Source organism: Bacillus cereus group sp. BfR-BA-01492 (genome assembly GCF_022662815.1).
GTDB lineage: Bacteria > Bacillota > Bacilli > Bacillales > Bacillaceae_G > Bacillus_A > Bacillus_A cereus_BD.
In genome coordinates this window covers 57,672-115,342 of record NZ_JAKUEH010000008.1, presented here as the reverse complement: position 1 = coordinate 115,342, position 57,671 = coordinate 57,672, and the positions used below count along the sequence as shown (strand labels likewise).

Below are 57,671 nucleotides of genomic sequence, written 5' to 3'. Positions count from 1 at the left end.
CATATGTAACAAGCGTTGCACTAGCTTGCACTCCTGTCGCTAAAAGCAATACAATCCATTTATAAAAATGAGTACTCTCCGTCATTTTTTCTTGTTTTAACAAGTTCATCCCTCCTGTACACTCTTTATTGTATGAATGTTCAGATATCATGTAAAATAAGTATTAATGATAAAAATCATCAAAAAAATTGATATCTTTTAGGAGGTCTTCCATGGATATAAAAGATCTTACTGTTTTTTACGAAGTTGCGAAAGAAAAAAATATATCTCACGCTGCTCAAAACTTAAATTATGTGCAGTCAAATGTAACGATGCGCATTAAACAATTAGAAAATAAACTTGGGGTACCGCTATTTTACCGTAACGGAAAAGGTGTTTCCTTAACTTCAAATGGGGAAATTTTATTGTCTTATGCACAGCAAATCCTTTCCTTAATGGATCAATCTATACAAGCTGTCCAAAATAATGTATTGCATCCAACAGGGACATTAAAAATTGGAGCTACGGAATCAACAATGGCAGTGCGTCTTCCATCTATATTATCATCCTATTATGACATGTATCCCAAAGTTGATCTTATTTTAGAAACTCACTCAACAGAGCAATTAATTCAGCTCGTTCTTGAAAGAAAACTAGACGGAGCATGTATTGCTGGTCAAGTTCATCATGCTGACCTTGATTCCTTTTTCATTCAAGAAGAAGAGCTCGTTATCGTTAGTAAATCGCCTTTATCCTCTCTAAAAGAACTTGAGCAAATGAATCTACTCGCTTTTAGTCAAGGATGTTATTATCGAAATTTATTTGAGAAATGGGCTTATGAAAAGGGAATTATTCCAAAACGAGTATTAGAATTTGGAACGATTGAAGCAATTCTCGCTTGCGTCAAATCAGGTATGGGAGTTGCAATCATGATCAAATCCCTCATTCAAAATAATGAACATCCTTTTGAACTTACACTTTTACCAAAAAGTGTTTCGAAGGTCCCTACTATGTTTATCGTTCGCAAAGATACCTTTTATTCAAATGCTTTACGTAAATTTATTGATAAAATAAATGAAAATGTGTCATTCCATTAGGAGAATTTCCTGACAGTAAATGTATCTTTCTCTTTCGTTACAAAATCATTATTTGATTACTAATATTTCTATTTGCTTACCAGCGCTTTAAGCTCTAATAACATGTTGGAAAATTTGCTTTCATTCCCTCTAAAATAGATGTTGTAAATACAATTTGGGAGTGAAAACATGATAGATAAAAAACATGAATTGTGGCTTGATTCAGCAAAAGGGTTTGCGCTCATCCTTGTTGTTGCTGGGCATGCTTATAATCATAATAACTTTATAACTTATATCTATTGGTTTCATATGCCCGCCTTTTTTCTGTTTAGTGGTTATGTGTCTAAACCGGTAAAACAATGGTCACAAGTCGAACCTTATTTAAAGAAAAGAGCACATAGTCTACTCATCCCTTATATAACATATTTAGGCCTTTTTACAATGATTCGTTATGCAGAGGAGCTAATGCATGGAAATATTTCTTTCAGTTGGTATATAGAGGATATCGGAAAAGTACTGTTTGGTGGAAGATTTATTTCAAGCTATTACGGTGTCTTTTGGTTTATAACTTGTCTGTTCTTTACACAAGTATTATTCCTCATCATATTTCTTATTTTTAAAAGAACACAAACCCGCTTATTATTTATTGCTTTCTTATATATAGTATCGCATATTGAAGGGAGATATATTAGCACCTTGGGCGGTTTAGAGCCTTCTCTACACGTTTGGATTCCTTGGAATATAGATGTATCTATGCTTGCCCTCGTATATTATAGTATCGGATATTATGTAAAACCATATTTAAAACAAATTCCCCCTGTACTTACAGGACTTTGCACTCTATTGATTATGGGACTGATTACGATTCAAGAGCTAAATTGGCTGGATTATCATTTAAGTATGAAATATGTATCATATAATCATTATGGTTTAGATATAGTAATTCCGCTAATCATGACGATAGCATATTGCGGAATATTTCAACTTATAAAATCAAAAAAAATGCTATCACTTTGTTCTTTCATGAATAACAAAAGTATGGCAATTATGTATATGCACATAGGGGTTAATAAAATTCTTCTTGAATTTATAGATTATGGAAATATAATTTATACGATTGTAGGAGTAACAGTCCCCCTCTTCATCGCCATATTTATTCTCGAAAAGAAAGATACAATTAGACATTTTTTCTTAGGTATTCAAAGGCATAGTGAATTAAGGAGTTCTAAAGAAATGAAAATAGAATAAAAGGTATACCTAGATGAAGTGCACCCCAATTGTTAGACACGGTCTAACAATTGGAGGTGCATGTTTTATGGCTAAATTTTCTTCAAAAGAAAAAATCCAAGCGGTGAAACGATATTTAGATGGTTCAGAAAGTGGAAAAACAATTGCTAAATCTATAGGAGTTACTCCTAGCTTACTTCGTGGGTGGATTAGAAGATATGAATCTTCAGGTGAAAATGCTTTTGAAAAACGCTATACATCCTACTCTACCCAGTATAAACTAGATGTACTTAATTATATGAATGAACAAGGGACATCTATCGGAGAAACAGCGGGACTTTTCAATATTCCGTCTTATGAAACAGGAGGATTGGATGCTCTAAAATCAAAGAAAAAGGGGCATCCAGCCATGAAAGATAAAAAATAAAACCAGTAATAGAAGGCTCAATAGAAGCACTACAAGCGGAAAATGAGCGTTTACGTATGGAAAATGCATATTTAAAAAAGTTGAATGCCTTAGTTCAAAACAAGGAAAAATCAAGAAGCAAGACAAAGCGCAAGTAATCTATGAGTTAAGGCATGAATTTCCTATCAAGGAGTTACTTCAACTCGCAAACATTCCACGTAGTACATACTATTACTGGATGAAACAGTTCAATCGTCCTGATCCAAATGCTGAGATAAAAGAATTGATTCAAGATATTTATAATGAACACAATGGGTGTTATGGATATCGTCGTATTCGTGATGAGCGGATGAATCGTGGACACAAAATAAATCATAAAAAGGTGTATCGCCTTATGAAAGAATTAGGGTTAAAGTGTCTTGTTCGTATGAAAAAATATCGCTCTTACAAAGGGACAGTTGGGGAAATTGCACCGAATATTTTAAATCGCAACTTCCAATCTGAAAAACCAAATGAGAAGTGGGTTACAGGTATTACGGAGTTTAAGTTATTTGGGGAGAAATTATATCTATCACCAATGTTGGATTTATTTAATGGTGAAATGATTACGTATACAATTGGTTCCAGACCGACCTATTCCCTTGTTTCAACGATGTTAGACCAAGCCTTTGAACGTGTAACAGATCAAGATAAACTCCTCATTCATTCTGATCAAGGATGGCACTATCAAATGAAAAAATATCGTCATTTTCTTAAGAAATGTGGCATAACACAAAGTATGTCTCGCAAAGGAAACTGTTATGACAATGCCGTTATTGAAAATTTTTTCGGTATCATGAAATCAGAATTTCTATATCGAAAAGAATTTGAAAGTATAACACATTTCAAACAAGAATTAGCAAAGTACATAGACTACTATAATCATAAAAGAATTAAGACAAAATTAAAGGGTATGAGCCCGGTACACTACCGGGCTCATACCCTAGAGGTTGCCTAATGAAACGACCTGTCTAACTTTCGGGGGTCACTTCAAGATAAATGGTATACCTTTTATTCTATTTCTCTTTATTTTTCTTTTAAAACACTATGTAATCGGTCCGGGTAATTTGTAAACATACCTGTTGCTCCCCATCCGATTAACAGTCTCATATCTTCTTTCTCATTAATTGTATAAGGATGAATGAGTAGTCCATTCTCTCTAGCCATTTTCATATATAGTTTATTAATGATTAACTCTCCATTATCATTGCGTAAGTTCGGTCCAATACCAACAGCATATTTTTTAATTTCTTGGAATTCTTTATTTGTTACATGCCCTGGAGCAGATGTAATTTTTGACTCTTCAACAATTTCATTCTTTTCATTTGGATAGTACCAAAGCAATTGAACTAACGGAATGTTTTGATTCATACTATGAATCTTTTTTAAACTTTCTTGGCTAAATGATTGAATCATAACACGACTTGAGGACATATTTTGTCCAACTAAATTATATTTTTCTAACAATCCTAATAATTTCTCTTCCATTCCTGGGTATACATCAGGAGATTTTGTTTCAATGTAATATTTCATACTTCTGCCGTATTTTTGAAAGATCTCTTCAAGTGTAGGCACTTTTTGTCCCACATATTCTTGTTTTGCTTTTTCTGGATAAGCTTTATTAAACCAAGAACCCGCATCTAAACTTTTTATTTCACTTAATGTTTTATCTCGCACTTCACCTGTTCCATTTGTGGTACGATCAACAGCAGTATCATGCATCGCAATCAATTGACCATCTTTTGTCAATTGAATATCTAACTCTAAATAATCCGCTTTCATTTTTTTGACTAAATCATATGAAGCAAAAGTATGTTCAGGAGCATGTCCACTTGCGCCTCGATGAGCAATATTTAAAAATTTATTTGAATGCACCTTATTTTTCATATTTGTTTTCGCATCAACGGTTCCCCCGTAAACAAAACTCCCAATTAACAAGAAAATAACTAGAAAACTTATTATCTTTTTCATTTTTTTCTTTCCTTCCATATTGCAAATTTCAACAAGTTAATGAGATTTGCACGAAATAGAAGAAATACCCCATATATGTTTTTATAAACCTATCCTAACATTGCACCCTTGCTAAAGCATTTCAATCTACTACTCTATGTAACTAAAAACCTTCTTATCGTCACTCCTTTCTTTATCGTAATCGTATTCCCTATTGTGCTTATTTTCCTAAACAAAAAGCCATAAAACGCTTTAGAGCGCACTACTAGCACCCAAAAACTGTTTTATGGCTTGTCTCAAAATCTCCGGCCTCTATTAACTTGTCGTACTTAATCATACCAAATCTATGAAAATTTGTGAATATTTTTTAACAACTCATGATATTTTTTGTTATATATAAATAAAGAGCTTTTCTATATTTACTTATTCTTTAGAGAAGCTTTATACATTACTTCCGCAAGCCTCAGGTTTTTTATTTGAATTTATTTTGAATTTTAGTTTCTACCAAAATACTCTCTTTCCAAAATAGAAAAATAATATTGATCAACCCATTTATTTTGCCAAAAAAGCTCTTCCTTAAAAATAGCTTCTCTTCTCATACCAACACGCTCCATTAAAATTGCCGAGCTTATATTATACTCATTGCACATCCCTACCACTTTATGTGCGTCTAACTTTTCAAAAGCAAACTGTAATAAAAGTTGAATTGCCTCAGTTCCATACCCTTTTCTCTGGTAGCTTGGAAGTATTGCAAAGCCTATTTCCCAACTCTTTCTATATTCACTATTGTTCCATATTTGCGCTAAACCAATTGGAATTTTATTCTTATCCACAACTATACTTACAATAAAATCATAACTTGTTGGTTGTTCCGTATCCTTAATTTTCCTTATATACTCTTCATATATTACATTTTTATCTGATTCTACGTATTCTTCAAAATACCATAAATTCGAATCACACTCTATCCTACAAATAAAATCTACATCGTGACTTGCTACTTTAGATAGCAATACTTTTTTTCCGAATAGTTCCATAATGACCTCCTCTCTTAACATGTGCATTCATTCTTTCTTGTAGTATTATCATTATATTTCGTTTATCCTGCTATTTATAAGCAGTAAAACTCTATCTCATTATTAGGAGATAGATGACAAACAAAGAAGGGGAAGTTTTGAAAACGATGATTCAAAACTTATCCTTAAGCTAATTCATTTTATTTACATCTCTAAAATATAAAATAATGATTCTTCTAGTCGCTATTAAATAAAGAAGAAGTTAAGACTCCATTTCTGTAATGAGTTGCGTACGTTCTTTATCTCTATAAAATTTAATTTCATGTTTGAATACATAATTCCCATCTTGCATTCTTACCCATTCCTTACTTGTCCAATATACAACTTTCACTTGTGTGTCTAAAATGGTAGAACATACTGTAAGCAACTCGTCCGCATAAAATGGTGCTTCTTTCGCTAATTCAGCAGCTAAAATCTCTGGATCATTGGTGTTGATGTGAAGTTCTCTTGAAGTTTGACCTAAATACTGCCATGGCGAAGAAATGGCATATAAACCGCTGTGATCTAAAGATTTTACTTCTGATGTTGAATGTATTTTAGCTGCCGATACTGGATTACAATGAATCCCAATCATTCCTCCAAATAATAAAGTCCCCATAACAATTTTTTTAAACATATTCTCATCTCCTCTAATGATTTTGTACACCTTCAATTGTTAGATAGTTTCTATCTATCTGTAAATGAATATAATTAGACGACAATCTACATTTTTTTCAAAAAGTGTATATTCATTAACCTCTACATTTTTCCGAATAGAAAAAATCTTTCCTTAAGGAAAGATTTTCGGTGAAATATACATTGCTTTTTATAATAATTAATTCTCTAAACATTCGGTTATTAATTGATAAAAATTTGCCTATTTAACATTTCACAACTTTATTTCATATCAATAAGAAAATAATCATTAGACAGAAAAAGAAGCCAGAAAGCTGAGGAAAACAGCGTTTCTAGCTTCTTTGGATAAAAAGTAGATTGAATTACATTTCTCCACTTAATTTAACTAAAATTTTAGCTTGTGATTTATCATTTGTTAATGCTTCAAAACCTTTTTCTACTATATCATCTAGCTCAATTTGTGAAGTTACAATACCTTGAGGTTTTAATTGTCCTGTTCCCATTAAATCAACTGTTTGTTGGAATGAAGTTGGTGTATAAGCAATTGTTGAAGTTACTTTAACACCTGTATTCGTTAATTGCATTGGGTTCCAATCAATTGAATGAGCAAAGATTGAAACGATAACAACTGTACCACGAGGTCTTGTAACATCGATAGCAGATTTAAATGTTGGTGCAACACCTGCTACTTCAAATGTAACATCTACACCATTTTGAGTATGTTGTTTTACTGCTTCAACAGGATCAATTTTTCCAGAGTTAAATACTTCAGTTGCTCCAAGTTCTTTCGCTTTTTCAAGACGTGTTTCAGATAAATCAAATACAAGGATTTTGCTTGCACCTGCTGCTTTTGCTGCGATCACTGTTAATAAACCAATTGGACCAGCACCAAAAATAGCTACAGTATCACCAAATTGCATGCCGCCTTCTTTAACAGCTTGAACTGCTACAGCAGTTGGCTCTACTAATGCACCATCTTGTAAAGTTAAAGTATCAGGTAATTTATAAATATTATGTTCAGGAGCATTTGCAAAAGTTGTAAAACCGCCATCACCATGTAAACCAATAAAGCTGAAACCGTCATAACAATCAACGTCTTCTGGTTTGTTACCATGTGTAATAGTAGGGTTCACAACTACGCGGTCTCCAACTTTATATTTTGTTACTGCTGGACCAACTTTTTCTACTACACCTGCAAATTCATGTCCCATAATGATTGGAGCAACTTCTCCTGTTAACTCATCTGGAGCATCTACAGGTACAAAAACTGGTCCTTCTTGATATTCATGTAAGTCAGAGCCACAAATTCCTGCCCATGCTACACGAACAGTTACTTCATTGTCTTTTAAAGGCTTTAATTCTTTCTCCTCAATACGAATATCTTTTTGTCCATACCATACTGCTGCTTTCATCATTACTACCTCCATTTTCGCAGGATAAATATAATATGAAATATATAGAAAAACAAATATATTTTTCTATCATTCCACTTTAAGCAACCTTATATAAAACATTAAATTTTTATATAAGGAAAAATAGTTTTAATTGCTTACTTTTGTCTTTATCCTGTTATTATTTTGTGGTTTATAAATATGTAATATATAAAACCTGAAACTTACAATTAATAAGTTTACAACTTTATTATATCGACAAACTTACGCAAATTCAAATATCCAGCTCATATTTTTGAATTTTATTTTATATTTATAAACATGAGATAAATAATTTGTGTTAACGCTTCTTTACGTTTCTGCATACTTATTCATCACCCGTACATAAGCTGTACTTATAGAAACAGAAAGTGTCTTTTTCATTTCACATAAATAGGACACGGACCACTTCTATACATGATTCCTCATACGCTTACTCTCATTTTATGTTCTTATATAAAGTGAAACTTTGGGCTATTACGTACAGAAAGTCTTACTGCTCTAAAATAGCAAGATAAACAAAAAAACCTACGGAAAATGATTGATATTTTCCGTAGGTTTTTGATTGCAAGAAGATTTGGAGAATACGCTACCACCTTTTATAGCGTATTCTCCAAATCTTGATACCACTCAGCTGCTTTTTCTACTTCACTTACAGTCAACTGATGCCCTCTATTTTCCCAATGTACTGTTACATTCGCATTCGCTTTTTCTAACAATGTTTGTAGTTCTTCTGATTCCTCTGGTGAACAAATCGGATCATTTGTTCCAGCTGCAATAAATACAGATTTACCTAATAAATTAGGAAGCTCAATTCCTCTTCTTGGTACCATAGGATGATGAAGAATCGCTCCTTTTAACGCATCTTGATAATGGAATAACAAACTTGCTGCTATATTTGCCCCATTCGAATAACCAATTGCGATTACGTTGTCTCGATCAAAACCATATGTTACAGCCGCTTCATCAAGAAATTCATTTAACTCTTTTGTGCGCAAAATAAGATCCTCTTCATCAAAAATCCCTTCTGCTAATCTACGGAAGAAACGTGGCATTCCATTTTCTAATACATTCCCGCGTACACTTAATACAGAAGCTTCCTCATCAATTCTGCCCGCAAGCGGTAACAAATCTAATTCATTTCCTCCTGTACCATGCAGTAATAATAATGTTGGTTTTGTTAAATCTTTTCCTTTATGAAAAATATGTTTCATCATTAATCCCCTTCCAAAGTTCGAACCTCAATAGGAGGTAAGAGTTCTTTTAATTCGTCTCGTTTTTCCTCTAACCAAGATGGTAGCATAAGCTTTTCACCCAACGCATCTATCGATTCATCGACTGTAAAACCTGGTGGATCCGTCGCGATTTCAAATAAAATGCCACCTTCTTCATGAAAATAAAGAGCCTTAAAATAATTTCGATCAAGAATTTCAGTTGGATAATATCCTTTTTCTTTCAGCATAGACCACCATTGTTGATGTTCTTCTTCATCTCTTGCTCGCCATGCAATATGATGCACGGTTCCCGCTCCCATAAGCCCTCGAATAGAAGCGGTTAATTTAATATCAATCATATTTCCAATGTCCGCTTCTGCTTGAAATCGTAAAAAACCATCGTCTTCTCCAATGCATTCTAGTCCAAATATGTGTTCAAGTAGTTCTGATGTTTTATTCGGCTTTGCAGAATATAAAGTAGCGCCGCTAAACCCTCGAATCGCATTTTCTACTCCGATTCCTCCAAAACTCCAAGCATTTTGTGAGTTACCACCATCACGTTCTACAAGTTCAATTTGCAAACCATCTGGATCTTGAAACTGTAAATATGTTTCTTCAAACCGAGTTGATTTTTGAAACTCTACATGAAATTTTTGTAGACGCTCTTCCCAAAATGACATCGATCCAGTTGGTATCATATAACCAGTTACGCCAACTTGCCCCATTCCAATACGTCCTTTTAATTGTTTAGGCCACGGAAAGAAAGTAATAACCGTTCCTGGTTCGCCAGGTTGATTCCCAAAATACAGATGATACACTTCTGGGCGATCAAAATTAATTGTTCTTTTTATAAGTCGTAACCCTAAAACTCCTGCATAAAAATCAATTGTCCGTTGTGCGTCATTTACCATTGAAGAAATGTGATGAATACCTGCTATCTTATTGGACATTGTTTTCTCTCCATTTCGTTATGAATCTTTCTTCCCATTTACTGAGGTCTTTCAATCGAGAAGATATCACCTATTTTAGCATAATTATGACCTGCCAATCGGCTCACTGCTGCCAATCCTTTTGGATCGATTCTTCCATTTGCATAGATTTCATTATCAATATGAAATTGAACCACTTTCCCTATAATGAAATCACACCCTGGCGAATCTGTGTCTCCTAATTGTACAGAATGCTCTAATACACACTCCATACGAATTTTACTCTCTTTCACTCCTGGCACCGAAATTTTTGTACTTTCTACCGGTGTAAAACGGGCTAATTCAATCTCACTTTGGTTTGGTGGCAGATTAGCAGCTGTCTGATTGACCATTTCTACATTTTGTTCATCAACAATATGGACTACAAATTCCTTGCTATCGAAAATATTTTTTGCTGTATCTTTCTGTCTTCCATCCGGCCGCTGAATGGCTAATGAAATCATTGGCGGATTAGAAGAAACGATATTAAAGTAACTAAAAGGTGCACCATTCAAAACATGGTCTTTTGAACGTGTTGTAACGAAAGCAATCGGTCTTGGAATAATACTCCCTATGAGAAATTTATAATTTTCTCTTTCTGTATTTTGAGATGGATCTATCGATAGCAAAGAAATCATTCCCTTCATGAAATTAGTCTAGTTCTTTTACTTCAAATGGTAATAACATTTGTTCCAGTTGTTTTCTATGTGGCTCATATTGCTCCGGCAACATTAATTTTTCTCCCATTGTTTCTTGTGATTCATCGTGTGCAAATCCTGGAGGATCTGTTGCAATTTCAAATAAAATTTCTCCATGCTCTCTAAAGTAAATCGCGTTAAAATAGTTTCTATCTCGCACAGGTGTTACACCGTATCCATAGCGTGAAACATGTTCGCTCCAATCCAATTGATCTTGATCATCGCTAGCGCGCCATGCAATATGGTGCACGGTACCGACTCCCATTTGTCCGCGTCCAATCGATGTTAATTTTAGATCAATAATATTTCCAATATCAGCTGAAGAACGGAATCGAACGAAATCTCCTTCTTCTCCAACTTTTTCTAGTCCCATAACATGTTCTAATAACTCAGCTGTTTTATTTGGTTGAGAGGAAAGAAGAGTTGCTCCACCAAATCCTTTAATAGCAACTTCTGGTTTCACTTCACCAAAGCTCCAATTGTTTAAATCGCCTTCTTCTCTTTCCACAATCTCTAAATGTAGTCCATGTGGATCATCAAATTCTAAGTATTCTTCTCCAAAGCGAGTTATTTTTGTATAAGGAATATCGAATTTTTCCAATCTCTTTTCCCAAAATGCCATTGCACCTTTTGGAACTACGTAAGAAGTTACTCCTACTTGACCATCTCCAATGATTCCTTGACGAGCACCTGCCCATGGGAAGAAAGTAATAATCGTTCCTGGTTTTCCACCTTCATCACCAAAGTAAAGATGATACGTTCCTGGGTCATCAAAGTTAACCGTTTGTTTCACTAAACGTAATCCTAAAACTCCTGCATAAAAATCAACATTTTCTTGAGGGTGACCTACAATTGCTGTAATATGATGAATTCCCATCGTTTTCTTATTCATTGTATACTCTCCTTTTTTATTTCATTATTTAAAACGTAACGATTGTCTTATTCTTTTTACATTCATATTTAATCTTATCTATAAGGGATCGTTGCATTCATACTTATGTATTTTATCTCGAATATTTTTATCTTTAATTCGAGATATTAGTTATAAAAATACAAATGACCTCTTCCCTACACGCTCATAACAATTTGGGCATGCTATAAAAAGAACACTCGTTTTTATAGCTTCAACCAAATCTATTTTATCTCGAAATCGAGATAAAACCTAAAAAATTATAGACTTTGTGCATAATATCCTAATTTCTTTAACTGTTCCATCATCATTTTTTGTTCTTCATGACTTAAACCATCAAATATTTGTTGAATTGCCTTTTTATGCTTAGGGAATATCATTTTCATAAATTCAATTCCTTCTAACGTAATCGCAGCATAAGTCACACGGCGATCGTTAGAACATGGCCTTCTTACTAAAAGCTGCTTTTTTTCCAACTTATCAATAACGTACGTAATACTGCTACTTGCAAGTAATATTTTGTCACCAATTTTTTGTATAGGTTGATCCCCTTTATTAAATAGCAACTCAAGAACTGCAAATTCAGTAGGATGAATTCCATATCCCTTTATATCTTCTTCAATACGCTTCGTTATTGACTGCCCTGCACGAGAAAAAATAACGAATAACTTTAAAGACAAATCTTCATTATTCATCCTATCCATAGCATCCATTCCTTTTTAATTATCTTGAATTCGAGATAATTGTATAACAATAAATATTGGTTGTCAATATCTTTTCCTAATCATGTTCTTTTAAAAAAGTGTGATAGCCTCCTCTAACAGTTCATACAAAAAAACGAAAAACGAAAGATTCAACTCATATTCCATATTTTTATATTTATTACCAATCCTATATTTCATATAAAAAAGAGTTTAAATTCCTTATAATTTCTTATACTATGGTAGGCATAGAAAGAGGTGCAAACATGGAAGAAAAAAAGTTACATGGCTAGAACTATTTTATGACTTACTATTTGTTGCAGCCGTTGCAACCGCTACTGAAGTATTACATCATGTTGAAAAAGGGGAGATTCATTCAGAGTACATATTAAAATTTGTTCTTATTTTCATCCCTATATGGTGGGCTTGGACTGGACAAACAATGTTTATTAATCGGTTTGGACAAGATTTTTTTCATCAACGCATTTTTATGATCTTTCAAATGGTGTTTGTCCTTATTATGATATCGAGTTTATCGGTTGATTTTGATGCATACTACCTTTCTTTTCTTATTGGCTATATTGGACTTAGGGCACTAACAGCAATCCAATATCTTGTTGTTCAAAATATAGAAACAAGTTATAAAAAAAAGGTAGCCTCATTTTTAGGGACACGCTTTTGGATTGGAATTATAATCTCGTGTTGTTCTATGTTTTTTGATTCATGGATTCGATATGTTCTACTCTATGCAGGAATTATTTTTGACATGATGATACCATTTTTAGGACGGAAGTATTTAGTAAAGGCTCCAACTAATACAGCTCATTTATTAGAACGTTTTGCCTTATTGACGCTGATTTTATTTGGAGAATCAGTAATTAGTACACTTTCTGTATTACAACCACAACAGGATGACTGGGAATCCATTTTATTTTCTATCATTTCATTTATTCTCATTATCTCCATGTGGTGGCAATATTTCGATAACATCGAAAAAAAAGTGAATAAATCAATCCAAACCGCTGGCCAAACGATTATATACGGTCATCTTTTTATTTTAATGGCACTAAGTATGATTGCCGCATCCATTAAGTTATTATTTTTACAAGAGGTGCAATATTCATTTCTCTTATATTTTACATTTGGTTCCGTATTGCTCTATTTTATTGCGACTACTATCGTTTTTCATCAATATAGATATGAACAACAACGTTTGAAAGTTTACCATCTAGGGTTATTTTTGGGCATTTTAGCCTTCTTTTTCATTTTTAATGTATTAATAATCGTTCCAAACATAATAATAATAGGAGAATTAGCTGTATTTTTTATTATCTATGCTAAATTAACTACCGCTTAAAAATGCATTCACTCGGTTAGAAGTAGCTTATTATAGTAAAGGGATCCAAATAAGTTCTCACATGACTACTATATAACCTACTTCTGTTGCCTAAAATAAGAGCAATCCGCTTTTTTTGCTAGTTGCTCTTATTTTAGATATAGACAAAATTGCAAATAAGTGTATGTATACTTCTAATCATAATAGAAAAACTTCATTTTATGTTTTCGTCACATTATCCTCATAGAAAAGTTCTACCTACTCATTCTATGATTGGGGCTCTTTTTCCAGCTAATAATTGATACAACGTAGTTTATTCTTCAATCATCAATTTACAATTTTTTCGAACTTGTCCATCGTTTTACTTATTTTCTCTTGATTATCAATCACTTCTTCTTGTAATTTTTTATTCACATCGTTAACAGTAGCTACTCCCTTTACGATACTTTCTACATTTGAATTTATTTTTTTTATTGCATCCTCCACATTGTTAGCTAATCTTCTCACTTCCTCCGCTACTACTGCAAATCCCCGTCCATGTTCTCCTACTCTTGCTGCTTCAATCGCTGCATTTAAAGATAAAATATTTGTTTGGGAAGAAATATCTTTAATGATTTGAGCAATATCACTTACTAAAGTAACTTTTTCCCCCAACGAATAAAGCGCTTCCATATTTTCCTTAGAATTAACATTTACTCTATTTCCTAAGTCTATTGATAAATCTTTCAGCTGAGAAACAACTTCTCTTGTTTGATTTTCACGTTGTGTAATGTCTGTTGCAATTTTTAGTACTGCCTCTACTGCTCCCTGCTCATTCAAGATTGGAATGTATGTAGCTTCAAACCAAACTAACTCCCCTTTTTTAGTAACTCTTTGAATTTTTTCTTGAAACTTAATCCCTTGTTTTAAATTATCCCATAGCTGATTATATTCTCTACTATTTACAAAATTAGGAACGCAAAATTGTTGATGAACTTTATTTTTCATTTCATTAACTGTATACCCTAAAGCTTGTGCAAAATGTTCATTTACCCAGATTACCTCTTTATCTAGGTTAAATTCAATCATCGCTAAATTCGCTTCTAATCCAGCCAAAACAAGCGATTGATCTAATACTTGAGTGCTACTATTTATGTTAGAAGAAATACCCATAAGAAAAAAACCCCTTTTATTCATATTTTTTACTATTATATTATATTTAAATATTAAAATACAAGTAACTCTAAGTATACAAAATAAAGTATGCGATTATTAATACAGTGAAATTCTTCATCCCTCACTGATTATGAGCCCCAAAATAGCGGGATAAAAAATGATAAGCTATTCTCAAGTGTACAACGATACAGATGTCTATCTTTCTACATAAGTATGATACCTTTTTAGGAGGACACGATTCGAATACGTTTGATTAATTCGGACGTATCCTTTTATACGGAACAGATTCAGCATACTAAACTGCCTTCCCTATACATATTGTGCTATGAATATAAAAAAACCTCACTTTATCGTGAGGTTTTTTTATATTCATTCATATGCATTTTTACTATAAGAACAACAGATTTACATAGATGCTGTTTTTTCTGGTTTTGTTTTAGTAAATTGATATAAAGCAATTGCACCTAAAATAACGAGTATACCTTCAGGGGCATCTAATAGAACTGTTTTCCAAATCTCTGGAATGACCAATTCATTCCCTGTAGTAGATTTATTATACATTTTTAATTATTCACTTTTTCGATTTCACCAAGTACTACAAAGCCACCAAGAGAGATTCCCCGAAATGCATGTCCTGTATGAACCCTTACTTTATCACCAACATGAAATGTTTGTCCCTCACGTAACTGTACTTCCATTTCTAATGTTTCACCATTTAAACCAGTGTATTCAAAAAGAACAGAAGTTACTCCTGATGTAATATCTGTGTAAACTTCTACAACATGCCCTATCTCATATTCATATGCTTCAATACTAGGATGATACTCACCCTCATGTAACAATTGATTTCCTTGCATAGTGGCCGTATGTGTTTCTAAAGAAGCTGCACTTACCTTTGCTGTTTCTACGCCTGCCACATTTGTACCTGCTAGTACTGCAAACCCTAACGTACTCGCTAAAATAACTTTTTTCATTTCATAACATCTCCATTCCTGTTGTATGTGAATAGCTCGTTTCTATAACCGAATACTGTAACTATTATAGTTACGATTGTTATGAATTATCAAGAATAGTTTTTATGCAATTTTACATTTCGCTTAGAGATGCTTCCTATCTGTTATAAAATTTCTGGACTAAAACTGAAACAACAGTATCATTCTTCTTATTGAAATGCTAGAATTCTTTCTTTCATTTTTAAAATAACTTCATTAGGTGCAAGCTTCTCTCCGGATGGAACTCCTAAAATAAAGGAAGCCCCCTCACTAGCATATACTTCCTCTCCTTTTTCATGAGTAACAAGAAATAACCCTTGTCCTTCAAATTCAAAATAAGCAATTTCTTTCATTTGTTCTACATTTGATTGGATAGACTGATAGATTTTATATAAATCTTTACTACGGTTCTCTCCCCCCATACGTATAGGTGCTTGATCATTTGTAAAAATCAAACCTTCCGGGTTATTTCTATTCAAAATAAACCATAATTTTTCATCTGTAGGTATTAAAAGTTCTGACACTTTTTCAGAAGCACTATTTATCATATCTTGTGGTTGTTTTGGTTCATACACACGAAAGAAAAATGTAGATGTCTCTACAGATGAATTAGAAGTAAAATGACTAATTTGGTAAAGTTGCTTTCCGTCTTTCGATGAAATATGTTTACTATGTTGATAATCTTTTAATGCCATCTTTTCAGGAGCTTCCTTTGGACGATCTGTTGCATAGGCTTTATTTATACATATGATTGCAACACTTAACAACGCACATGGAATGACAAATTTTAGTATTTTTTTCATAAAACCATTCTCCCCTTTATTGTGATCTAATACCCTCTACTAATATTTTGAATCGTTTCATTCCACCAAAATCTATTATTATTTTTAAATGATTCAAAGTTATGATTATAGTGATCGCCATACCAAGGATCCATATAAGTAATATAGTCGGTCCCGTCGCCCCCTTTAAAATAACCATCTAGCACAAGAAAGTGTCCAACATTCCCTCCATTTTTCCAGTTAATTAGCGTAATCATAGGTTTATGACTATTAATTTGGCTTTTAAACCAATCATAAGAAAGAGCCCCACTACTAATTGTTGAAGTAAGACCAAAATAAGCAAGACCATGTTGTATTTCTCTAGAAGTAGCTGGATTATTATATAAACCTCCCTTTACATACCCAACAAATTGTTGTTGGCTAGTAGGTTGACCAAAATAGTTTAAAACAGACACAGCAGTACCTGCCCAACACCAATTCGATTGCTGTTGTTGAATATTAGGAACATATAATTTATAATTTGCTGCAGAATTAGGTGGATTTCCATTCACAAAGGCTGAAGCAATATACACTTTCTTTCCATTTTTATAAAAATAAAACCAGCGATTATCTAAATTGCCTGTCCAATAATCCTTTACTGCTTCTCCATATTCCCAACCATTAAAATGAACAGTCTGGTTTCCCGGAAGACGATCTATTATATTTCCAGCCAAATTTTTATTATCGCGTACATTTACTCCAATAGGAGCTGTCACACCTGAAAATTGTATTTCATCCGCAAATACATTATTCATACTAGAAAAATTCCAAATAGATAAAACAAATACAACTAGAATGAAAATTTTCTGCACAATCTTCATCTTCCCACATCCTTATACATGATATTTAGAACGAGAATTTTAGCTAAAATTTTTATCCCTCATACTATTTACTCTTCCTTACACATAAAACCTTTTTGAATTCCAATATGTAACAAATATGACACAATTAATCTATATATTTTGGCACTAGTCTATACTTAAGCTTATATCTTTTCCGCAATAAAGCAGAACACCACGGCAAATTATATGAAGCTGTTCACAGTTATCAAGATAATGGAGATTCAGGATGGATATTTTCTTTATCATTATGGAAACCACTTAAGATAAAGTCATATACTATTAAAGAATCCAATGGGTTTTGATGCAAAAAATTAAAAAGAAAAATCTTTCTAAAAAACGCAATCAGAAAAAGGAATCCGTGATAGATTCCTTTTTCTAATTTTTAATATTGTACTTTGTAAAATGTTTCATTTTAATATAAAAATAAATTAATTTACACCAACTTGATTCCAAGCATTTTCTACTGCCTTATATGTTGCGCTATCATAGCCATCATAATCAGCTGCAGATTGTAATAAAGCTGCACGAGCTTGTTTAAAGTTGCTTGTTGGCGTTAAATAAGTTGTTAAAGCACGGTAATAGATTTTTTCCGCTTTTTCTTTACCAATAGCGTTAATTGTTAAATAAGCCGCCTTGTTTGGAATCCCGCTGTTAATATGCACGCCCCCATTATCTCCTTCTTCAGTAGGAGGTAAAAATTGATAATTTTTCATATGGGCAGGTTGTCCATATTTTTCTGGATCTGATAAACTACGAAGTGCATCTCCAGCAACTCTAGGTGTATATACAGCTTCCCCTAAATCCCAGTTGTTTGGATCGACAAAGTATCCAAATACATCAGAGAAAGATTCATTTAATGCACCAGATTGATTCACATATTGCAAATCAGCTGAATATTGAGTTACCGCATGTGTTAATTCATGAGCAACAACATCAAGTGAACCTGAAAGTGGAATAAATTCATAACCGTCTCCATCTCCATAAATCATTTGCTGTCCATTCCAAAATGCATTATTGACATTAGTTCCATAATTGACAGCTGAACGAATCGTTTTACCTTTTCCATCAATACTGTTTCGGTTATGAATATTTTTATAATAATCATAGACTTTTCCTGCATGATAATGAGCATCAACGGCAGGTCTTTGATCTTTATTGATCCATGCATTATCATCATCTAATAGATAGTAGTTAACTGGATAATCTGCATCACTATGATTGACTGTAAATGTTTCAATGACTCCTCCATTCATAGGCTTTGTCATATCACGTAAATAATATTTTCCCTTTGTACTATTATAAGTAGTGTTTAGTTCTTTTCGGTCACCTAATACACCATAACCATAGCCTTTTTTAGCAATATCTGCATCGGTAACTGCATTATATGAATCTACAATTGTTCCATCTTCTGCGTTAACATAAATTTGCCAATTTGCTCCATAAGGTTTAACAAATTGCAATTGTACCTTAAAAGTTAAATAATATTTTCCTTCTTTTTCATATACGACTAAATCAGCTTTTTCACTTGTAGATTCTAAGTTGTCTTTTACTTTATCTAATACATTCCCATTACCTTCGACTAACGTGTCATTTTTTGTAAGATTAATATGTTTCCACGCATTTGAAAGAGCTGCTTCTTTCGAAATTTTAGCAGTTGTATTCTTTCTTACATTCTCCGCCGCATCTGGGTGTATATTCCCATTTACTGTTGTTACTTTACCCTCTTTATTTGTATGAATCATAAATCTTGCACCATCAACTGGTACCTTATTGATAGATTGAGTATAAACGTAGTGTTTCATTCCCAAATCATCTGACTTCACTTCTTTAAGTGTCAAGTCTGTTTTTGGGTCAAGTTTGAATAAAGCTTTATTATCTTCTAAAAATTTCTCGACTTCTTTTTGAGTCTGTACATTTTTAGCTGATAATTCTCCCGCTAGGAAAGACGGGTTCCCTTTTTCTTCATCCCAATCTTTTTGTACGACTTCCATTTGATCCATAATTTTTTGTTGTGACGCTTGTTCTTCTGCAAAAGCAGTTGAAAATGGTGCCCCTAAAACTGCACCAGCAGTCAGCAATGTAACAACCGTTTTCTTCATCTTTGTTTCTCCTTTCAATATTAGTAATATATCAAAATAAAATTGCATAACTAAATATACAATTATTTTTTAGACAAAGCATACAAATATGAATAATTGCATATATTTTTCTTCTATTTAGAGTTATCTATATAATTAAATTATTATAACCCTCCCCTTCTAATTAGAAGGAATCATAATCCTATGTATGATCAGATACTATCAAGTATAAAGATGCTCCTTTATCAATTATGTAAATTTTTATGCAAGTTATGAATGAGTAGCAGTTCACAAAAGGGACAAAAGAATACAAGTATAAAGAAATTTTTAATAAAATAATTGAATAAGTACCAGAGTCGCAGGGATTATAAGAAATGAAAAGTAAAAAAGGATTTATGTTTTAGTATCCTGCCTAAAAGTGTTACTATAAATATCAGAACAATATGAAGTGAAGGATTTTATAAGCAAATATACTTCTACCTCACTTCTTTTTTCACTATATTTAATGCGGAAGTCGCACCGTCCGTAGGTAGCGTAATAAACAAAAAAAAACGTTTTTTCATCTCATTGTTTTACATATACTACACATAACTATAAGGAACTAGAAAAACAATTCAAATTCAAAATGAGAAAAGGGGATACAATGGAAAAGAAAACAAAACGTCAAGAAACTGGATGGAATTTTGATAATAGTTATGCTCATCTACCGGAATCATTTTTTTCAAAACTTCTTCCAGCACCTGTACGTGCACCAAAGTTAGTCGTTCTTAACGATTCTTTAGCAACAGCTTTAGGATTAGATGCGGAGGCGTTGAAAAGAGAAGAAGGCGTAGCTGTACTTGCTGGTAATAAAGTTCCTGAAGGTGCTTCTCCTCTTGCACAGGCATATGCAGGCCACCAATTCGGACATTTTAACATGCTTGGAGATGGACGCGCACTACTAATTAGTGAACAAATTACACCTTCTGGCCAACGATTTGATATTCAGTTAAAAGGTTCTGGACGAACACCATACTCACGTCGTGGAGATGGACGAGCTGCACTCGGGCCAATGCTCCGTGAATATATTATTAGCGAAGCAATGTATGCACTTGGGATTCCGACCACTCGCAGTCTCGCCGTGACGACAACGGGCGAATCTATATTTCGCGAAACAGAATTACCAGGCGCCATTTTGACACGAGTAGCTAGTAGTCATATACGTGTCGGTACATTCCAATACGCAGCGGCTACCCGCTCAATTGAAAACTTAAAAAGTTTGGCTGATTATACAATAAAACGTCATTTCCCGCATATTGAATCACATGAAACGCCGTATCTAGCACTGCTACAAGAAGTGATAGAACGACAGGCTAGCTTAATTGCAAAGTGGCAACTTGTTGGTTTTATTCACGGCGTGATGAATACTGATAATATGACCATTAGTGGAGAAACGATTGATTATGGCCCTTGTGCCTTTATGGATACATATAATCCAGCAACCGTATTTAGCTCCATTGACATGCAAAGCCGATATGCGTATGGAAACCAGCCATATATTGGGGTATGGAATCTAGCACGATTAGCTGAATCTCTATTACCACTTCTCCATACAGATATAGAACAAGCCGCTCAAATTGCTCAAAACACCATTTCAAAATTTGGCCCGTTATATGAGAAGTATTGGCTTGCTGGAATGAGAGCAAAACTAGGCATATTCAATGAAGAAACTGCAGATAAAGAGCTAATGGAAGAACTGTTAAATATGATGGAAAAATATCGTGCAGATTATACAAATACTTTCCTTGCTTTAACTTTCGATACAAATAAAGATACTGATTTTTTTAAAAGTGAAGCATTTATATCTTGGAATAAAAAATGGCAAGAACGATTAAGCAGACAAGAAGAATCAAAATCCTCTTCACAACAGCTAATGCGAGATAACAACCCTGCGATTATCCCGCGTAATCATCGTGTCGAAGAGGCATTAGAAGCTGCCGTAAAACAAGAGGATTATCGTGTAATGGAACGACTGCTGGCTGCTCTTTCCACTCCTTATGCCCACTCACCTGAACAATATGAATACGCTACAGTGCCCGCGCCTTCCGCTCAACCTTATCGTACTTTTTGTGGCACGTGAGACAGTTGTCTTTCAACATAGTAAATAGAACCTCCGGAGAACATATACGATTCTCGGGGGTTCTTATTCTTCTCCTATCCTTTACATTTCTCTCAAAAAACAGGGGCCATGAAAAGTAAGTATTGCGAGGCAAACAGCAAAATATTTTCCGATTCCATTCCCTCTAAAAAATTCATCAAGTCATCCCCTACTGCTTCATTTTGAATATTTTATTTGGATTTAAAATATTTTGCGGATCAAGGACCTGTTTCATTTTTTGCATAACAAGAAGTGCTGGTCCATGCTCTTTCTCTTGATATTTTTGCTTCCCAATCCCTACACCATGCTCACCCGTACATGTTCCTCCGTGTTCTAGTGCGTACATAACAATCTTTTCATTTATTTCTTCTGCACTTTTCACTTCTTCTTGATCATTTGGGTTCACCATTAAAAGGACGTGAAAATTCCCATCTCCTACATGCCCGAGAATGCCTCCAACTACTCCGGTTGTATGTAATGTTTCTCTTGCGTACTGTATCGCATCTGCTAATTCTGAAACCGGAAGACAAACATCTGTACTCATCAGTTTTTTACCAGGGTAACTATGAACGTATGCATAAGCTAAATTATGTCTTGCATCCCACAATTTATTGCGCGCTGCCGTTTCTACTTCAAACACAAATTCTTTACATTTATGATCATCAGCAATCTCTTTCGTAAATTCAATATCATGATGTAATCCTGCTTTATTGCCATGAAACTCTAAAAATAATGTTGGTTCTTCTCTATAGTTCGTTTCACTATAGCGATTCACCTGTTTCATTGAAAGTTCATCAACAAGTTCAATTCTCGCGATAGGGATACCGGCTTGTAAAATATGAATAACTGCTTCTACTGCATCATTTACCGTCGGAAATGATGCTCTTGCTGCTACTATATGCTCCGGTATGCCGTATACTTTTAACGTTAATTCTGTAAAACATCCTAATGTCCCTTCCGATCCTACAAAAATACCATTTAAATGATAACCTGATGATGACTTTGCAGCTAAATTACCAGTATGTATCACAGTTCCATCCGCAAGAACGACTTCTAAATCTCGCACTTGATCTCGCATAACTCCGTACTTTACCGCTGTCGTTCCGCTCGCATTTGTTGCAGCCATCCCGCCTAACGTAGCATCTGCACCTGGATCCACGCTAAAAAATAAACCATATTTTTTTAATACTTTATTAAGCTGTGAGCGTGTTACACCCGGTTGTACTTTTACGAGAAAATCCTTTTCTCTTACTTCGAGTATTTTATTCATAAGAGAAAAATCAATTGTAATCCCTTTTTCATACGGAATCACGTGCCCTTCAAGACTAGATCCCACGCCAAACGGGACAACAGGCTTTCCGTATTGACTTGCCAGCTTCATAATTTGACTCACTTCTTCTGTCGTTGTCGGAAACACAACAACATCAGGTAAACTACTTTCATGATACGATTCGTCTTTACCATGCAGTTCTCTTACTGTCATATTAACTACGACTCGCTCCTCAGAAAGTATTTCGTTTAAATTCACCACTAAGCGCTCTATTGTAACTTCCATCTCTGTCTCCCCTTTACTAACAATTTATTTTTAACGTAGATTAACTATTTCGTACATAATAATCTGAAAAATATAATAATTCAAGTTTTTCATCCTGCTCCTTTTGTAAGAATTTCTCACTCTATGCCAACCATAGCCTCTATTAATCCAGCAACACCTATTTTTGCAACGAAGTCTAACTCTACTACCAAAGCACTTCTCCTTTCTACCTTCATTTCTAAATCTTCAAAAAACACCTTATTTTTTCTGAATTATGTTACGATTATAAATATTATTTACGGAAGGAGAATATTTGCAGTGAATGTTCAATTAGTTACTCCTACAGTTGATTTACAAGAAGAATATTTACAATTTTATCAAGAGTGGAAAAATAGTGGTGAAACAATGATTCCTTGGGTCATTGAAAAGGATCCTTCCGATTTTCCTACAATGGTTCAAGAGTTACTCGATGCAGCAGAAGGGAAAAATCTTCCTCCAGGTTGGGTCCCTGACACAACGTATTGGCTCGTGACAACTGATCAAAAAATAGTTGGCGCGGTAAATATTCGTCACGGCTTAACCGAGCATCTCTTTCATGCTGGTGGCCATATCGGATATGGGATTCGTCCCTCCGCAAGACAAAAAGGATATGCTAAAAAATTATTAACTCTCTCTTTAGAAAAGCTGAAAGAATTAGGTGTCACAAAAGTTCTTATCGTTTGTGATGAATGGAATATTGCTTCAGAGAAAACCATTTTATATAATGGTGGCCGCCGTGATGAGGATTTCATTGAAGAAAATGGAAATGTTATTCGAAGGTATTGGATTGAATTATAGCAAAAAGGCCCTTTCCATACGCAAGGGCCTTCTTCTAAACTGATTTCATTTATCATTTTTATTCTGTCTCTTTTTCTTTGCATCTCTTAATGTTTTACTTACACTTAAGATTAAAATGATACATATAATTCCAGCAAACGCCATAGTTTCTAAAATAAAATCTATCATGCTTCCTCCTAAAATGTATGACTACAAACTTCTTTACTAGAAATTTGTAGTCCAATTCATATAACGGAAAAGCAGGTCGCTATCGTCATTTCTTTCCTACCAGTGTATCAAAAATCATCATAAAAAACAGCAAGCCCCTTAACCAATTCTAGTTGGTCGTCGTGCATCATTTTCATTATTTGAACTACCCCAATAATGAAAGTTTCCCTTTGGTGTAGGTGAACGACAGCCACCAAATAAGTTTCATTTACGCAACAAGCAACCACGCTTGAATTCGTTCTACATGTATTGTAGCACAAAGATATTGGCTAATGCCAACTGACATTCATATCTCACACCTACTCATAGGATTATCGCCCTTCTCATTCCTTGAGGCGGGCGTCTCCTTTCGGAAAATAGATAAAAAGCCATTCTGTTTAGTATGATACTAAACAGAATGGCCAAGTTTATAATAAGTAAAGTCAAATTCTTACTTCATTGCACGTACTTCAGCAACAAGCTTTCCACCTTCGACACCCATATACAGTTTTACAGGTACATCTTTTGTATTTTCAAATACTAAGTCTAAATACGGATAGGCTATTGTCGCATCTCTTCCTTTTGGTACATATCCAACTGCTTTAGAATGCGTTGTTCTCTCTACCATTTTTAAACCAGCTTGATCTGCCGCGTTATATAAAGTGGATGAAGTTTGACACACTCCGCCTCCATATCCATCTACTAATTTCCCATCAACAATTTCTTTTCCTAATTGATACCCTTTATCAGGTGTTGTATCTCCAATTAATGCATTAAAAGAAAAGCGATCTCCTTTTCCTAATACAACTCCGCTAATATGATTAGCAGATATACGAATATTTTCGATTCTTCCACCAGTCGAGCCACCTAAATTTGTTTCATATCGACCGATAACCGTACCAGATCCGCTTGCATCAGCTGGTGTTGCTACTGGTTTTTTCTCAACAATCGGTAACTGATATGAAGAATCCCACATACCGACATTCATTAACTTTTCTACTAATTCCTTTTCCATTAACTCATAAGAAGGTTTACCTTCTTGCCATGTTCCATCACTTGTCATACGTGAAGGAACCATTTTTTTATCAACGCTTTTTCCAACTTCACTTGCAATTTTTGTTACTTCTTTTTTAAATTTATTTTCATCTTCAAAGTATCCTAAGGTGGATAAATCTAGCTTTTTCACTTCTGTTCCTGTGCGACCATCTACTAAGCTAATACTATCATTAACGTCTGTTTTCGCTTCTACTGTATGACCCCCAATATCGCTAACTAACGCTACATCACTAACTTTTGTACCACAGCCACTTACTACACCAATACATAGTGCCCCTATTACAATACTTTTTGCTTTACGTAACAATATACTCTCTCCTTTTCCCCAACAACTTTTCTTTCTCTTTTTTCCTATCTTATGTATGTATGATTGTTTTACTTTACAATATGATTATAAAATATTACATTTTGATTTCTACTCTATTAAAATTACTCTTTTCTTCGTAAAATGTCTACACATATTTGCATAAAAAACATAAGTTTGTTAAGATTGTAACCTTTATCGTTTGTAACCAGTATATACCATGTAATATGTGAAAAACAAATGTAATATATCTGTATTTTATATTTTAGACTTTCATACGAAAAATCCTCTTTTATAATCATTTTGCATATCAAATTTTCCTTTATGGGTATTTGCCGTGTCACCCATCCGCTTTTGCACATACATTATGGTGAATTTAACCTAATTTGAAAGAACGGAGGATGTTATATGTATCCCTACAATTCATATGCTCCATATAATCCTTATGCTTATCCACAGCAATACGACCCACAGCTACAATATCAGCCATATGTAGAGCAAACAGAAGAAATTGATCCATATGATCCAAATAGACAATTTCAAATTCCAATTTCATTTCCTGGTAGTGGCGGTCGACAATTAGAAAGACGAGTAAATGAACTTGAGCAACGCGTTAATCAATTAAATAGGCAAGTAAACCAACTTCAAAACACTTTAGAACGCCATACGCGTAGACTTAACCGCTTAAACCAACGTTTGCGCACTGTTGAAAACAGATTGAACATACCATTCTCAGCAGTTGAAGATGGCTTTTAATCCACAAACCAAAGAAAAAGGAAGGGAACTCCCCTTCCTTTTTCTACGAACTAACGTTTCTTTTTGTGAAATTGACGAATGTTTTCTCCATCTCTATACTGATAAGAGTTAACGAAATGAAATAAGGTGATAAATATGGATTTCGAAATAAATTTTCTTTCTTTTTATGTTATACAAGTAGAAGGAAAAGGAGAACAAGCGGATAAGCGATATAAGCACTTCCAAACATTAGATGCGGAAGAATATGAAAATAGCTCTCTAAAAGAATTTCTTGATGGAGAATTATTAAAAATATCAAAACGAAAAGTGGAACGCCATGCAAAAACAGAACAAGCTCCAACAAAAATCGGTCGATTTATTGTCGAGGTTGGACATGAATTAGATTCAAATCCTCATTACAATTTATTTAATCGGATTCGATTTGCAGAAACGAAAGAGGACTTCAAAGATATGAGCGAACCACTCGTTTATACTTATATTGATACAAGCGCCGTTCGAGGCGGTGTCTTTTTAATTGCACAGGCAAAATTGCGAAAATACTTTGATGACCCATTTGTCTTCGTTATGAAATGTGACTTTGAACCAAAAGTCGCATCGATTTCTGATGAAACTACTTTAATTCGTAACGTCGAAATGGCTATTACGACAAAAAATATGAAGTCCATTCAATATCCATACATGCCTGAAGAAGGTATGGTAGAACTAGGCGAGTTAAAAATACACCAAGCATCACACGCACGCTACTTTGAAGACTTCTTAAAATTTGTCGAATACGAACGCTCCATGCCTGAAATTATGAAAACACAAGTAATGGACATGGTATATGATCAAATTGAAGATGTATTTGAAGAAGGTACGGAAGAACGTGAACAATTTGACCAAGCAATGGAAGTATGGGCCGCTAGTCCAAAACGTGAAATTATGGAACAATTTTCAACAGAAGAAGTAATGGAAGCGACTGCTCAAATTGTCGAGCATGCTCCTGAAGTGGAATTAAAGGTAAAAGCGGATCATATCTCTGTAAAGGCTCTGCTTGCTGATTTCGGGGATCAAATACATATCGCGAAAGTAAATGATCGATATGTACTTATGATTGAAGCTGATACACTGACGTTTGAAAAAGGGTTTTCTCCGATTGAGTTTCTAAAACCAGATGAATTGCAAGATGTGATTGAGCGGATTGAGAATAAGCAGCAGTATTCTTACGATCCGAGCGGGATTGAATAAAACTCTTTTATAAAAAATGACTTCTAAGGTGTTTAAAATAACAATTATGTTTCCATAAGTGTGACTACGTTTGTGACCATACAATACTCAAATTTTTGGTTCTAACATTGAATAAATGCTTCCATATAACTATATTTTACTGAGCGCTATTAACAAGCGCTCTTTTATTTTGGTCACATTTATTTGTCTATTTTTGTGGTCACAAAAAGAATATGGATATTCAAACCACCTATTTTTGACATTTTTGTATTACTGACCGATCGAAAGTCTGACCACTTTCTTCTATGATTTCTTTTTTAATTCTTTCGTTTTGACTAATTGTCGAGATAACATCAATTGATACAGATTATTTAATTATTTCATGACTGTTTCATGTACAAAAATGCCCGTACTCACGCTACATCCGCCTCATCCCTCTTTAATTATCTGACCTTTACATAACCTTTATTATTTATTGTACTCCTTGAACTTTCACTCTAACAACAATAGCTAGAACCATTAGTAAGAATTTTACAAAAACAAATAATTAATCATAAATCGCAGGACCCAACTATATAGTTGAAAAGGAATGTGTTTTTAAAAAGAGAAATCAACAAGGAGGAGACAGCTATTGAAAAGGAAAATTAAATTTTTACTGCTTACTGTATCTCTAGTCTTTGGTTGCTTCTTTTTTCATCCTTCTTCATCCAATGCAGCACCTTCATCTAAAGAATACGCACCAAACCAGATTATTGTAAAATTTAAAGATAATACTTCCCTTTCTAAATCTCAAGAATTTCATAAGTCAGTCGGAGCGGAAGTGGTGTCAAAAGATGATGTATTGGGCTTTGAAGTTGTCAAATTCACTAAAGGCACTGTCAAAGATAAAATAAAAATGTATCAAAATAATCCTAATGTGGAATACGCTGAACCAAATTATTATTTCTATGCGTTTTGGACTCCTAATGACCCCTACTTTAATAATCAATATGGACTATTAAAAATTCAAGCACCTCAAGCATGGGATGCACAAAGAAGTGACCCTGGTGTGAAAATAGCAATTATTGATACTGGCGTACAAGGGAATCATCCTGATTTATCATCCAAAGTTATATACGGTTACGATTACATTGATAATGATAGTCAGTCGGATGATGGAAATGGGCATGGTACACATTGCGCTGGTATTGCAGGTGCGATTACAAATAATAATATTGGTATTGCAGGTGTTGCTCCTCAATCCTCTCTATATGCCGTACGCGTACTAGACAATCAAGGAAGTGGTACTCTTGATGCTGTGGCAAAAGGCATTAGAGAATCTGCTGATGCGGGTGCAAAAGTGATTAGCTTAAGTCTAGGAGCTTCTAATGGAGGAACTGCCTTACAACAAGCTGTGCAGTATGCTTGGAACAAAGGTGCTGTCATTGTTGCTGCAGCAGGAAATGATGGAAACACGAGACCGAATTATCCTGCTTACTACTCTGAAGTAATTGCAGTAGCATCTACAGATCAAAATGATCAAAAATCTTATTTTTCAAATTATGGAAGTTGGGTAGATGTGGCGGCACCTGGATCAAGTATTTATTCTACCTATAAAGGTAGTACGTATCGCTCATTAAGCGGTACATCTATGGCAACACCTCATGTAGCAGGTGTTGCAGGATTACTAGCAAATCAAGGATATACGAATGTGCAAATTCGCCAAATCATGGAAACTACAGCCGATAAAGTCCCGGGAACAGGAACCTATTGGAAAAATGGAAGAGTAAACGCAAATAAGGCTGTACAATATGGAAACTTATTAAGTGAGAACAAAGCTTCCTAAAAAAGTTTTCTCAATATACAAACCTAGAGTTTCTTCATAATAATTGTTAAAATATAAATAATGAGATAGACATATTTTTCGGCAGACCTGTTTCCGTATACAGGTCTTTTTTTATATTGTACATATTATTATAACTAAGAAACATTACATACATTTTGTATATTCTAAAAACGGATTTCTCAACTTGTAGCTCGTAATTAAAGTACCGTACTTTTCTCCATTATAGATGAGAGAACAAGCTAACAAGCGCAAAAAAAGAGAAGGGGAATCCCTTCTCTTTTTAGTTCAATTACTTCTTAACTACGTTAGTAGCTTGTGGTCCGCGGTTACCTTGTTCAACTTCGAAAGTAACTTCTTGACCTTCTTCTAATGTTTTGAATCCTTCGCCTTGAATTGCTGAGAAATGAACGAATACGTCTTCTCCGCCTTCAACTTCGATGAATCCGAAACCTTTTTCTGCGTTAAACCATTTTACTTTACCGTTTTGCATGAAAAAATCCTCCTACAATGTACCTATATGTACATATTGATTTTCAACCACTTTACAAAAATAACGAAGACAGTAAAAAACTGTAACCACAAAGGAGATTTAACATTGCTTTCCTCCTTTGAAGTTACAGCTCATTTAAATCTCTATATTATTAAAAGTAAAATGGTTTAAACTCATACTATCATACCAATCGTATAAAAGTAAAGATTTTTTTATTTTATATTGTCAAACTTCACGTTGAACTATGTATGGAGCGATTTTATAAGATTTAATATTGATATGTAATAATTCTTTTAGCGGAACCCAAACTGGAACATATTGCCCTCTAGAGGCTTCTTTAAATTCTACCACCTTACCAGTACCAAACGTACCGCCGATTATACAAGCTTTATAATAAGAATTGAGGACCATAATGGCTATACTTTGTAATCAACCCTTAAATTTCAATATGTGCTCCTAACTCTTTATATGCTTCACAAATCGTCGTATCTTCAAGTGTTTTATTCCCTTATCTTCCGCCTTCAGAAAATACAAAAGATATTTCTCCATTTCGAATACGTTTCATAAGTACGACTCTTCAATTATAAATTATAACGACTGCACCACGTTCTCGAATTACCCTATCACCTCAATCACAATCGCCACAGTTTCCCTTTGTTGTTCTTATTCTTTTATATAAATTTCATATGTACTTACAGGCATTTCTTCTATATTCCAATTTGTGCAGTCCATCAACTCTTTATCAATATCCATATACATGTCGTAAAACGTTTTTCTCAGGCAATGATTTGCAACACATATCGTTTTGCTCGATTGGTATAATGATTAGAACCTTTAACGGTACTTCTAAAAAGCACCGTACCTTCTTCCTCCTTTCCTCTATGATAAAAAATGCTCTATACTATAAAATGAAGACAAACTATAAAATGTACATTGTTCTAAAAATTCTATACATAAGAGAGGAGTTCCATACAAAATGCGCTACGTGATTATAACAGGTACTTCACAAGGTTTAGGTGAAGCCATTGCCACACAATTATTAAAGGAACATACAAAGCTCATTTGTATTTCTAGAAGACCAAATGAACATCTTGTTGAAATAGCAAATCAAACAGGAGGTTCTTTATCCTTTCATCCGATGGATCTTCAAAATGTTCATCAATTAGAATCAGATTTTGAAACAATCTTGTCCTCTATCGAATTAGAAGATGTTTCATCTATTCATTTAATTAATAACGCCGGTATACTTGCACCGGTGAAGCCAATTGAAAAATCGGAAAGTGAACAATTAATCGCCAATGTGCAAATTAATTTAATTGCGCCTATGATTCTTACTTCTACTTTTATGAAACATACAAAGAATTGGAAAGTTGATAAACGTGTGATTAACATTTCTTCAGGCGCTGGGAAAAATCCTTATTTTGGTTGGGGAGCTTATTGTACGACAAAAGCTGGTATCAATATGTTTACACAATGCGTTGCTACAGAGGAAGCTGAAAAAGAATTTCCCGTCAAAATCATCGCCTTTGCGCCTGGTGTTGTCGATACAAATATGCAAAAACAAATTCGCCAAACAAACAAAGAAGATTTTACAAATTTAGATCGCTTTATTACCTTAAAAGAAGAAGGAAAATTACTTTCACCTGAGTATGTTGCTAAAGCGGTTGTCAATCTATTAGAAACCGAAAACTTCAAACAAGGCGGCGTTATTCGTATTGATGAATAACACGTTCATAACAAAAAAGCTCGCTTGTAAACGAGCTTTTTTGTTTACGATTTGAATACCTCCACTTACTTCGTTATAAGAACGCCAATATAACCATCAGTTTCTTAGCAGGCTATCTTTGTAGTTCTTACTATTCTCACTTAATCGGTTCTAAAAATAGTCATACTAATTCCATGATTCGTTCCTATCTAATGTCTTAATCTATTGCTAAGTCTGTATATAAAAATATTCTTTTACAATCCGATAATGTCTGTAACAAGTTGCATTGTTTCTTTTTCTACTTTAAAAATGCGCTGTTTTTCTCTTTCAAAATTCTTTTCTGCTTGCTCAAATGCTGTTCTTCTTTTTAAAATCATACGCTCCATCTCTTGGTGACTTGGTCCTCCATATACAATTCGTTTCTTTACAAATACTTCTGGCGATATACTATTTTCCCATTCTTCCTTGGAAAGCTTTATGTTAAATTGCTTTTGTAAGTATACGTTTACTTCTTCTAGCTCTAATTCATGCAATTCTTTGCTTTGTTTCAAAGACATTTTTGCAACTTCGCTTGCAGCATGATGAGCAAGACGAAAAGGAATATGATAACTCTTTGTTAATGTGTCTGCCAAATCCGTAATAGTAATAGCGTGCTGAAATGATCGATCTTTTAAAACTTTCTCCTCTACCTTCATTGTTCGAACGACTGCATTCATCGTACAAAATACACGAATTCCTTTTTCCATTCCCTCATATAAATACGGTTGTAAATCATCCTCTGTATCTACAATATCGCCAAACGGGGTATTGTGGATCATTTGAAAGACTGTAAAGGCTTCTCCTATCGCGCTACTAGTAAGAGCACGAGCGTGTTCAATCGATACCGGATTACGTTTTTGCGGCATAATGCTACTAATTTGTACATATGGATTCGCAACCGTGATACCGTTATATTCTTTCGTTGCGAGCAGTAAAAAATCATGTATCCATCTACCCATATTCGTCATTGTCACCATGAGTAAAGAGCTCACTTCTAACAAATAATCAGCACCCGCAACTGCATCATAAGAGTTTTCAATCACGCTTGAAAAACCAAGTAACTCAGCTACTCTTTTCCTATTAATCGGAAAACTCGTTGTAGAAAGAGCCGCAGCTCCCATTGGTGAACTATTCAAGAAATGATATGTTTTCCAAATTCTCTCCAAGTCTCGCTCCATCACATCATAAACAGCTACCATATAATGACCAAATGTTGTTGGTTGAGCTGGTTGTGTATGCGTGTAAGCAGTCATAATTGTATCGATATGATTATGCGCAACTTGCAATATACTTTCCTGTAATAACATAAAATGTTCGATAAAACGTAATACATAACGACGTAAACTCAGCCGGTACATTGTCACTCCCATATCATTCCTGCTTCTGCCAATATGCATATTACTAATCGTATTGTCATCTGCTTCTTTTATAATGAAATGTTCGATTAAAAAGAAAAGATCTTCATATTTCGAATTGTAATGTAGCTCGTCTTTCGGAATTTGTGCAACTTTCTCGACTGCTGTTAAAATCTCTTTTCCCTCTTGTAAACTTATTATTTTTTCCTCTATTAACATAATGATATGAGCTCTGTGAACCATAAACATATCATATAACAAATGGTCCCTTTGAAACTCAAACACATGTTTCAACACGCAATTCATATAGGTCTTTCCAGGGAACTCAATGCCTTCTTCCTCTATAAATTCCTCTTTCATTTGCTTCATTCTCTCCCCTTCGTTAAGAGCTATTACTACCCATCATACCCAATAAATATAAAAAGGTGCTTGTACAAAAATAAACCAGGTGCATATTGCACCCAGTTTATTTAATAACAGTCGCATTATATTTCTCATTTTGTAAAATTTGAAAATGTAAATTTCGTAAATGCTTGCGCAATTCCGCACTATCATCTTCATTTAAATGATTTGCTAAAAACACAATTTCCGTACAATTCCCAAACTTATCTGTAGCATAAACAGCTTTTGCTAATGTCCATGGTGTATAACCATTTTTTTGTCCAGCATGCCTGAATATTTTACGATACTTTTTCGTACTCATATCTGTCTCTACAAGATTCGCCCATTCTTTTGCCTCAGCCTTTTCAAAACCTGTCTTATGATTTGCCTTTTGTAACAAAATCATATAGTCATTTGCCGAAGCAGCTGGCAAACGATCGGACCATATCTTATCATATCGCTCTTCTAAATATAGCGGAATTTCTTTTTGTAACATCGGACCCTTGTTTTTCAAACGCTCATGAATCACCATTGCATAGTGACGATATTGCTCTTGAGACATTTCTTTTAACTTTTTCTCTATTTGATATTTAGGAACGTGTAACTCTTTATGCAAATATCCTGGAATATACAAAGACGAAACAATTGGAAATAACGGTTCATGTGAAGGAAGTGCTAAGTTTTTTAAATTTTGGTTCACATTGTCTAATCCAAGCTTTTCCATCAAGTATTCCGCATTCGCATTGGAACTAAATTTCATCATCCCTCTTGCTACTTCTTCTAAAGAAACTGCATTTTCATCTATTTTTCCTTTTCTTTGCAAATATTTTTGCCATCGTTCCTGAGCACCACCATCTGTATTTGGTACATAATAACGGTTCACATCATGAATGGAGACATAGCTATTTGGATCAATTTTCCCTTCTGTCACTTGTTTTGTAAATTCAAGAGCAACAATTAATTTCATTGTACTTGCCACCGGTAAAACAACATCTGGATTTACAGAGTACACAACTTTATCATTTCGCTTTATGAGTAAAGCGCTGTTTTTTTCATCTTTATGTTCTTCAACAAATGAAGCGATATACTGTGCATCATCATTATTGGAGCTCCAAACTTTTTTCGCTAAAAAGTTACCTGATACTAACAACATCAAAACGGCCACAATTCCTGCACAAACTATAACTTTCTTCAAGTGAAATTCCTCTCCTACTCGTATATCTTTTCTCTATTTTATATATTCATAGTCAAAATAATAGAGACGACTAATCAATCAGTCGTCTCTATTATTTTAACTTGTATGCCGCTATTATGTCTATGTCATAATTCTAACGAAATCCTTAAGAAATTTTTTATAGTGCAACGACCAACCAATTCTCACCCAATTTTTTAGCGCCTTCGCATCGGGCTGTGGCCGAAAGTCCGCAATACTTTCCCCTTTTGCAATTCCAACTGTATCCACCGTAACGCGGCGATATACATAGTCTAAAAGAGAAGGATTAGCTGCCGCCATCATGGTTACAACATCATGAACCGGACTTCCCGTTATTTTCGGATTCAACTTTTTATATGCTTTATAATAATACGTAAAAATCGGTTCAATTAATGTATGAAAACCAGTTTTTGAATGCTTTGCAAGATATTTTACTGTCTCTGGCGTTATAATCGCTTCCGAGGTAACATTAAGCGGTATTAATGTTACGTTTTTTGCATTTTGCATAACAAGCTGCGAAGCAATTGCGTCTCCATGAAAATTTGCCTCAGCAACCGGCGTAACATTCCCTGGCATTAAGAAGGCTCCGCCCATTATATAGTACTCTTTCACATATTGCATAAGCGTTTTTTCTAAAATAAAAGCTGTTGCTAACGTTGTTGATCTCCCAGCATCAACAATAATAATTTCTCCTTTGTACTTTTCCAAAATAGAAAAAAATTCACAAAAAGGTTTCACATTTGGTGAAATGCTTTTTGGAGGACGAATAGGTCCCATTCCTTCTGCACCATGAATTTCTGGATAGTACGTTGTAAATTCTCCTGACAGTGGAATCATTGCTCCTTTAATAACCGGAATATCTTCCCGCCCAGCTAATTGTAATAAGTAAGCCGCATTACTCGTCGCTTGTTCTTGCGATACATTTCCATATCCTGTAACAACACCGACAATATCAATATCAGGATGCAACAACCCATACATAATCGCTAACGAATCATCAATTCCTGGATCTCCTAAAAACAGTACTTTCTTCATAAACTTCAACTCCATCCTATCAGTTGTTATTAATTTATGAATAGAAAAAAATTACAGAATGAAAAAGTTTATTTTCTCATAAAAAAACGCAGTGTTTTTTGTAAACACCGCGTTTTTCTTATTATTCTTTTTTCATTGTCATAATGCTGCCAAGTATGTAAGCTATTAGCGCAAAACAAATTGGAAATACTACCGTATGAATTTGGAATGGATTGGGGAACCAAAGGTGAATGATCATATAAGATCCTACTCCAACGATTATAGATGTAAAAGCACCAATCGCATTTCCTTTTCTCCAATATAATCCTAAAACAATCGGCCAAATAAACGCTGCTTCTAAACCACCAAAAGAAAATAAATTTAACCAAATTAAGAAGTCTGGTGGCTTAATCGCTGCTGTATAAACAAATAAGCCAACGATTCCTGTAATCCATAGACTCCCTGTTTTAATCGCTTTATCTGTAGCTTTTTCATTTATGTAATTTACGTATATATCCTTAATGATAGACGAACTCACAAGTAATAAGAGCGAATTCACCGTAGACATAATCGCCGCCATTGGTGCTGCTAAAAAGATTCCTGCAAGCCAAGGTGGCAATACTTCCATTGCTAAAAGTGGCATCACCTTATCAGGCACATCTATGCCTGGAAGTACAACGCGAGCAAATACACCCGTTAAATGCATGCCAATCATAATCGTTCCTACAACAACAGTACCAATGATTAATGCTTGATGCATCGCTTTTGAATTTTTATAAGACATGGCACGTACGCTAATTTGCGGTAACCCAACTACTCCAATCCCAATTAAAATCCAAAATGATGTCACATATGTTTTCGTTAAACTGCCGTCTGCTCCAAATGGTGTAATTAACTTCGGATTTATTTGCACAAGTTCATGCATAATATTTTCAATTCCGCCCCCAGCAATTACTGTTGCAATTAAAATAATTGTTGTGCCCACTAACATAATGATTCCTAGTAATGTATCGGATAATGCAACTGCTCGAAATCCACCGATTAAAACATACACAAGAACAGAAAATGTAAACAAAAATAAAGATGTTGTATAGGAAAGTCCTGTTAACGATTCTATTAACCGTCCGCCGCCAACCCACTGGGCTACAGTTGCAGAAAATAAAAAGATAATAATACATAATGCCGATAAAATGACAACACCTTTATGATTATATCGCCCTTTTAAATAATCGATCAGTGTAATGGCTTCCATTTTGCGCGCAATAATAGCAAATTTTTTACCAAGAACCGTTAATACAATATAGCCGGTGACTATTTGAATCGCAGATAGTAGTACCCATCCAAGTCCCATATTGTAAGCAATACCAGGCCCCCCAATAAAACTGCTTGCACTACCATATGTCGCAATCATTGTCATTGCTAATAATAATCCGCCAAGTTCACGTCCACCAAGAAAGTATTCTTGCAAAAATTTATGATGTGCTGTCGCTTGTACACGCCGTGACGCATATACACCGATTAAAAATACAATGATAAAAGAAATTATCATTGGAATTATTACATACCAATTCATCTATCATTCCTCACTTTTTTCTTCCTCATCGAGTGGAATATCTTGAAATACAAAGCGTACAACTAAACTTAACAGGACAACCATGATAAGAAATCCAACGATACAGCTATAAAAAAACCAAGCTGGAAAACCGAATATATATGTATATTCACTCGGATCTTTACTACCTAGTCCATAAGCAAACCCATACCATATAACGAAATTTATACAAGCAAGACCTAGTCCGATTAACGCTTCCTTATGAGCAAACCGAAAACGCGAATCTTCATGATCATGTTTCATTGTCTCCCTCCTCTCACGAGGTATAATTGTACCATTCTTTTTCCTATTTTTCCTACTAGAAAGTAAAAACAAGCAAGAATTTGTATCATGATGTAAAAATCATGTATTCATTACATATTTTTTACAATTGTAACAGAAATGAAATTTGAATTTTCAGTCTTTATTATTTATGATTAAAATTAGAGGTCTTTCAACTTGTTCTTTACAACCTTGTTACAGGGATAAACGCTGTCTCGTACTGCGTTTACAATATATTTTCAAGGGGGTTATGCAATGAGTCAATTAGCTGTAAATCTTCATGAAAAGGTTGAACAGTTTCTTCAAGGAACAAAAAAGTTATACGTGAACGGAACGTTTGTTGAAAGCGTATCCGGAAAAACATTTAAAACACCGAACCCGGCAACTGGTGAGACACTTGCAATCGTATCAGAAGCTGGTCGTGAAGATATTCATAAAGCTGTAATGGCTGCAAGACAAGCTTTTGATGAAGGGCCTTGGTCACGTATGAGCGGCGCAGAGCGCAGTCGCTTGATGTACAAACTTGCAGACTTAATGGAAGAACATAAAAATGAGTTAGCTCAGCTTGAAACATTAGATAACGGTAAGCCGATCCGTGAAACATTAGCGGCAGATATTCCGCTTGCTATTGAGCATATGCGTTATTATGCCGGTTGGGCTACAAAAATTGTCGGACAAACCATCCCAGTATCCGGCGAATACTTTAACTATACACGCCATGAAGCAGTTGGTGTTGTTGGACAAATTATCCCATGGAATTTCCCTCTCCTTATGGCCATGTGGAAAATGGGAGCTGCTCTGGCGACAGGCTGTACAATTGTACTGAAGCCCGCTGAACAGACTCCTCTATCCGCTCTATATTTAGCCGAATTATTTGAAGAAGCTGGATTTCCAAAAGGTGTAGTCAACATCGTTCCAGGATTTGGAGAAACTGCTGGACAAGCTCTTGTAAATCATCCTTTCGTTGATAAAATTGCATTTACAGGGTCAACTCCTGTTGGTAAACAGATTATGAGACAAGCCTCTGAAACGTTAAAGCGCGTAACATTAGAGCTTGGCGGGAAATCACCAAATATCATTTTACCAGATGCTGATTTATCTCGCGCAATTCCTGCAGCACTGTCGGGTGTTATGTTTAACCAAGGACAAGTATGCTGCGCTGGATCGCGCTTATTTATCCCGAAAAAAATGTACGATAATGTTATGGCTGACCTTGTCCTTTATTCAAAAAATTTAACACAAGGTGCAGGGTTAGATCCGGAAACAACAATCGGCCCTCTCGTTTCTGAAGAGCAGCAACAACGGGTTATGGGCTACATTGAAAAAGGGATTGAAGAAGGCGCTGAGGTGCTTTGCGGAGGCAATAAACCATTCGATAAAGGCTATTTCGTGGCCCCAACTGTGTTTGCTGACGTAAATGACGAAATGACCATTGCAAAAGAGGAGATTTTCGGTCCTGTTATTTCAGCATTACCGTTTAACGATATCGATGAAGTAATTGAACGTGCAAATAAATCTTCCTTTGGTTTAGCTGCTGGCGTTTGGACAGAAAATATTAAAAATGCACACTATATCGCAAGTAAAGTTCGTGCAGGAACCGTTTGGGTAAACTGTTATAATGTCTTTGATGCAGCATCCCCATTCGGTGGATATAAACAATCTGGTTTAGGCCGTGAAATGGGATCATATGCACTAGATAACTATACAGAAGTAAAAAGCGTTTGGGTGAACTTAAACTAATGAAAGAGCCTAGCCAAATACGGCTAGGCTCTTTCATGTTATGTAAACATAAAAAGTTATTTCACACATGCAAGCTACCGCTAACATTCTGTAATATAGAGAGCATAATCTAACGCTAAACATGCAGCTGCATTTCCAATATATTGAAGGGTTCTAATCCGACCAACTGGAATTCCGTTCTTCACTTTATCCGGTATAGTTTTCATCATATCGTATTTATAAATCCTAGACAAATAGCATTACAAGTAATTCCAAATCCTTTTTGTATAAAAAAGTCTGTTTGTGTCAAACTAAAACCGAAACATAGCATAATGCACAAGGAGATTGTGTCAAATGAACAAACAAAACGAAAATAAGAAACAAGTTTCTGATGGTATTGATGTTGAGTTCTCTCGTGAACTAGCTGACCATGATGACCTAGAAGCAAACGAGCGTGCAGCAGCCGCCTATACACGCCAAAAACGCCAATCGACAAAAAAATAAATCCTATCTTTCATTCTTTTCAATTGGGACCTACTACCCACGAAAATAAACCGAGAAATACTCTCGGTTTATTTTCGGTATTTGTTTATATAATGTGCAAATGTAAGTAATGGATATATATAAGAATAACTATGATAACGAATATAAAATCCATTTGGTAATCCTGTTCCCGTAGGATATTCTTGATGACTCGTAGCGCGCTCTAATAAATAAGAAATTCCTTTTCGAATGGCTGGTGTTTCTTCATCATAATAAGAAATAAGAGCATCAATCGCCCATGCAGTCTGGGAAGGAGTACTAAAGGATAGCGGAACAAATCTCTTTTCTATACTACTTCGGCAAGATTCTCCCCATCCTCCATCGCGATGTTGTATACGTTCTAACCATATAATTGCCTTTTTTAAAGCTGGATGTGTATTCGCAACTCCAACAGCTCGCAATCCTGTAAGAGCAGCCCACGTACCATATATATAACTGATCCCCCATTTTCCGTACCATGATCCATTGTTCTCTTGCGCATTTATTAGCCATGTAATCGCTCGGTTCTTTTGATGATCTTGTAATTCATGAGGAGCATACGTCCCAAAAAACTCCAAAACCCGCCCTGTAATATCGGCAGTAGAAGGATCTGTCATCATATCACCAGCATTTTCTAATGGTAAATGTGTCAGAAACCGATTTGTTACCCCCTTTTCAAAAGCAGCCCATCCTCCGTCTTTATTTTGTAATCCTTTAACCCAGTTCACTCCTTTTTTCCAAGCCTCCTCTATTCTTCTATTTCTTTTTCGACTTCGTGCTAACGCTCTTAAAGCAGCAGTTGTATCATCAACGTCTGGAATTGTTGTATTCACATCTGAAAATCCCCATCCTCCAGGAGAAAGTGTAGGTGCATGCAAACTCCAGTCTTTCTTTTCATGCTGTTGTCTTTGCAATATATATTCTGTTGCTGTTTGAATCATATGTGTGCTCTCATTTACATTCGCTTCTTGTAATGCATAGCTTAGTAAAGCCGTGTCCCATACGGTAGATGGAGAGTTTTGTAAATGAATGCCCACTTCCATATTCCATTTGTATGTTCGGAGTCCTGCGACTGCTTGTTGAATAAGGGGAGATTGAATGTGATGTCCTAGCGCAAGAAGTGCATAAATCATATAAAATGTAGCGCTCGCATAGCTATATAATGTACCATTTCTGTCAATCCTCTCGATCATAAAGCGCTCTACTTCCTTGTCCCCTTTATGATGAAGAGATAAAGGATACGTTACAAATTTTTTCACTTCTCCAAGAATCGTTTCAAATAATGATGAGCGGTCCTCCCGGAACCATTCAGACTTACTGTTTCCTGAAATATGATCTAAATTTGGAAGTATGTTTTTTGATACAGTAAATCTTTTGTTCATACAAATCATCATTGGCATAAGATGAATACGTGCAGAACTACTGAGTTCAAATATGCTAAGTGGGGAATCTTCAGGTAAGAATAAAATAGGAGTTGGAAAATAAAACATTTTAGGATATTCATATCCTCCGTGAAGTGCTAATAAAAATTTCGTCATAAAATGAGAACGTGCAATCCCTCCTCTTTCTTGAATAAAAACTTCGGCACGCTTCATATTGATGTCTTCTTTCGTATACATGCCAGATGCAAGTAACGCCGCATATACTTGAATCGTAGTAGATACGTTTCCAGCACGGTCATCTTCATATAACTTCCAAGTTCCTTCATTTGTTTGTAAAGACATTAACCTTGCTACAAACGGCTCTATTTCTTCTTCCTTTTCTAATAATCGAAGTAAAAAAATCATATGACAATCTGTTAATGGCGATCCTTCAAAACAAAAGCGCCATGCACCATCTGGCTGTTGCATTGTATGAAGCGCAGTGATTTTCCGTTCTATTTCTTCACACACTTTTCCGTATAATAACACCCTCTTCACCTGCCTTTTCGAAATCCATACACGATATTCACAATTTATAACAATTATGTATAAAACAAAAAAAGCAGAACATGTAACATACACATTCTGCTTACATACAGTACCAAATTCCGACAACGATTCCTAAAATAGCACCTACAACAACTTGATAAGGTGTATGACCGACAAGTTCATTTAATTTTTTATAATTCGTCTGTCTCCCATGAAAAAAATCATTTAAAATCTTCGCCTGTTTACTTACGGCAAGCCTGACTCCAGAAGCGTCATACATAACAATAATGGCGAAAATCACTGCGACAGCAAACACGGCACTCGATATCCCTTCCACAATTCCAACACCTGTTGCTAAGGCAGTAACTGTTGAAGAATGAGAACTTGGCATACCGCCAGAAGCAAAGAATTGAGCAAAATCAAATTCTCTTGTCTTAACCAGTTTAAAAATTACTTTCGTGAATTGTGCTAAAAACCACGATAATACAGCGGCCATAAGCGGTTCATTATGTAGAATTGTTTCCACATTTCCATCTCCCCACTTACTGTAATGGAAACTCCATACTATAAGTATAAAGAAAAAATGCGCAGAAAATACTACGCATTATGATACTTTGCTGATTTATTTTTTAAAAACTTAGGCTGTTTTTTTAGTAAAAACTTTGTTTTTGCGATAGAAAATATAAATAATGCAATCCAAATAAATGAAAATGCCATAATATGAGCAGGCGTAAAATGCTCATGGAAAATAAAAATACCTAAAATAAGATTGATTGTTGGTGCAATATATTGCAGAAATCCTATCATATATAGTGGAATCCTTTGCGCTCCCTTAGCAAAGTAAAAAAGTGGCAACGCTGTAACAGCTCCGGCTCCCATTAAAAGTAATGTTGCCGCTACAGAAATCGATCCAAACGAACCGAATCCATGCGCTCCAACCATAAATAAATAGATAGCAGCAACCGGTGTAACGAGCATTGTTTCCAACGTCAAGCCATTCATTGCATCATAATTCAATAATTTTTTCGTTAAACCATATAAACCAAATGTAAATGCAAGCGAAAGTGCAATCCATGGAATTTCGCCGTATCGAACCGTTAAAATCACTACCCCTACTCCAGCTAGCCCAACAGCAACATATTGCCAAAAATTTAGCTTCTCTTTTAAAACAACTGTTCCAAGTAAAATACTTACTAGCGGGTTAATATAATAACCAAGACTGGCTTCAATAATATGATCATGATTAACCGCCCATATGTACACAAACCAGTTTCCACTAATTAAAATAGAAGCAATTGTTAATGAGATGAACAATTTAGGTCGTGTAAAAAGTTTCAGTAGTTCACTCATAAATTGACCAAATCGCTTTGATACACCAAGAACGATTAACATAAAAACAAAAGCCCAAACGATGCGATGTGCCAATATTTCCTCAGCAGGAACTTCTTCTACCCATTTCCAATAAATCGGTAGGATTCCCCACATCGTATAAGCACCAGCCGCATATATAATTCCTTTTCTTTGCAGTGCTTTTTGACTCTCCATCTTCCCTTTTCCCCTCTTCTCTTTTTCTCTCCATTATACGTTGCCTTATATGAATTTTTCCAATATTGAAACTGCATTTTTTTCGACACACTTTGTATTCTCATTTTTCATACAACAAAAAACAGGCCAATTGTAATGAAAACAAGCAGTGGAATCCCAAGTACAAATTGGTTCTTATGTGTTTTATGATGAAAAACATACATACCAAACCATGCTCCAAGTGCCCCTCCAGCCGCTGCTACTAAAAATAATGTACTTTCTGGCGTGCGCCATTTTTTCTTTCTTGCCTTTCGTTTATCTAATCCCATCATACTAAATGCAATCATATTGATCACGATAAAATAAATCCACTTCATTCCTTTTTCTCCTTCTCAAAATTCGCTTTATTGTATCATGAAAAAACCATGCAGGCGAGCCTGCATGGTCATTCATACGTCTGTTCTTGTTCTTCTTGTTCGACATCTTGCTTCACTTCTTCTTTTATATCCGATGAAACCATCCCATAATAAATCTCTGGATATAACCCAAATATTTGATACACACTTCCTAAAAACGGCACCTAAAACCCCTCTTTTCAAAATAATCTCGGCATGATTAAGGATTCCCTATCTTCCTTCTACACATTCGTTTTTGTTTCTTCTTCCTCATCTAACACGCGTAATATATGCTGCCATTTTTTATAAGGGGCACTATTTGGATCCACATACCCTTTCGCATATGAGCGATCCCATAACTGCTTCACAAATAATTCTGCTTCTTTTTTCGCAACAGTTTCTGCTCCTGCTCCATAATAATTTTCAAAATATAAAAGGATTTCATCTAGAAGTAAACGCAATAATTCATCTGATGTTTCTTCTAACGTTGGATCATATTTCGCCTCACGGTCATACATTAAAATTACATCTAAAATATTATGCACATGCTCTTTACGAAGCCATCTAACATCTTGAGCACCTAATACAAATGTTTGCGTATACAAGTGTCCTCCTTGCAATATCGCTTTTTCTTGCTCTTCTTCAAAACGAGATAAAATATTTTCATAAATAAACGGATTATGAAGCAGAGCGCGATGCAATTTATAAATTTCACTTGGAATGTTTTTCCCCATAGACTGTATTAAAAAACTTCTCCCTACACCGTTATATTGATAAACAAATTGGCCGTCCACAGCAACTAAGCTAATCCACCGGTATATATATGCATACAGTAAAGCGCGATTACATTTATCATAATCTAGCTTCGTTTGCGTTGCATTTAAGTCGGGCATAAAGGCTGGTAAGTGCCAATATTTATCTAAATGCGGTGTCAAATTTGACTTTTTACTATTCAACTTATTGACACGTCGATAATACGATTGAAAATAGTCTCCTTTATCATACAGAAAACCGTTCGCGATATGACCGGACGATAACTTTGGAAAATCTTGCAATGACAAACCATAATGCGCTCTGTAACAGATTACTTCAAATGGGGAGAAAGCTTCGTTCACTGTATCTTTTTCTTGAAATAATTCTTGCAAAAGCTCCTCTTGTAATTCTTTCTTTAAGGAAGGATGAACACCCCAATATTGCAATTCTCGATGATGAGCTACTTTTGGAATAAACGGACTTGCTAAATGGAACAAATCTTCAATTTTCTCTCTTACATATTCATTCCGATCTCGTTTTTTAAAGTCAGCCTCTTTGCGGAGCGCTTCAATAATATTGAGTTCTAACTTGTCGCGATATCGCACTTGAAGTTCCTTATAACAATACGTTAATATATGTTCCCTGTAAAAATCCTCGACCTTTTGTGATTGACTTTCCTCCGCTTGTATATCGCGGCAATATTCCCCATATAAACTCATATATATTTCTGCCGATATATCTTTTGGTAATACGCCTAAATTTAAATGTTGCTGCATATCTTTCCATATTTTTTCTTGTAACTGTTCATCTGCTAATACATACACATTTGTCGGGTTTGTTTTTCCTTCAAATTCTTTACTCCGCTTTTGAATTTCAAATAATAAATTTTCACGTGTCTCTTGTAAGTTGTCAAAGAAGCGCTCCCAATGTTGAATCATCTTATGAATCGTTTGGTAGAGCGACTGATATACAAGTTCTAGCAACATTTCCTTACGATATTCATTTAGTTTATGCACATATTGCGTTACGATATCTTCAAATTCTTTTCGAAACATACGCTGCTGATTGTAAAACATTTTTCCAAACCAACTTTGCTGCTGTGCAAGTTCAACGCGGCGCACCGCTGTAACCGTCCCATCAATATTGCTCACATTAAACTTCTTATCGTAATTTTGAATTAAATTTCGCTTTTGTTCATTATTCTCATGTAAGCGATTTATTTTTTCGATTAACTGCTTTCGAATTTCATATAACATAAAACGAGCAGCCACTGGATGAACTGCCTCTGTTTTCTTTAAAAACCATGTATTTAATTGATACGACTGTCCTTCTGAACCACTAGGTGCATAGCGATCTGATTCAATCATGTCATAAAGCAAGGTCGTTACATGTTCATGTACGCGGCTTGGTATTGCATATGCATACAATCGAACAGCATGGTCTACCCTGGCTACTTCCCCTTTCATTTGCTCTGGAATTTTCAGTTTTGCTGCTGAAATTTTGCATTCATGTTGCAATCGATTAAGTTCTTCATCCTTTTGTACTGTACGCTGCACATAACTTTCCACCGCTTCTAAAAACAGTTTCGACTTGGCAACGCCAACTTTTCCACCTTCTGCTCCTTCACGCGTTTCATTATACATTTGTCTATAGAAAATATGCGCTTGCTCAGGACGCGTTGCCAAATGCTCTAAATCCTCTAAATAGCTTTTCCCGCGCTCAGGCTTTTCCCGTTGCATACCGCGGCGCACATCTTGTTCATAGCGTTGCTTTTTCTCCTGAAACAATTGATCTAAATGAAGCCATGATTCATCTAAACCTTGCACAGCCCATTTTAAAGCACAATATTTCAATACATGTTCATATGGATAAATTAACTTAGCCGTGCCTGCCCCACAATAACGTGCTTTACCATTTGACTCGGCTAATTGCTGAATTTGATTGTCTTCTTGTGCAAAGTGACTGGTAGACATTGGACTAAATAGTTGTAAATAAATTGTATTTGTCATTTGCTCCATGTAATCTGTCAAATTGTGTAGATGATGCCCGTGCAAGTTTTCGTAATCATATAAGAAGCAATAATTATAAGGTAAATGATGTTGCTTAATTGTATGATTCGTTCTTCCATCCTCATCTACTTGATCGGGACGATATTCAAGTTCAATTGTTACACCACCACGCTTTGATAGCTCGCCAGTTGAACCTAGTGTAATCGCATGCAGTTCTTTTAAAGAAGCATATCCATTTGCTTGCACCGTTTCATATTCTTTCGCACTAACCGTACGTGTTTTCACAAGCACATCTGGCATTAAAAAGGCGCCTCGAATTAAAATGTTATGATGTTGCAATTTCTTCCGAAGCATTTCACGTAAGTATAATGCAATTTGTAAAAACATCCCTGATCCAGTTCCACCAGCAAGGGATGTGACAATAATAACGCGAACGCCATATTCTGTTTGATCGCTTGTCACAGGAAAAATATTTTCGATTTCTTGCCAAAAGGCTGTTAATTTATCTTCTTTCATCGCAGCACGTAAAGCTAAACGTGAAATCACGCGCATTTGCCCCGCACCTTCTGTTAACGGTTTATCCAAAATTGTCGAATCCATCGGGAACCATTCTGGAATCGTCGGATCTCCTGCAATATATTCTCTTGGTGTTTTACTTGAACTCGTTTGTGTCTTAAATTTTCGAATATGTTCAAACTTACTTAACGTATTCACATCCGTATCAAATACATGCATCGCAACTCTTTTCCGACGATCTTCTGGCAACTTTTCATATATTTGATGTGTAACAGTACTCCCGATTCCGCCTAAACCAATTAAAATCGTTGGAACTTGTAATGTCATGTAAACCACCTTCCTGTTTGTACATGCTCAAAAGATGAAAAGATACAATCAACTAAAAAAGGAATAGCCCTCCCTAACAGGGCGCGACATGTCTACTAGAAGTATGCGAAGTATAGTTTTTGAATCCCTCTATTCACACTCGTATCGATAAATTTCTTTCCCATATCCTCTATCAATTACAACAATTTCATTTGGATATAACGTCTTATGTTCATATCCAGCCTCTTCTTCCGCAATAAACATGCCGTCAATAATCATGCCAATTACTTGTGAGTCCTTCGCTACAAATATCGATTTCGATCCTTTTTTCGCAATAAATGTAATGGATTGAATTGTTTTGCGCTCTGCACGAAATGGAATGCCAAAATAATGTTTCCACCATTTATTTCTTAAAAGCTCTGGCTCAGATTGATATAACCAATCTTTTGCCACCTCTTGATCCCATTCGTAATAAAGCATTGCTTTCCGATGAAATCTCGGCCGGACAATCCAGCCTAAAATAAAAATGCCGACAATAAAAAGGAATAAAGTAACTGGTATTACAAATTGAAAAATGACTGCATACCGTTCCCAAAACGGTGCATTTTGAATATAAAAAGAAATTGTTTTCTCTACTTTTTGCAACTTTGAATCGCGTATTGTAATAGTAGCCTTTACGTTACCTGTATCTGTGAAATTAAATGTATCGGAGTAATACGGACGAGGGTATACATAGATTCGATTACGATGCTGCGTTAATTCATAGTGAATCGATTGATTAGATGTGATGTGAGTAGACGATAATAACCTTTTCACTTCTGCTTCCGTCATCGGTTTCCCATTTAACAGCGGCTGCATGACAAAAGGTTTACTATTCGTTAAATTTGTTACCTTTTCTTGATAGTCTTTTGTAAGAGTTTGTAATGATAACTTCGGTCTAGATTCAGGCTGAATACGAAATTTTTTTGTTTGTCTATAAAATCCTTTTATATTCATATGAACTTTTCCGCGAATAAATTGTTTTTCAACTTTTGTTTCATAATAAAATACATTTCTTTTATCATCCCATTTCATCGGATACAACTTACCATCTATTTCTATTTCTGCTTGAAAATAAGAAGATTGAATAGGTAATTCTGTAGGCTTTGCTTCAATTATAGCGGTCGTTCCCTCATACATTGTTTCCGTATCTTTCTTTTCTTTATCTTCCTTATCATAAATCGAAAGCTGATAATCGAGCGCTGGTTCTACAAGCGCTTTTAGCTCTTCTTTTCCAATTTCTCTGTCGAGCTCTATCCTATATGTTCCAGGCTTAATCACAGCTTGATTTTCCGCTTGAATATGTGCAATTTCACCATATAAATGAGATTCTCCTGGTGCATGAATAGAAAAAGAACTTTGCACGGTTAATGGATTTTCAAGCTTTTTCATTTGATATTGTGAGGCATGAGAAGATTGTTTGACCAAAGTCAGTCGTCGCAATGGAAATGGTGTAGCAATCTCCACTGTATTCCCTTCTATTTTTGTTTTCACAATTGATTCGACTGAAGAAAATGGATCCCGATTCGCAACTAAAGCCGCAGCTTGATTGACACTTTGAATCACCCCATCTTCACCACTTGATGGCATGATGATACCGTTTATTTCTTTCTGCCACATTTCTTTCCATAGATTCATTTGTTGCTGTTCTTGCAGTCCTAAGTTTTCTTCCATCGTGATTAAAACCGGATGCAAAGATATTTTTTTCGTTTCCATTTCTTTTTTAAACTGCCTAAGTTGCTGCGTCATGTATTCTTTTCCACCATTCTTTTCTTTTTCTAATTCATTAAAAGCTCCATCTGTTAATACAATGAGCCAAAATTCACGTTTGTCATCTCTTTCGGCTTCTTTTTTTATAGATTGCATTGCTGTTTCCACAGCCCGAAACGGTGTATTCAAATAATGTTTCCAAGCCCCGATTTGATTTATTTCTGTTTGTCTTTTTTCATTTGTTAGCGCGAGTTGAAATGCTTCTTCTGGACGGCTCATGAGCACATATGAAAATGTATCTTTCTCATCTAATAATGCAACTAAACTTTGCAAAGCATAATTTGCATACTTCCAGCGATCGTTATTTCTCATGCTGCCAGAATCATCATATACAAGTGAAACGACCCTTTCCTTTGCCCCCTCTCCTTTTGCACAAGTTGAAAAAGGAATCAAACATAATAATAGAATAAAAATGAATGTGGCACAGATTCGAATCTTCATATGGATGCTTCGCCACCTTTGTAGACAAATTCCTATGTTTAAATTTATGAAAAGAAACAAGATATATGACTTGTATTTTCAAGATAAACATTACAATAACATCATTATGTAAACAATATTACAAAAGTAAAATGAAACTTTAATCCGCGGAGATTTTCTTCATCTTCCCTGATTAGGCTGTTACGGGCAGTAAGGCTTCCACCTTTCTTCCTTGCTTCTCTCTGAATCTTGAGAAGGAGTCTTTCTTCCCTAAAATAGCAGGATAAAAGCTTCCCTTTCATCCATAAACAAAAAAGATATTCTACATAAAGATCCTGCTTCGAGAAGCAGGATCTGACCACTTTTCCCATAAAAAACGTCACAAAAGTTCGATTACCTTTTGTTGAAACGTATACATTATTTATAACGTTTTTTATTTTTTCACATACACTTCTACAACGGGGTTCTCTTTATCGTCTGCATGTAAGCGAATATTTTCTTCACCTGTCTGATACATACTTGCTAACAGCAACACCGTTAACACATTTGGCGTTTTTGCATCACTACCAAATTTTCTTTCAAGTGCTTCTTTGTATTCAAATTTTAAATCCCCTTGTATATATGTATACACTTCAAATCCATCTTTCAAATTGCAAACAACTTGATCGATAATATCCGCTCCCACCTGTTTCTTCATTTCTTCTCGGAGAGCAGTAATAAAACGCTCCCAAGGCACCTCAAATATTTGAAATTGATCTGTCGCTTTCATTTCATTCACTCCTTACCGATTTATCCTACATATATTCCCCATTTCCTTCACAATTATGAGATACAAGGCGTTCGTACAAGCCACACTTGTCCTATTCACATATCGTATTACTGTAATACAGAAGGAGGAAAGAACGTGCATAGACAAAAGTGCTATGATATATGTCAATGTTACTTTGGGAAAGTCGTACGAATTGAAGATCGTGATGGCTACATTCATTTAGGAAAAATCGTAGATGTGACACAAGACTCTGTTTGGATTGATCCTATTCATCGTCCATCTTTTGATACAGGGTTCGGATACTATAATGCTTATCCATACGGAGGCTGCGATTTTTGCGGAGGATTAAGTAAATGTAATTACTGTGGGTTTGGTTACGATGGCTGGGGCTACGGATATGGTGGATATGAGCTTGCTTTTGGATTCATTTTCGGCATTACTTTAGCAGCGCTATTTTTCATTTAATTATAAAAAAGTTGGCTATCGAATAGCCAACTTTTTTACATATTTATTTTTCACAAATAAAGACTCGATGTCCTAACATATGTTGGTATTTATGCAATAGCTGTTCATGCTGCACCCACGTATGATAAAGTTCTTCTGGAATACATTGCGATACATTCCATTCCGGTTGTTCCATTTGACTCGCAACCGTTTCTGCAATTGTACCACCCCCGCCAACGATCATGCGCTGAAAGTTTGCTTTTTGAAACAACTGAATCCACTCTGTCTCCGTTAACAATTCCTTCATTCCATATAATTGTAATATAGTTGTTTCAGCCTCTTTATCTAGAGGAGATTCTAGAACCATTTCAATCACAACAAGCTTTCCCGTGTGCTGAAGTACGCGATAGCATTCCGGAATAGACTGCTCCTTATTCGTAAACGCAAGAATGGATTCCCCAAGAACAAGTTCAAAAGTCTCATCCTTACATGGTAACTGTTCCACTTTTCCTTGTATTAAGTCTATACTTAGCCCTTGAGCTAACCATCTATCCCTCGCTTTTTGAATCATCATTTCATTATTTTCTACCGCCGTCACCTGATAGCCATACACTTTGCTCATATAAGCTGCTGTCCGTCCTGTTCCGCATCCGATCTCTAGTACGTTCGCATGCATTCCAAGTGATATTTGGGCTAATACTTGTTTTGTCAGTGTAAATCCACCAGGGTGAGCACTCCCAATTCCGTAATAAGCTAAAAAATCAATATAAGTGTTTCGCTTCATGGGATTCTTCCTTTTTCATTTTATATATTCGAGCAAAAGAAAAAAGTGCATAGAAAAAAGGGCACATCATCGTGCCCTCATTCTTATTTATCATCAGAAATATATGCCCATTTATAACTATAATCTCCACCAACTGGATGGCGAACAATTCCTTTTACTTTTTGTTTTTGGATAATTCCTTTACCCTCTTGAAATAACGGAGCAATTGCCGCATCTTCAAGTAAAATTTTCTCAGCTTTCAGCAATCCGTCCCAGCGTTCTTTTGTTTTTGTTAGTAACTCGCCTTTTCCTTGTTCTACAAGTTTATCATATTTTGGATTGGAGTATCCTGATTGGTTATGCGCTCCGTTCGTTATAAACATATCAATAAATGTCATTGGATCCAAATAGTCAGGTCCCCAGCCTCCAAATGATAACTCATAATTTTGGTCTGTTTCTAACTTTAGTTTTTGTTTAAACGGCTGGTTTTTTAAATTTACTGTTAAGCCTGGTAAGTTCTTCTCTAATTCCCCTTTTAAATACTCACCTATTTTTTTTGACGATTCAGTATCATAATTTAATAATTCTACTGTAACCTTATCTTTTCCAAGCTCTTTTTTCGCTTTCTCCCAATGTTCTTTCGCTTTTTTCACATCTGTTTTCAAAATATTTCCGTTCTCTTTACGGAAATCTTTACCATCTGGACTTTTCGCAAATTCTTTTGGTACGAAATAGTCTGCTGGCTTAGAACCATCATTTAAAATAACATTGGCCAATCCTTTTTTATCGTATGCCATCGCAATCGCTAAACGCAAATCTTTATTTGTAAACACTGTATCTTGTCCGCCACGTTTTTGATTTAAACGTAGGAAAAATACTGAAGGTCTTTCTTCTGTCAAGAAATCTGGACTTGATTTATATTTATCTACAAATTCAGATGAAATTTCTGCGCGATCAATTTGGCCACTTTCATATAAATTTACACGTGTACCAGTTTCTTTGACGACATTGAAGTTAATTTCTTCTAATTTCACCGTTTTATTATCCCAATATTGCTCATTTTTCTTTAATTTCCATCCTTCCTCATGCTGCCATTCACTCAGTGTAAATGGTCCATTATAAAGCGTTGTATCCGCTTCTAAACCAAATTTATCCCCTTTTTCCTTTACAAATTTTTCGTTAAGTGGATAGAATGTTCCAAATGATGTTAACTCAACAAAATACGGAATTGGGTTTTCCAGTTCTACTTCTAATGTATAATCATCTACAGCTTTCACCCCTAACGTATCAAGTGGTGCTTTTCCTTCATTAATTGCTTTTGCATTTTTTAAGTCGTACATAATATATGCATATTCAGCAGCTGTATTTGGGTCTACAGCACGCTTCCAAGCAAATACGAAATCTTTCGCAGTAACAGGGTCTCCGTTTGACCATTTCGCATGTTTATTTAATGTAAATGTATATTTTTTACCATCATCGCTCTTCTTATAAGATTCTGCTACACCAGGAGTTACTTTATTATCTTTTCCTAAACGATACAATCCTTCCATTACGTTATTCATAACGAGAAATGATACTTGATCTGTTGCCTTTGAAGAATCCATTGAAGGAATTTCTTGTGGCTCTGTTAAATTAAGCACTTGCTTTGCCGCTAATTTCCCGCCAGATTTTTCATCACTTTTCGGTGTTGTATTCGCTTTTTCTTTATCCCCTGATCCAGAACATGCAGCCAGCGCCATACTCACTGCCAACACCGGCGCTGCAACTGTTGTTAACTTTTTCATCTTCTTTTTCTTCATTTTTATACCCTCCCCTATTATATGTAAAATACTAACCTTGAGAAATCTTCTGTAACTATCCGTTATCAGAAAATTCTTATTAATTAATATTCTACTTCTTTTTCGTTGTTTGTAAAGTTATTTTTAAAAATTTTTAGAAAATTAAAATTTATATTTTTCTAGTTATATTTTACAAATTGTACAACATCACGATTCCATCACCTACTATATGTGATCACTACCCTTCTTATTCTTTTCTATTTCTTTCATTTCTACCACAGCCTCTTTTCAATCCTCCCTGCTATCGCATGATTCATAAGCGCTCATAACCAGTGGAAGTACGAAATAACTATCTAACTTCTTTGTTCTTCTTCCATATTCATGTAGTAATCTAATAGCCATTAATCATTTGAATATAAAAAACTATTTTTAGTGAAAGTCTATTCAAAAAAGCATTTTGAAAGTAGTAATACTACTTTCAAAATGCTTTTCAACTTTATATTATTATTTCATCTTATTCCGTTACGTAAGCCCACTTAAAGCTAAATTCTGGACTAATGTTATGATGAACAACACCTTTTATATTTTGCTTCATTACATAAGCATCAGCACGTTGGTATAACGGAACAAGAGCAACATCTTCTTCAAGTAATAGCTTTTCAGCTTTCCCTAATTCTTCCCAACGTTTTTTCGCATCTGCCATTAACTCTGTTTTCCCTTGTTTAATGATTTCATCATATTTCGGATTTGAATAGCTCATTTGATTGTAAGAGCTGTTTGTTTCAAACATATCTAAGTATGTCATTGGATCAGAATAGTCTGGGCTCCATCCTGCATATGAGATTTCATAATCTTGCGCTGTTTCTAATTTTAATTTTTGTTTAAATGGTTGAATTTTAATATTAATTTTTACACCTTTTAAATTTTTCTCAATTTGATCTTTTATATAATCAGCAACTTTTCTCGCATTTCCATCATCATAGCTTAATAACTCAATTGTAACCTCATCTTTTCCAAGCTCTTTCTTTGCTTTTTCCCATGCAGTTGCTGCCTTTTTCGTATTGTGTTTCAAACCATTTTTAAATGATTCTGTAAAATCTTTTCCATCTGAACCTTTCGCTAATCCTTTGGGAACAAGGCTATCGACAGCTTTTGAACCGTCATTTAAAAGAACGTTTGCCAAATCTTTTTTATCGACAGAAAGCGCAATTGCTTCACGTAAATTTTTATTTTTAAGCGGTGTATCTTGACCATTACGCTTTTCATTTAATCGTAAGAAGAATGTATTTGGTTGTTCATATACACCAAATTCATCTTTTTTGTTTCGGTATTTATCTACAAATTCTCCCTTTAATATCGCAAAGTCTACTTGACCACTATCATATAAATTAACTAAAGTTGCTGGTTCTTTCACTACACTGTAGTTAATTTCTTCAAGCTTCACTGTTTTTTTATCCCAATACTTTTCATTTTTCTTCAACTTCCAGCCTTGTTCATGCTTCCATTCAGACATAACGAATGGTCCGTTATATAAAACTGTGTCAGCTTCTAATCCAAATTTCTCTCCTTTTTCTTTTACAAATTTCTCATTTAACGGATAATAAGATGGAAATGCTGTTAAATTTAAAAAGTACGGCACAGGTCTTTCTAATTCTACCTCAAGTGTATAGTCATCAATTGCTTTTACACCTAGCGTAGATACTTCTGCTTGTCCGTTATTAATCGCTTCTGCATTTTTGATTGGATACGCAATAAATGCATACTCCGAAGCTGTATTTGGATCTAATAATCGTTGCCATGCAAAGACGAAATCTTTCGCTGTTACTGGATCTCCATTTGACCATTTTGCCTCTTTACGTAGTTTAAATGTATATTTTTTGCCATCTTCACTTTTCGTGCTAGATTCTGCTGCTGCTGGAATTGGCTTATTATCTTTATCAAGGCGATATAATCCTTCCATTGTATTCCCTAACACTTGAGAACCAACTGTATCAGTTGATTTGGAAGTATCCATCGTTGGAATTTCTTGTCTTTCTGTACGGTTAAATACTTGCTTTGCCGCTAACTTCTCACCTGATTTACTATCTCCCTTAGAATTTGTACTTGCCTGCTTATCCCCACCTGTAGAACATGCTGATAATGCCATGCTCATTGCTAAAACCGGTGCTACAACTGCTGTTAGTTTTTTTATTTTTCTCTTTTTCACTTTCTGTACCCTCCTCAATTACCTGTACGTTTCTAGATTGAGAAATTTCTGAAAATTCTATTTTTCTTTATATTATAGTTATCAGAAGATTTCTATTAACTATTATTCTACTATTTTTCTGTATTTTGTAAAGTGTTATTATTGAAAATTTTATAAAAATTATTTTATTGCAGTAATGTTTATAAAAATATTATAAAAATATTAAAGACTTTATTCATACTACAATCATTAGCGTTACAGTGCACCTTCTTCCATTTATAGGTTTTTAAGAAATAAATTACTACTTATAAAAAATGCATACATGATATTTTTTTATTACAAAAATAAAAGAAGCTCTCAAAAGTTGCTGAATCGCCAGCAACTTTTGATATAGCCTCTTTCTACATACTAGTTAACACTTGTTTATATTTTTCTTCACTAAATTCATTTTCACTTTTTGCAACAACGACAGTCGCAATGCCATTACCGATTAAATTGACAATCGCACGCGCTTCTGACATAAAACGGTCAACACCAAGTAAAAGTGCAAGCCCTTCTAAAGGAATCACATTCATCGCAGATAAAGTGGAAGCAAGTACGATAAAACCTCCACCCGTTACAGCAGCTGCTCCTTTTGATGTTACTAACAAAATAGCTATGATTGTTAATTGTTGACCTAGTGAAAGATCAACATGAAAAACTTGTGCTAAAAAGATTGTTGCCATTGATAAATAAATGGTTGTTCCATCTAAGTTAAATGAATATCCTGTTGGAATCACTAAACCTACAACCGGTCTAGAGCAGCCGAACTGTTCCATCTTGGTCATCATTCGTGGCAATACGGATTCGGAAGATGATGTACCAAGGACGATAAGCAACTCTTCTTTTATATACGATAAATATTTCCATAAACTAAATTTATACAATCGACAAATAAAATGTAAAACGATAAAAACGAATAATGCCATCGTTGCATAGACACAAACCATTAACTTACTAAGCGGAATTAATGTACTTAAACCGTACTTTCCAATTGTAAACGCCATTCCACCAAAAGCTCCAAGAGGCGCTAATTTCATAACAATTGATAAAATGTTGAAAAAGACCTTCGATAATCGTTCAAAAAAATCGATAACCGGTTGTCCATTTTTTCCGAGCATTGTTAATCCTGCTCCAAATAAAATAGAAAAGAATAAAACTTGCAAAATATCCCCTTTTGCAAACGCTTCAAACATATTAGACGGTACAATATGTAAAAAGAAATCAAGCCATTTCATTTCTTGACCATTTTGTACATATTGTGAAACATCGCCTCCCTTTAACTTTGAAGGATCCAAGCCATCACCAGGTCGTACAACATTTGCAACAATGATTCCTATTAAAAGTGCAAATGTCGTTACAATTTCAAAATATAACAGTGCCTTTCCTCCAACGCGTCCCACTTTTTTCATATTTCCCATACTTGCAATACCAAGGACGATTGTTAAAAAGATAATCGGTGCAATAACCATTTTAATCATATTAATAAATGTTTCACCAATCGGTTTCATTTGTTGCCCAACACTAGGCCAAATTGCTCCTACTGCAATCCCGCAAATAATTGCCACGATCACTTGAAATGTTAAATTTTTTACAATTCTCATTTGTTCCTACTCCCCTGTTTCCTCATTTCTCCTCTGCTTATATAAAAGAATTCCTCAATCTTTTTTATAAAATCCCCCTTATTTACCCGTTTCAACTCTATTATTATGTTACACCATTCTATCATTTTTGAAAATAGTATATCCTAATCAAACATTAGTGATATACTATTTTATTTTTATATTTTAATTTCTACTCGAAAGAATCACTTAATGAAAAGAGCTAACTAAAAAGCTCACTTGATGCAGTGAGCTTTCTTCTTTAAATTATTTACAATGATAAACTTGTCTAAAGAAGTGATATTGCTATACATTCAAATGTTTAATGCATTAGGAAAAGAGCTAAGGGCAAAACGGCTTGAAGGAGATTGTGAAAAACATATTGAAGATGAAGATATCGTCACAATGTTTTTTACAAGCTTTCTAATCTTGAAAATGAGATTGATAAAAAAGATATTTAAAACGGTTAGTAATGAGAACAACGGTAAGGGAGATAGAAAACATGCGTCACAGCTAAATTTCAAAAAATTCGAAGCATCGGACTTTCATGATTACTTTCAACTTGTATCCAATAAAGACGTTATGGCTCAAATTACGGAACGAGCCATTCCGTTAGAAGAGGCACAAGCAAATTACGAAAAGTTATTATGTCGCAATAAAAAATATGAGATATATGGTTCATATAAAGTGAAACTTTAATCAGTGGGTTTTTTTTCATCCCCACTGATTATTAGTTGAACCAATCGGGCTGTTACGGGCAGCCCTACTCCCACCTATCTTCCTTG

At 34.9% G+C, this 57,671-nt stretch carries 49 protein-coding genes and 6 pseudogenes (1 of these 55 only partly in view); 15 read left to right on the top strand and 40 right to left on the bottom strand.

Going from position 1 to position 57,671, the window contains the following annotated elements; all coding sequences use genetic code 11:
- A protein-coding gene (locus tag MR063_RS12140) for an MFS transporter (protein ID WP_242198019.1) crosses the window boundary here: on the bottom strand, nt 1-103 show its beginning. The gene continues 1,124 nt to the left of window position 1, outside the view; the window shows 103 of its 1,227 coding nt (coding positions 1-103); its start codon is at nt 101-103; its stop codon lies off the left edge, out of view.
- A 109-nt stretch (nt 104-212) separates the two neighbouring features.
- Between MR063_RS12140 and MR063_RS12135 the strand changes: the two genes are divergently transcribed.
- From MR063_RS12135 to MR063_RS12125, 3 genes and pseudogenes are all read left to right on the top strand, one after another.
- Entirely contained in the window at nt 213-1,076 is an 864-nt protein-coding gene (locus MR063_RS12135) for a LysR family transcriptional regulator (protein ID WP_242198017.1), read from the top strand.
- Between the two features lie 168 nt (nt 1,077-1,244).
- Nucleotides 1,245-2,303 (top strand): acyltransferase family protein, encoded by a 1,059-nt coding sequence (locus MR063_RS12130; protein ID WP_242198015.1) that lies wholly within the window; start codon nt 1,245-1,247, stop codon nt 2,301-2,303.
- A 67-nt stretch (nt 2,304-2,370) separates the two neighbouring features.
- Nucleotides 2,371-3,685 (top strand): annotated as a pseudogene (locus tag MR063_RS12125) (IS3 family transposase).
- A 68-nt stretch (nt 3,686-3,753) separates the two neighbouring features.
- Here MR063_RS12125 and MR063_RS12120 read toward each other — a convergent pair.
- The 9 genes from MR063_RS12120 to MR063_RS12080 all read right to left on the bottom strand — a co-directional run bounded on the left by MR063_RS12120 (nt 3,754) and on the right by MR063_RS12080 (nt 12,292).
- The gene (locus MR063_RS12120) at nt 3,754-4,698 is read right to left on the bottom strand and encodes a glycerophosphodiester phosphodiesterase (RefSeq protein ID WP_242198013.1); all 945 of its coding nucleotides are present in this window, start codon (nt 4,696-4,698) and stop codon (nt 3,754-3,756) included.
- A gap of 473 nt (nt 4,699-5,171) precedes the next feature.
- Entirely contained in the window at nt 5,172-5,714 is a 543-nt protein-coding gene (locus tag MR063_RS12115) for a GNAT family N-acetyltransferase (protein ID WP_242198011.1), read from the bottom strand.
- Nucleotides 5,715-5,955: 241 nt separating this feature from the next.
- A complete protein-coding gene (locus MR063_RS12110) occupies nt 5,956-6,369 on the bottom strand; it encodes a hypothetical protein (RefSeq protein ID WP_242198009.1) in 414 nt (137 codons plus the stop codon).
- Between the two features lie 361 nt (nt 6,370-6,730).
- Nucleotides 6,731-7,780: a 2,3-butanediol dehydrogenase gene (locus MR063_RS12105; protein WP_242143358.1), complete on the bottom strand. Its 1,050-nt coding sequence runs from the start codon at nt 7,778-7,780 to the stop codon at nt 6,731-6,733.
- A 617-nt stretch (nt 7,781-8,397) separates the two neighbouring features.
- Entirely contained in the window at nt 8,398-9,012 is a 615-nt protein-coding gene (locus tag MR063_RS12100; protein WP_242198007.1) for an alpha/beta hydrolase, read from the bottom strand.
- A gap of 2 nt (nt 9,013-9,014) precedes the next feature.
- Nucleotides 9,015-9,962: a ring-cleaving dioxygenase gene (locus tag MR063_RS12095; RefSeq protein ID WP_242198005.1), complete on the bottom strand. Its 948-nt coding sequence runs from the start codon at nt 9,960-9,962 to the stop codon at nt 9,015-9,017.
- A 38-nt stretch (nt 9,963-10,000) separates the two neighbouring features.
- Nucleotides 10,001-10,609: a flavin reductase family protein gene (locus MR063_RS12090; RefSeq protein ID WP_242198189.1), complete on the bottom strand. Its 609-nt coding sequence runs from the start codon at nt 10,607-10,609 to the stop codon at nt 10,001-10,003.
- Between the two features lie 22 nt (nt 10,610-10,631).
- On the bottom strand, nt 10,632-11,570 hold the full coding sequence (locus tag MR063_RS12085; protein WP_242198002.1) for a ring-cleaving dioxygenase: 939 nt from the start codon (nt 11,568-11,570) through the stop codon (nt 10,632-10,634).
- A 278-nt stretch (nt 11,571-11,848) separates the two neighbouring features.
- Nucleotides 11,849-12,292, bottom strand: a complete 444-nt coding sequence (locus MR063_RS12080; protein WP_242198000.1) for a MarR family winged helix-turn-helix transcriptional regulator — start codon at nt 12,290-12,292, stop codon at nt 11,849-11,851.
- 214 nt (nt 12,293-12,506) lie between these two features.
- Between MR063_RS12080 and MR063_RS12075 the strand changes: the two genes are divergently transcribed.
- A complete protein-coding gene (locus MR063_RS12075) occupies nt 12,507-13,646 on the top strand; it encodes a low temperature requirement protein A (protein ID WP_242198187.1) in 1,140 nt (379 codons plus the stop codon).
- A 306-nt stretch (nt 13,647-13,952) separates the two neighbouring features.
- On the opposite strand, the gene MR063_RS22160 is transcribed toward MR063_RS12075, so the two are convergent.
- The 7 genes and pseudogenes from MR063_RS22160 to MR063_RS12045 form a co-directional block, all read right to left on the bottom strand.
- Nucleotides 13,953-14,279, bottom strand: a complete 327-nt coding sequence (locus tag MR063_RS22160; RefSeq protein WP_396021837.1) for a methyl-accepting chemotaxis protein — start codon at nt 14,277-14,279, stop codon at nt 13,953-13,955.
- 99 nt (nt 14,280-14,378) lie between these two features.
- A pseudogene (locus MR063_RS22155) lies at nt 14,379-14,693 on the bottom strand (PAS domain-containing protein); the annotation flags it as partial.
- Between the two features lie 492 nt (nt 14,694-15,185).
- A pseudogene (locus MR063_RS12065) lies at nt 15,186-15,338 on the bottom strand (DUF3937 family protein); the annotation flags it as partial.
- Nucleotides 15,339-15,343: 5 nt separating this feature from the next.
- The gene (locus tag MR063_RS12060) at nt 15,344-15,754 is read right to left on the bottom strand and encodes a hypothetical protein (protein WP_242197994.1); all 411 of its coding nucleotides are present in this window, start codon (nt 15,752-15,754) and stop codon (nt 15,344-15,346) included.
- A 188-nt stretch (nt 15,755-15,942) separates the two neighbouring features.
- Nucleotides 15,943-16,575 (bottom strand): hypothetical protein, encoded by a 633-nt coding sequence (locus MR063_RS12055; protein ID WP_242197992.1) that lies wholly within the window; start codon nt 16,573-16,575, stop codon nt 15,943-15,945.
- Nucleotides 16,576-16,601: 26 nt separating this feature from the next.
- Nucleotides 16,602-17,348 carry a papain-like cysteine protease family protein gene (locus MR063_RS12050; RefSeq protein ID WP_396021836.1) on the bottom strand — a complete coding sequence of 249 codons (747 nt, stop codon included), beginning with the start codon at nt 17,346-17,348 and terminating at the stop codon, nt 16,602-16,604.
- Between the two features lie 515 nt (nt 17,349-17,863).
- Nucleotides 17,864-19,534, bottom strand: coding sequence for a M4 family metallopeptidase (locus MR063_RS12045; RefSeq protein ID WP_242197988.1), 1,671 nt, complete (start codon nt 19,532-19,534; stop codon nt 17,864-17,866).
- Nucleotides 19,535-20,156: 622 nt separating this feature from the next.
- Here MR063_RS12045 and MR063_RS12040 point away from each other — a divergent pair.
- Complete coding sequence (locus MR063_RS12040) at nt 20,157-21,632, top strand: protein adenylyltransferase SelO (RefSeq protein ID WP_242197985.1); 1,476 nt, start codon at nt 20,157-20,159, stop codon at nt 21,630-21,632.
- Nucleotides 21,633-21,819: 187 nt separating this feature from the next.
- Here the strand turns inward: MR063_RS12040 and MR063_RS12035 are convergent, their stop codons facing one another.
- The gene (locus MR063_RS12035; protein WP_242197982.1) at nt 21,820-23,205 is read right to left on the bottom strand and encodes an FAD-binding oxidoreductase; all 1,386 of its coding nucleotides are present in this window, start codon (nt 23,203-23,205) and stop codon (nt 21,820-21,822) included.
- Nucleotides 23,206-23,502: 297 nt separating this feature from the next.
- Here MR063_RS12035 and MR063_RS12030 point away from each other — a divergent pair, with 297 nt between their 5' ends.
- Nucleotides 23,503-24,021 carry a GNAT family N-acetyltransferase gene (locus tag MR063_RS12030; RefSeq protein WP_242197980.1) on the top strand — a complete coding sequence of 173 codons (519 nt, stop codon included), beginning with the start codon at nt 23,503-23,505 and terminating at the stop codon, nt 24,019-24,021.
- A 45-nt stretch (nt 24,022-24,066) separates the two neighbouring features.
- On the opposite strand, the gene MR063_RS21820 is transcribed toward MR063_RS12030, so the two are convergent.
- Nucleotides 24,067-24,189, bottom strand: a complete 123-nt coding sequence (locus tag MR063_RS21820; RefSeq protein WP_255816365.1) for a hypothetical protein — start codon at nt 24,187-24,189, stop codon at nt 24,067-24,069.
- 469 nt (nt 24,190-24,658) lie between these two features.
- Nucleotides 24,659-25,570, bottom strand: a complete 912-nt coding sequence (locus tag MR063_RS12025; protein WP_242197978.1) for a VanW family protein — start codon at nt 25,568-25,570, stop codon at nt 24,659-24,661.
- Nucleotides 25,571-25,975: 405 nt separating this feature from the next.
- Here MR063_RS12025 and MR063_RS12020 point away from each other — a divergent pair, with 405 nt between their 5' ends.
- The 3 genes from MR063_RS12020 to MR063_RS12010 all read left to right on the top strand — a co-directional run bounded on the left by MR063_RS12020 (nt 25,976) and on the right by MR063_RS12010 (nt 29,354).
- Nucleotides 25,976-26,323 (top strand): hypothetical protein, encoded by a 348-nt coding sequence (locus MR063_RS12020; RefSeq protein ID WP_242197976.1) that lies wholly within the window; start codon nt 25,976-25,978, stop codon nt 26,321-26,323.
- A 135-nt stretch (nt 26,324-26,458) separates the two neighbouring features.
- Entirely contained in the window at nt 26,459-27,550 is a 1,092-nt protein-coding gene (locus tag MR063_RS12015; protein WP_242197973.1) for a DUF3900 domain-containing protein, read from the top strand.
- 610 nt (nt 27,551-28,160) lie between these two features.
- Entirely contained in the window at nt 28,161-29,354 is a 1,194-nt protein-coding gene (locus MR063_RS12010; protein ID WP_242197971.1) for a S8 family peptidase, read from the top strand.
- A gap of 289 nt (nt 29,355-29,643) precedes the next feature.
- Here MR063_RS12010 and cspB read toward each other — a convergent pair whose 3' ends face one another.
- Nucleotides 29,644-29,844, bottom strand: coding sequence for a cold shock-like protein CspB (gene cspB / locus MR063_RS12005; RefSeq protein ID WP_012094664.1), 201 nt, complete (start codon nt 29,842-29,844; stop codon nt 29,644-29,646).
- A gap of 225 nt (nt 29,845-30,069) precedes the next feature.
- Entirely contained in the window at nt 30,070-30,255 is a 186-nt protein-coding gene (locus tag MR063_RS12000; RefSeq protein ID WP_242197969.1) for an NUDIX hydrolase, read from the bottom strand.
- Nucleotides 30,256-30,820: 565 nt separating this feature from the next.
- Here MR063_RS12000 and MR063_RS11995 point away from each other — a divergent pair.
- Nucleotides 30,821-31,570 (top strand): (S)-benzoin forming benzil reductase, encoded by a 750-nt coding sequence (locus MR063_RS11995; RefSeq protein ID WP_242197966.1) that lies wholly within the window; start codon nt 30,821-30,823, stop codon nt 31,568-31,570.
- 233 nt (nt 31,571-31,803) lie between these two features.
- Here MR063_RS11995 and argH read toward each other — a convergent pair whose 3' ends face one another.
- The 5 genes from argH to MR063_RS11970 all read right to left on the bottom strand — a co-directional run bounded on the left by argH (nt 31,804) and on the right by MR063_RS11970 (nt 37,406).
- A complete protein-coding gene (gene argH / locus MR063_RS11990; protein ID WP_242197965.1) occupies nt 31,804-33,312 on the bottom strand; it encodes an argininosuccinate lyase in 1,509 nt (502 codons plus the stop codon).
- Between the two features lie 97 nt (nt 33,313-33,409).
- Nucleotides 33,410-34,519: a serine hydrolase gene (locus tag MR063_RS11985; RefSeq protein WP_242143383.1), complete on the bottom strand. Its 1,110-nt coding sequence runs from the start codon at nt 34,517-34,519 to the stop codon at nt 33,410-33,412.
- Between the two features lie 120 nt (nt 34,520-34,639).
- Nucleotides 34,640-35,572: a nucleoside hydrolase gene (locus MR063_RS11980; protein ID WP_242197963.1), complete on the bottom strand. Its 933-nt coding sequence runs from the start codon at nt 35,570-35,572 to the stop codon at nt 34,640-34,642.
- Nucleotides 35,573-35,693: 121 nt separating this feature from the next.
- A complete protein-coding gene (panF, locus tag MR063_RS11975) occupies nt 35,694-37,124 on the bottom strand; it encodes a sodium/pantothenate symporter (RefSeq protein ID WP_242197961.1) in 1,431 nt (476 codons plus the stop codon).
- A gap of 3 nt (nt 37,125-37,127) precedes the next feature.
- Nucleotides 37,128-37,406 carry a YhdT family protein gene (locus MR063_RS11970; protein WP_242143386.1) on the bottom strand — a complete coding sequence of 93 codons (279 nt, stop codon included), beginning with the start codon at nt 37,404-37,406 and terminating at the stop codon, nt 37,128-37,130.
- 273 nt (nt 37,407-37,679) lie between these two features.
- Between MR063_RS11970 and MR063_RS11965 the strand changes: the two genes are divergently transcribed.
- Nucleotides 37,680-39,164, top strand: coding sequence for an aldehyde dehydrogenase family protein (locus MR063_RS11965; protein WP_242143387.1), 1,485 nt, complete (start codon nt 37,680-37,682; stop codon nt 39,162-39,164).
- Nucleotides 39,165-39,244: 80 nt separating this feature from the next.
- Here the strand turns inward: MR063_RS11965 and MR063_RS11960 are convergent.
- Nucleotides 39,245-39,453, bottom strand: a pseudogene (locus tag MR063_RS11960) (SDR family oxidoreductase); the annotation flags it as partial.
- 44 nt (nt 39,454-39,497) lie between these two features.
- On the opposite strand from MR063_RS11960, the gene MR063_RS11955 reads away from it, so the two are divergent.
- Complete coding sequence (locus MR063_RS11955; protein WP_242197959.1) at nt 39,498-39,647, top strand: YfhD family protein; 150 nt, start codon at nt 39,498-39,500, stop codon at nt 39,645-39,647.
- 68 nt (nt 39,648-39,715) lie between these two features.
- On the opposite strand, the gene shc is transcribed toward MR063_RS11955, so the two are convergent.
- The 8 genes from shc to MR063_RS11915 form a co-directional block, all read right to left on the bottom strand.
- Entirely contained in the window at nt 39,716-41,575 is a 1,860-nt protein-coding gene (shc, locus tag MR063_RS11950) for a squalene--hopene cyclase (protein ID WP_242197957.1), read from the bottom strand.
- Between the two features lie 100 nt (nt 41,576-41,675).
- Nucleotides 41,676-42,101 (bottom strand): divergent PAP2 family protein, encoded by a 426-nt coding sequence (locus tag MR063_RS11945; protein WP_242143390.1) that lies wholly within the window; start codon nt 42,099-42,101, stop codon nt 41,676-41,678.
- A 71-nt stretch (nt 42,102-42,172) separates the two neighbouring features.
- Nucleotides 42,173-43,120 carry an EamA family transporter RarD gene (rarD, locus tag MR063_RS11940; RefSeq protein WP_242197955.1) on the bottom strand — a complete coding sequence of 316 codons (948 nt, stop codon included), beginning with the start codon at nt 43,118-43,120 and terminating at the stop codon, nt 42,173-42,175.
- A gap of 107 nt (nt 43,121-43,227) precedes the next feature.
- Entirely contained in the window at nt 43,228-43,476 is a 249-nt protein-coding gene (locus MR063_RS11935) for a DUF1294 domain-containing protein (protein ID WP_242197953.1), read from the bottom strand.
- 68 nt (nt 43,477-43,544) lie between these two features.
- Nucleotides 43,545-43,679 (bottom strand): phosphonate ABC transporter permease, encoded by a 135-nt coding sequence (locus tag MR063_RS11930; protein ID WP_242197951.1) that lies wholly within the window; start codon nt 43,677-43,679, stop codon nt 43,545-43,547.
- Nucleotides 43,680-43,736: 57 nt separating this feature from the next.
- Complete coding sequence (locus MR063_RS11925) at nt 43,737-47,099, bottom strand: tubulin-like doman-containing protein (protein WP_242197949.1); 3,363 nt, start codon at nt 47,097-47,099, stop codon at nt 43,737-43,739.
- Nucleotides 47,100-47,228: 129 nt separating this feature from the next.
- The gene (locus MR063_RS11920; RefSeq protein ID WP_242197947.1) at nt 47,229-49,328 is read right to left on the bottom strand and encodes a vWA domain-containing protein; all 2,100 of its coding nucleotides are present in this window, start codon (nt 49,326-49,328) and stop codon (nt 47,229-47,231) included.
- Nucleotides 49,329-49,740: 412 nt separating this feature from the next.
- A complete protein-coding gene (locus MR063_RS11915; RefSeq protein ID WP_242197945.1) occupies nt 49,741-50,076 on the bottom strand; it encodes a hypothetical protein in 336 nt (111 codons plus the stop codon).
- Between the two features lie 135 nt (nt 50,077-50,211).
- Between MR063_RS11915 and MR063_RS11910 the strand changes: the two genes are divergently transcribed.
- Nucleotides 50,212-50,541 carry a hypothetical protein gene (locus MR063_RS11910; protein WP_242197944.1) on the top strand — a complete coding sequence of 110 codons (330 nt, stop codon included), beginning with the start codon at nt 50,212-50,214 and terminating at the stop codon, nt 50,539-50,541.
- 43 nt (nt 50,542-50,584) lie between these two features.
- On the opposite strand, the gene MR063_RS11905 is transcribed toward MR063_RS11910, so the two are convergent.
- From MR063_RS11905 to MR063_RS11890, 4 genes are all read right to left on the bottom strand, one after another.
- Nucleotides 50,585-51,304, bottom strand: coding sequence for a class I SAM-dependent methyltransferase (locus MR063_RS11905; RefSeq protein ID WP_242197943.1), 720 nt, complete (start codon nt 51,302-51,304; stop codon nt 50,585-50,587).
- Between the two features lie 83 nt (nt 51,305-51,387).
- Nucleotides 51,388-53,082 (bottom strand): peptide ABC transporter substrate-binding protein, encoded by a 1,695-nt coding sequence (locus MR063_RS11900; protein WP_242197942.1) that lies wholly within the window; start codon nt 53,080-53,082, stop codon nt 51,388-51,390.
- A 493-nt stretch (nt 53,083-53,575) separates the two neighbouring features.
- Nucleotides 53,576-55,267, bottom strand: coding sequence for a peptide ABC transporter substrate-binding protein (locus tag MR063_RS11895; protein WP_242197941.1), 1,692 nt, complete (start codon nt 55,265-55,267; stop codon nt 53,576-53,578).
- A 380-nt stretch (nt 55,268-55,647) separates the two neighbouring features.
- Nucleotides 55,648-56,889, bottom strand: a complete 1,242-nt coding sequence (locus MR063_RS11890; RefSeq protein ID WP_242197940.1) for a dicarboxylate/amino acid:cation symporter — start codon at nt 56,887-56,889, stop codon at nt 55,648-55,650.
- 279 nt (nt 56,890-57,168) lie between these two features.
- On the opposite strand from MR063_RS11890, the pseudogene MR063_RS11885 reads away from it, so the two are divergent.
- A pseudogene (locus MR063_RS11885) lies at nt 57,169-57,300 on the top strand (TetR/AcrR family transcriptional regulator); the annotation flags it as partial.
- Between the two features lie 39 nt (nt 57,301-57,339).
- Nucleotides 57,340-57,577, top strand: a pseudogene (locus MR063_RS11880) (hypothetical protein); the annotation flags it as partial.
- Nucleotides 57,578-57,671 lie beyond the last annotated feature (94 nt).

Coding starts and splice junctions, on each gene's coding strand:
- MR063_RS12045 (WP_242197988.1), bottom strand. CDS start 19,534: ATGAAGAAAACGGTTGTTACATTGCTGACTGCTGGTGCAGTTTTAGGG.
- MR063_RS12110 (WP_242198009.1), bottom strand. CDS start 6,369: ATGTTTAAAAAAATTGTTATGGGGACTTTATTATTTGGAGGAATGATT.
- MR063_RS12115 (WP_242198011.1), bottom strand. CDS start 5,714: ATGGAACTATTCGGAAAAAAAGTATTGCTATCTAAAGTAGCAAGTCAC.
- MR063_RS11965 (WP_242143387.1), top strand. CDS start 37,680: ATGAGTCAATTAGCTGTAAATCTTCATGAAAAGGTTGAACAGTTTCTT.
- MR063_RS12095 (WP_242198005.1), bottom strand. CDS start 9,962: ATGTCCAATAAGATAGCAGGTATTCATCACATTTCTTCAATGGTAAAT.
- MR063_RS12040 (WP_242197985.1), top strand. CDS start 20,157: ATGGAAAAGAAAACAAAACGTCAAGAAACTGGATGGAATTTTGATAAT.
- MR063_RS12050 (WP_396021836.1), bottom strand. CDS start 17,348: ATGAATAATGTATTTGCGGATGAAATACAATTTTCAGGTGTGACAGCT.
- cspB (WP_012094664.1), bottom strand. CDS start 29,844: ATGCAAAACGGTAAAGTAAAATGGTTTAACGCAGAAAAAGGTTTCGGA.
- MR063_RS12055 (WP_242197992.1), bottom strand. CDS start 16,575: ATGAAAAAAATACTAAAATTTGTCATTCCATGTGCGTTGTTAAGTGTT.
- MR063_RS12100 (WP_242198007.1), bottom strand. CDS start 9,012: ATGAAACATATTTTTCATAAAGGAAAAGATTTAACAAAACCAACATTA.
- MR063_RS11970 (WP_242143386.1), bottom strand. CDS start 37,406: ATGAAACATGATCATGAAGATTCGCGTTTTCGGTTTGCTCATAAGGAA.
- MR063_RS21820 (WP_255816365.1), bottom strand. CDS start 24,189: ATGATAGATTTTATTTTAGAAACTATGGCGTTTGCTGGAATTATATGT.
- MR063_RS11905 (WP_242197943.1), bottom strand. CDS start 51,304: ATGAAGCGAAACACTTATATTGATTTTTTAGCTTATTACGGAATTGGG.
- panF (WP_242197961.1), bottom strand. CDS start 37,124: ATGAATTGGTATGTAATAATTCCAATGATAATTTCTTTTATCATTGTA.
- MR063_RS12015 (WP_242197973.1), top strand. CDS start 26,459: ATGGATTTCGAAATAAATTTTCTTTCTTTTTATGTTATACAAGTAGAA.
- MR063_RS12060 (WP_242197994.1), bottom strand. CDS start 15,754: ATGAAAAAAGTTATTTTAGCGAGTACGTTAGGGTTTGCAGTACTAGCA.
- MR063_RS12080 (WP_242198000.1), bottom strand. CDS start 12,292: ATGGATAGGATGAATAATGAAGATTTGTCTTTAAAGTTATTCGTTATT.
- MR063_RS11980 (WP_242197963.1), bottom strand. CDS start 35,572: ATGAAGAAAGTACTGTTTTTAGGAGATCCAGGAATTGATGATTCGTTA.
- MR063_RS12085 (WP_242198002.1), bottom strand. CDS start 11,570: ATGAATAAGAAAACGATGGGAATTCATCATATTACAGCAATTGTAGGT.
- MR063_RS11900 (WP_242197942.1), bottom strand. CDS start 53,082: ATGAAGAAAAAGAAGATGAAAAAGTTAACAACAGTTGCAGCGCCGGTG.
- MR063_RS11935 (WP_242197953.1), bottom strand. CDS start 43,476: ATGAAGTGGATTTATTTTATCGTGATCAATATGATTGCATTTAGTATG.
- MR063_RS11925 (WP_242197949.1), bottom strand. CDS start 47,099: ATGACATTACAAGTTCCAACGATTTTAATTGGTTTAGGCGGAATCGGG.
- MR063_RS11955 (WP_242197959.1), top strand. CDS start 39,498: ATGAACAAACAAAACGAAAATAAGAAACAAGTTTCTGATGGTATTGAT.
- MR063_RS11890 (WP_242197940.1), bottom strand. CDS start 56,889: ATGAGAATTGTAAAAAATTTAACATTTCAAGTGATCGTGGCAATTATT.
- MR063_RS11915 (WP_242197945.1), bottom strand. CDS start 50,076: ATGAAAGCGACAGATCAATTTCAAATATTTGAGGTGCCTTGGGAGCGT.
- MR063_RS12000 (WP_242197969.1), bottom strand. CDS start 30,255: ATGGTCCTCAATTCTTATTATAAAGCTTGTATAATCGGCGGTACGTTT.
- MR063_RS12135 (WP_242198017.1), top strand. CDS start 213: ATGGATATAAAAGATCTTACTGTTTTTTACGAAGTTGCGAAAGAAAAA.
- MR063_RS12035 (WP_242197982.1), bottom strand. CDS start 23,205: ATGGAAGTTACAATAGAGCGCTTAGTGGTGAATTTAAACGAAATACTT.
- MR063_RS12020 (WP_242197976.1), top strand. CDS start 25,976: ATGTATCCCTACAATTCATATGCTCCATATAATCCTTATGCTTATCCA.
- MR063_RS11920 (WP_242197947.1), bottom strand. CDS start 49,328: ATGAAGATTCGAATCTGTGCCACATTCATTTTTATTCTATTATTATGT.
- MR063_RS12120 (WP_242198013.1), bottom strand. CDS start 4,698: ATGAAAAAGATAATAAGTTTTCTAGTTATTTTCTTGTTAATTGGGAGT.
- MR063_RS12105 (WP_242143358.1), bottom strand. CDS start 7,780: ATGAAAGCAGCAGTATGGTATGGACAAAAAGATATTCGTATTGAGGAG.
- argH (WP_242197965.1), bottom strand. CDS start 33,312: ATGAAGCAAATGAAAGAGGAATTTATAGAGGAAGAAGGCATTGAGTTC.
- MR063_RS11995 (WP_242197966.1), top strand. CDS start 30,821: ATGCGCTACGTGATTATAACAGGTACTTCACAAGGTTTAGGTGAAGCC.
- MR063_RS12130 (WP_242198015.1), top strand. CDS start 1,245: ATGATAGATAAAAAACATGAATTGTGGCTTGATTCAGCAAAAGGGTTT.
- rarD (WP_242197955.1), bottom strand. CDS start 43,120: ATGGAGAGTCAAAAAGCACTGCAAAGAAAAGGAATTATATATGCGGCT.